General features: G+C 61.8%; 50 protein-coding genes and 1 pseudogene (1 of these 51 only partly in view). 26 read left to right on the forward strand and 25 right to left on the reverse strand.

What is annotated here, in order from left to right; translation table 11 throughout:
- Window positions 1-125: 125 nt before the first annotated feature.
- Window positions 126-323, reverse strand: a complete 198-nt coding sequence (locus tag C483_RS18805; protein WP_006167649.1) for a DUF7550 family protein — start codon at window positions 321-323, stop codon at window positions 126-128.
- 156 nt (window positions 324-479) lie between these two features.
- On the opposite strand from C483_RS18805, the gene hisF reads away from it, so the two are divergent.
- Both hisF and C483_RS18815 read left to right on the forward strand, forming a co-directional pair.
- On the forward strand, window positions 480-1,295 hold the full coding sequence (hisF, locus tag C483_RS18810; protein WP_006654951.1) for an imidazole glycerol phosphate synthase subunit HisF: 816 nt from the start codon (window positions 480-482) through the stop codon (window positions 1,293-1,295).
- Between the two features lie 64 nt (window positions 1,296-1,359).
- A complete protein-coding gene (locus C483_RS18815) occupies window positions 1,360-2,223 on the forward strand; it encodes a hypothetical protein (RefSeq protein ID WP_006654952.1) in 864 nt (287 codons plus the stop codon).
- 75 nt (window positions 2,224-2,298) lie between these two features.
- On the opposite strand, the gene C483_RS18820 is transcribed toward C483_RS18815, so the two are convergent.
- Window positions 2,299-2,583, reverse strand: a complete 285-nt coding sequence (locus C483_RS18820; RefSeq protein ID WP_006654953.1) for a DNA-directed RNA polymerase subunit L — start codon at window positions 2,581-2,583, stop codon at window positions 2,299-2,301.
- A gap of 203 nt (window positions 2,584-2,786) precedes the next feature.
- On the reverse strand, window positions 2,787-3,245 hold the full coding sequence (locus tag C483_RS18825; RefSeq protein WP_006654954.1) for an SPW repeat domain-containing protein: 459 nt from the start codon (window positions 3,243-3,245) through the stop codon (window positions 2,787-2,789).
- 184 nt (window positions 3,246-3,429) lie between these two features.
- Between C483_RS18825 and C483_RS18830 the strand changes: the two genes are divergently transcribed.
- The 4 genes from C483_RS18830 (at window position 3,430) to C483_RS18845 (ending at window position 9,195) form a co-directional block, all read left to right on the forward strand.
- Entirely contained in the window at window positions 3,430-5,451 is a 2,022-nt protein-coding gene (locus tag C483_RS18830) for a rhomboid family intramembrane serine protease (RefSeq protein ID WP_006654955.1), read from the forward strand.
- 381 nt (window positions 5,452-5,832) lie between these two features.
- On the forward strand, window positions 5,833-6,597 hold the full coding sequence (locus C483_RS18835; protein WP_006654956.1) for an ABC transporter ATP-binding protein: 765 nt from the start codon (window positions 5,833-5,835) through the stop codon (window positions 6,595-6,597).
- A complete protein-coding gene (locus C483_RS18840) occupies window positions 6,587-7,963 on the forward strand; it encodes an ABC transporter permease (protein WP_006654957.1) in 1,377 nt (458 codons plus the stop codon). The genes C483_RS18835 and C483_RS18840 overlap by 11 nt, the downstream gene beginning before the upstream one ends.
- A complete protein-coding gene (locus tag C483_RS18845; RefSeq protein ID WP_006654958.1) occupies window positions 7,963-9,195 on the forward strand; it encodes an ABC transporter permease in 1,233 nt (410 codons plus the stop codon). The genes C483_RS18840 and C483_RS18845 overlap by 1 nt, the downstream gene beginning before the upstream one ends.
- A 30-nt stretch (window positions 9,196-9,225) precedes the next feature.
- On the opposite strand, the gene C483_RS18850 is transcribed toward C483_RS18845, so the two are convergent.
- Together C483_RS18850 and C483_RS18855 are read right to left on the reverse strand one after the other, a co-directional pair.
- A complete protein-coding gene (locus C483_RS18850) occupies window positions 9,226-9,867 on the reverse strand; it encodes an METTL5 family protein (RefSeq protein ID WP_006654959.1) in 642 nt (213 codons plus the stop codon).
- Window positions 9,868-9,876: 9 nt separating this feature from the next.
- Window positions 9,877-10,296 carry a hypothetical protein gene (locus tag C483_RS18855; RefSeq protein ID WP_006654960.1) on the reverse strand — a complete coding sequence of 140 codons (420 nt, stop codon included), beginning with the start codon at window positions 10,294-10,296 and terminating at the stop codon, window positions 9,877-9,879.
- A gap of 165 nt (window positions 10,297-10,461) precedes the next feature.
- Between C483_RS18855 and C483_RS19685 the strand changes: the two genes are divergently transcribed.
- Window positions 10,462-10,629 carry a zf-TFIIB domain-containing protein gene (locus tag C483_RS19685; RefSeq protein WP_004215818.1) on the forward strand — a complete coding sequence of 56 codons (168 nt, stop codon included), beginning with the start codon at window positions 10,462-10,464 and terminating at the stop codon, window positions 10,627-10,629.
- Between the two features lie 183 nt (window positions 10,630-10,812).
- Here C483_RS19685 and C483_RS18860 read toward each other — a convergent pair whose 3' ends face one another.
- On the reverse strand, window positions 10,813-11,838 hold the full coding sequence (locus tag C483_RS18860; RefSeq protein WP_049912946.1) for a hypothetical protein: 1,026 nt from the start codon (window positions 11,836-11,838) through the stop codon (window positions 10,813-10,815).
- 95 nt (window positions 11,839-11,933) lie between these two features.
- Window positions 11,934-12,875: a DUF7139 domain-containing protein gene (locus C483_RS18865; protein ID WP_006654962.1), complete on the reverse strand. Its 942-nt coding sequence runs from the start codon at window positions 12,873-12,875 to the stop codon at window positions 11,934-11,936.
- A 235-nt stretch (window positions 12,876-13,110) separates the two neighbouring features.
- Between C483_RS18865 and dph2 the strand changes: the two genes are divergently transcribed.
- The 4 genes from dph2 to C483_RS18885 all read left to right on the forward strand — a co-directional run bounded on the left by dph2 (window position 13,111) and on the right by C483_RS18885 (window position 18,642).
- Window positions 13,111-14,172, forward strand: a complete 1,062-nt coding sequence (gene dph2, locus C483_RS18870) for a diphthamide biosynthesis enzyme Dph2 (protein ID WP_006654963.1) — start codon at window positions 13,111-13,113, stop codon at window positions 14,170-14,172.
- A gap of 168 nt (window positions 14,173-14,340) precedes the next feature.
- Window positions 14,341-15,180: an MBL fold metallo-hydrolase gene (locus tag C483_RS18875; protein WP_006654964.1), complete on the forward strand. Its 840-nt coding sequence runs from the start codon at window positions 14,341-14,343 to the stop codon at window positions 15,178-15,180.
- A 141-nt stretch (window positions 15,181-15,321) separates the two neighbouring features.
- The gene (locus C483_RS18880; RefSeq protein WP_006654965.1) at window positions 15,322-17,556 is read left to right on the forward strand and encodes a hypothetical protein; all 2,235 of its coding nucleotides are present in this window, start codon (window positions 15,322-15,324) and stop codon (window positions 17,554-17,556) included.
- 144 nt (window positions 17,557-17,700) lie between these two features.
- Window positions 17,701-18,642 carry a hypothetical protein gene (locus tag C483_RS18885; protein WP_006654966.1) on the forward strand — a complete coding sequence of 314 codons (942 nt, stop codon included), beginning with the start codon at window positions 17,701-17,703 and terminating at the stop codon, window positions 18,640-18,642.
- A gap of 154 nt (window positions 18,643-18,796) precedes the next feature.
- Here the strand turns inward: C483_RS18885 and C483_RS18890 are convergent, their stop codons facing one another.
- Window positions 18,797-19,459: a hypothetical protein gene (locus C483_RS18890; RefSeq protein ID WP_241431539.1), complete on the reverse strand. Its 663-nt coding sequence runs from the start codon at window positions 19,457-19,459 to the stop codon at window positions 18,797-18,799.
- 158 nt (window positions 19,460-19,617) lie between these two features.
- Here C483_RS18890 and C483_RS19690 point away from each other — a divergent pair, with 158 nt between their 5' ends.
- Complete coding sequence (locus C483_RS19690) at window positions 19,618-20,214, forward strand: DUF7343 domain-containing protein (RefSeq protein ID WP_006654968.1); 597 nt, start codon at window positions 19,618-19,620, stop codon at window positions 20,212-20,214.
- A gap of 254 nt (window positions 20,215-20,468) precedes the next feature.
- Entirely contained in the window at window positions 20,469-21,056 is a 588-nt protein-coding gene (locus C483_RS18895; RefSeq protein ID WP_152419906.1) for a hypothetical protein, read from the forward strand.
- 242 nt (window positions 21,057-21,298) lie between these two features.
- Here C483_RS18895 and C483_RS18900 read toward each other — a convergent pair whose 3' ends face one another.
- From C483_RS18900 to C483_RS18935, 7 genes are all read right to left on the reverse strand, one after another.
- Window positions 21,299-22,345, reverse strand: a complete 1,047-nt coding sequence (locus C483_RS18900) for a tyrosine-type recombinase/integrase (RefSeq protein ID WP_006654970.1) — start codon at window positions 22,343-22,345, stop codon at window positions 21,299-21,301.
- On the reverse strand, window positions 22,335-22,727 hold the full coding sequence (locus tag C483_RS18905; RefSeq protein ID WP_006654971.1) for a DUF5805 domain-containing protein: 393 nt from the start codon (window positions 22,725-22,727) through the stop codon (window positions 22,335-22,337). Before C483_RS18905 ends, C483_RS18900 begins: the two co-directional genes overlap by 11 nt.
- 1,995 nt (window positions 22,728-24,722) lie before the next feature.
- Window positions 24,723-24,956 (reverse strand): hypothetical protein, encoded by a 234-nt coding sequence (locus tag C483_RS18910; protein WP_006654972.1) that lies wholly within the window; start codon window positions 24,954-24,956, stop codon window positions 24,723-24,725.
- 246 nt (window positions 24,957-25,202) lie between these two features.
- On the reverse strand, window positions 25,203-26,642 hold the full coding sequence (locus C483_RS18920) for a class II fumarate hydratase (protein ID WP_006654974.1): 1,440 nt from the start codon (window positions 26,640-26,642) through the stop codon (window positions 25,203-25,205).
- Window positions 26,643-26,662: 20 nt separating this feature from the next.
- Window positions 26,663-28,666: a PH domain-containing protein gene (locus C483_RS18925; RefSeq protein WP_241431540.1), complete on the reverse strand. Its 2,004-nt coding sequence runs from the start codon at window positions 28,664-28,666 to the stop codon at window positions 26,663-26,665.
- A gap of 17 nt (window positions 28,667-28,683) precedes the next feature.
- Window positions 28,684-29,145, reverse strand: a complete 462-nt coding sequence (locus tag C483_RS18930; RefSeq protein WP_006654976.1) for a PH domain-containing protein — start codon at window positions 29,143-29,145, stop codon at window positions 28,684-28,686.
- Between the two features lie 89 nt (window positions 29,146-29,234).
- The gene (locus tag C483_RS18935; protein ID WP_006654977.1) at window positions 29,235-29,492 is read right to left on the reverse strand and encodes a BolA family protein; all 258 of its coding nucleotides are present in this window, start codon (window positions 29,490-29,492) and stop codon (window positions 29,235-29,237) included.
- A 136-nt stretch (window positions 29,493-29,628) separates the two neighbouring features.
- On the opposite strand from C483_RS18935, the gene C483_RS18940 reads away from it, so the two are divergent.
- From C483_RS18940 to C483_RS18950, 3 genes are all read left to right on the forward strand, one after another.
- Window positions 29,629-30,171: a DUF7523 family protein gene (locus C483_RS18940; RefSeq protein WP_006654978.1), complete on the forward strand. Its 543-nt coding sequence runs from the start codon at window positions 29,629-29,631 to the stop codon at window positions 30,169-30,171.
- A 103-nt stretch (window positions 30,172-30,274) separates the two neighbouring features.
- Window positions 30,275-31,771 carry a cysteine--tRNA ligase gene (gene cysS, locus C483_RS18945; RefSeq protein WP_006654979.1) on the forward strand — a complete coding sequence of 499 codons (1,497 nt, stop codon included), beginning with the start codon at window positions 30,275-30,277 and terminating at the stop codon, window positions 31,769-31,771.
- 98 nt (window positions 31,772-31,869) lie between these two features.
- Entirely contained in the window at window positions 31,870-32,571 is a 702-nt protein-coding gene (locus tag C483_RS18950) for a DUF6517 family protein (RefSeq protein ID WP_006654980.1), read from the forward strand.
- A 51-nt stretch (window positions 32,572-32,622) separates the two neighbouring features.
- Here the strand turns inward: C483_RS18950 and C483_RS18955 are convergent, their stop codons facing one another.
- The 4 genes from C483_RS18955 to C483_RS18970 form a co-directional block, all read right to left on the reverse strand.
- Window positions 32,623-33,687 (reverse strand): presenilin family intramembrane aspartyl protease PSH, encoded by a 1,065-nt coding sequence (locus C483_RS18955; RefSeq protein WP_006654981.1) that lies wholly within the window; start codon window positions 33,685-33,687, stop codon window positions 32,623-32,625.
- 180 nt (window positions 33,688-33,867) lie between these two features.
- Entirely contained in the window at window positions 33,868-34,116 is a 249-nt protein-coding gene (locus tag C483_RS18960) for an H/ACA ribonucleoprotein complex subunit GAR1 (RefSeq protein ID WP_006654982.1), read from the reverse strand.
- A gap of 58 nt (window positions 34,117-34,174) precedes the next feature.
- Window positions 34,175-34,456 carry a signal recognition particle subunit SRP19 gene (gene srp19, locus C483_RS18965; RefSeq protein WP_006654983.1) on the reverse strand — a complete coding sequence of 94 codons (282 nt, stop codon included), beginning with the start codon at window positions 34,454-34,456 and terminating at the stop codon, window positions 34,175-34,177.
- A gap of 138 nt (window positions 34,457-34,594) precedes the next feature.
- Window positions 34,595-35,779, reverse strand: coding sequence for a PGF-CTERM-anchored ABC transporter substrate-binding protein (locus tag C483_RS18970; protein WP_006654984.1), 1,185 nt, complete (start codon window positions 35,777-35,779; stop codon window positions 34,595-34,597).
- Between the two features lie 60 nt (window positions 35,780-35,839).
- Here C483_RS18970 and btuC point away from each other — a divergent pair, with 60 nt between their 5' ends.
- The 3 genes from btuC (at window position 35,840) to gatE (ending at window position 40,537) form a co-directional block, all read left to right on the forward strand.
- Window positions 35,840-36,943 (forward strand): vitamin B12 ABC transporter permease BtuC, encoded by a 1,104-nt coding sequence (gene btuC, locus C483_RS18975; protein WP_006654985.1) that lies wholly within the window; start codon window positions 35,840-35,842, stop codon window positions 36,941-36,943.
- Complete coding sequence (locus tag C483_RS18980; RefSeq protein ID WP_006654986.1) at window positions 36,940-38,493, forward strand: ATP-binding cassette domain-containing protein; 1,554 nt, start codon at window positions 36,940-36,942, stop codon at window positions 38,491-38,493. The genes btuC and C483_RS18980 overlap by 4 nt, the downstream gene beginning before the upstream one ends.
- Before the next feature lie 139 nt (window positions 38,494-38,632).
- A complete protein-coding gene (gene gatE, locus C483_RS18985) occupies window positions 38,633-40,537 on the forward strand; it encodes a Glu-tRNA(Gln) amidotransferase subunit GatE (protein ID WP_006654987.1) in 1,905 nt (634 codons plus the stop codon).
- A gap of 62 nt (window positions 40,538-40,599) precedes the next feature.
- On the opposite strand, the gene C483_RS18990 is transcribed toward gatE, so the two are convergent.
- Complete coding sequence (locus C483_RS18990) at window positions 40,600-41,391, reverse strand: RNA methyltransferase (protein WP_006654988.1); 792 nt, start codon at window positions 41,389-41,391, stop codon at window positions 40,600-40,602.
- 913 nt (window positions 41,392-42,304) lie between these two features.
- On the opposite strand from C483_RS18990, the pseudogene C483_RS18995 reads away from it, so the two are divergent.
- From C483_RS18995 to C483_RS19010, 4 genes and pseudogenes are all read left to right on the forward strand, one after another.
- Window positions 42,305-43,537: pseudogene (locus tag C483_RS18995) on the forward strand (Cdc6/Cdc18 family protein); the annotation flags it as partial.
- 473 nt (window positions 43,538-44,010) lie between these two features.
- Entirely contained in the window at window positions 44,011-45,228 is a 1,218-nt protein-coding gene (locus C483_RS19000; protein ID WP_049912965.1) for an RNA-guided endonuclease InsQ/TnpB family protein, read from the forward strand.
- Window positions 45,229-45,483: 255 nt separating this feature from the next.
- On the forward strand, window positions 45,484-46,767 hold the full coding sequence (gene folP, locus C483_RS19005) for a dihydropteroate synthase (RefSeq protein ID WP_049912953.1): 1,284 nt from the start codon (window positions 45,484-45,486) through the stop codon (window positions 46,765-46,767).
- Window positions 46,768-47,029: 262 nt separating this feature from the next.
- Window positions 47,030-47,752: a 6-hydroxymethylpterin diphosphokinase MptE-like protein gene (locus C483_RS19010; protein WP_006654992.1), complete on the forward strand. Its 723-nt coding sequence runs from the start codon at window positions 47,030-47,032 to the stop codon at window positions 47,750-47,752.
- A gap of 667 nt (window positions 47,753-48,419) precedes the next feature.
- Here C483_RS19010 and C483_RS19025 read toward each other — a convergent pair.
- The gene (locus C483_RS19025) at window positions 48,420-49,592 is read right to left on the reverse strand and encodes a tubulin/FtsZ family protein (protein WP_006654994.1); all 1,173 of its coding nucleotides are present in this window, start codon (window positions 49,590-49,592) and stop codon (window positions 48,420-48,422) included.
- A 326-nt stretch (window positions 49,593-49,918) separates the two neighbouring features.
- On the opposite strand from C483_RS19025, the gene C483_RS19030 reads away from it, so the two are divergent.
- The 3 genes from C483_RS19030 (at window position 49,919) to C483_RS19040 (ending at window position 53,229) form a co-directional block, all read left to right on the forward strand.
- Window positions 49,919-51,706: an ABC transporter substrate-binding protein gene (locus C483_RS19030; RefSeq protein ID WP_006654995.1), complete on the forward strand. Its 1,788-nt coding sequence runs from the start codon at window positions 49,919-49,921 to the stop codon at window positions 51,704-51,706.
- A gap of 119 nt (window positions 51,707-51,825) precedes the next feature.
- Window positions 51,826-52,701: a phosphatase PAP2 family protein gene (locus C483_RS19035; RefSeq protein ID WP_006654996.1), complete on the forward strand. Its 876-nt coding sequence runs from the start codon at window positions 51,826-51,828 to the stop codon at window positions 52,699-52,701.
- A 153-nt stretch (window positions 52,702-52,854) separates the two neighbouring features.
- A complete protein-coding gene (locus tag C483_RS19040; RefSeq protein WP_006654997.1) occupies window positions 52,855-53,229 on the forward strand; it encodes a HalOD1 output domain-containing protein in 375 nt (124 codons plus the stop codon).
- 160 nt (window positions 53,230-53,389) lie between these two features.
- On the opposite strand, the gene C483_RS19045 is transcribed toward C483_RS19040, so the two are convergent.
- From C483_RS19045 to C483_RS19060, 4 genes are all read right to left on the reverse strand, one after another.
- Window positions 53,390-54,358 carry a sugar phosphate isomerase/epimerase family protein gene (locus C483_RS19045; protein WP_006654998.1) on the reverse strand — a complete coding sequence of 323 codons (969 nt, stop codon included), beginning with the start codon at window positions 54,356-54,358 and terminating at the stop codon, window positions 53,390-53,392.
- Window positions 54,359-54,417: 59 nt separating this feature from the next.
- A complete protein-coding gene (locus C483_RS19050; protein WP_006654999.1) occupies window positions 54,418-55,512 on the reverse strand; it encodes a Gfo/Idh/MocA family protein in 1,095 nt (364 codons plus the stop codon).
- A 96-nt stretch (window positions 55,513-55,608) separates the two neighbouring features.
- Entirely contained in the window at window positions 55,609-56,796 is a 1,188-nt protein-coding gene (locus tag C483_RS19055) for an ABC transporter ATP-binding protein (RefSeq protein WP_006655000.1), read from the reverse strand.
- Window positions 56,797-56,816: 20 nt separating this feature from the next.
- Window positions 56,817-57,671 carry the 3' portion of a carbohydrate ABC transporter permease gene (locus tag C483_RS19060; RefSeq protein WP_006655001.1) on the reverse strand. It continues 339 nt past the right edge of the window, so only the last 855 of its 1,194 coding nucleotides appear in the window; its start codon lies beyond the right edge, outside the window; the stop codon is at window positions 56,817-56,819.

Below are 57,671 nucleotides of genomic sequence, written 5' to 3' on the forward strand. Positions count from 1 at the left end.
CGCCGGTACTCACCCGCCTCCCGTTTCCCGTCTCGTATCTCGTCTTTCGTCTTTCGTGTTCCGTCTGCTGTTCACGGATCGACCAACTCACCGAGGGCGATCTCTGGGTCGGTACAGACGCGTCCTTACAGTCCCATCGCGACCAGCGGGATCCCAAACGAGATCACGACGCCGACGACCATGACGAGAAAGCCGATGCCAACCGAGCGCGAGGAGTAATCGCTCATCGGCGCAGTCGTCCGGTCGGCGGCCAGGTCGTGGCCGACATCTGCGGCCGAGTCGTGGTCCGCGGCGGGTTCCGTATCGTCCGTATCGTCTGCCATACCTGCGAATTTTCGCCTCAGTTCCTTAAAGACAGCTATCGAATTCGGCACTGACGGACTGCTGGCCGACCTACCCCAGCAAATCCGAGCACAATCGCGTTGCCCAATCCAGTCTCCTTTACTACGCTGGGTACAAAGACTCGGACAAGACCAGCAATGGCACTGACAAAGCGAATCATCCCGTGCATCGACGTCGATCTCGATGACGACGGGAACCCGGCGGTCTACACCGGCGTCCACTTCGAGGACCTGCAATACACCGGCGACCCCGTCGAGATGGCCAAGGCGTACAACGAGTCGGGAGCCGACGAGTTCGTCTTCCTCGACATCACCGCCTCCGCAGAGGGGCGCGAAACGATGCTCGACGTGGTCAAACAGGTCGCAGACGAGGTGTTCATCCCGCTCACCGTCGGCGGCGGCATTCGAACCACCGAAGACATCAAAGAAACTCTCCGCGCCGGCGCGGACAAGGTCTCGATCACGACGGGGGCACTCGAGCGCCCCGAACTCATCAACGAGGGTGCGCGTGCGTTCGGCAACCAGTGCATCGTGATCAGCGTCGACGCCAAACGCCGCTTCGACGAGGGCGGCGAGCACTACGTCGAGGTCGACGGCGAGTCCTGCTGGTTCGAGTGCACGAAGAAGGGCGGTCGCGAAGGAACCGGGATCGACGTAATCGAGTGGGCCAAGGAGGCCGAATCCCGCGGTGCTGGCGAACTGTTCGTCAACTCGATCGACAAGGACGGTACGAAGGACGGCTACGACCTGCCGCTGACGGAGGCAGTTTGTGAGGCCGTCGACACGCCGGTGATCGCCTCATCCGGCTGTGGCGGCCCGGAAGATATGTACGATGTGTTCACAGAGGCCGGCGCGGATGCGGGTCTCGCAGCGTCGATCTTCCACTTCGACGAGCACTCGATCGCGGAGACGAAAGAGTACCTCGACGACCACGACGTGCCGGTCCGGTACTGACCGCCAGCGCCAACGCCACTCGCGTTCAATACGCTTATACTATCGCAGTCCTGCCCTCTTACCAGTGAAGTGGCGGTGTACCTGGTGTGGGAAACCACACGCCGAAAACGACCCTCCCTGTGACAGCTGCGGACACAACACCTTCGAAGAGGCGATTGTCCGACAGGACGAGACTGGCCAGACCGGACAGAACAGCCAAACCGGTCACTCCACCATTCAAACCGTCGACACCGGTACCACCTACGTCTGGGTCTGTTCGAACTGCGGCCGCCAGCACGTCAAGAACAACCCACCTTGCGCCCGCTGTGGCGAACACGACCTGGAGAAAACCGAACAAAACTACGAGGAACTCGAGACCGAACTCCAGACGCCGAGCTGGTTCGAGGTCGCCAAACCGTATCTGCCGGTGTTTGGCGTCATCGGAATCGTCCTCCTCCTGTTTGGAACGGGGATCATTTCGCCGTCAGTCATCCCAGGAATCGGATCGCCGACGCCGCCTGACGCACCCGGAGACAGCAGTGAGGCTGCTGGAATCGACCTCGACGCCGTCGAGGCGGAGGTCGTCGAGCAACTCGCAGCCGAGCGCGTGGATGGAAGTCCGACCATCGACGACGCGCTCATGGACTACGCGACGTACCACAACCGCGTCTTCATCGAAGACGAGTACGGCGACGGCAGCCATAGCCCTGAACGTCCGAGCGAGTTCGGCGTCAGTTGCCAGTCCGATCTCGTCAGCGCGCCGCTGTCGCCGCTCGAGGACGAGATTAACAGCTACGCCAACGCAGGGGAGGACGAACTCGCGGCGGACGTGACCGAGGTGCTGGTCGAACTCGAGTCGGTAACGGAGGAGTACGACGTGGCATCCAATGGCTTCGACCTTCACGTCGCGCCTGACGGGACGATTTACGTCTTCTACGCGGCGTGTTAGGTTCGATCCATAATTCCTACTGCGTCAGAAAGAGCGAGAGAGTGACGGCGTAAAAGCGAGGTTCGGTCCGAGCGATTACGCGGCCGCTTCGAACGCTTCGCGGAACGCGACTGCCTTCTCGCGCACGTCGACCGCCGCTTCCTCGAGTGCATCGAGTGGGTCGACACCGCTTTCGGTCTTGACCGTCAGGATCGGTTCGGTCTGTCCACCCGACTGCTCGGGATTCACGTCGTACGTTGCTGCGCTGACGTCGTCGTGTTCGAGCAGTGTGCCCTTGAGGACGTTCATGAAGGTGTGATCCTCGCCGGCGATTTCGATCGAGAGTTCAGTCTCGCTGCTCTCGGTGACCCGCAGTTCCATGCCACGTCATCCGTTCGTCGGGCGCTTGTACCTTTCGAAGCCATGTCGGCTTCTGTCGTCTGTCCCGTATCTACACCAGCCGTACGCCGTCAACTCGAGTACCCTGCTCAAGCGTATCGAGGGAACGAAAGGGAGAAAACAGGAACGGCGTGGACTGGGTGCCTGCGAGTGTGAGTGGCTTCGTCGAGTGCCCAGCAGGTCGCTCAGGCCCGCGTCCGAGCGCGTTCGGGTGCCTCGGCGCTGCTGTTCGCGTAGGCGCTGTAGGCCGACAGGCCGGCGACGACGAGGCCGGCGATCATGGTACTCGTCGCGAGGTCGGTGCTTCCCATCTCGATCACAAACGGCGAGATGAGCGCCCACAGGCCGAGCAGGACGGCGAGTGAGGCGACGCTGACGTTCGCGAGGCGATCCTTCGTAAGCCGGTAGAAGTTGTACCCGGCGAGCAGGAAGATCGCCGTTCCGACGAGCGTGTTGTTCCAGATCGCTGCCTCCGTGGACTCGATGAGGAACGGTGAGGCGACGATCCACAGGCCGACGAGTGCGGCGAGTGCGCTCACCCACTGCATCACGTCCGTGTTGATCACATCTCGGTCGGTTCGGGACGCGCTACGGTCAGTACCGCTGGCATCAGTGTCTGATCGGTCGTCTGGTGTTGTGCTCATGACTCACACGGGCTATCCGACCAGCGAGTAAAACGGCAGTGCCTGCGCCTGTCGGGACAGGAATCCGGGCCAAACGCTTTGAAATGAGCGCTCGAGGACGGGAAGCAAAAGACGGGGGACGGCGCCGCCGTGCGTGTCGATAGCGACAGAAATCCCTATACGCCCGCGGGCGAACCAGTCCCACATGCGCCCGGTTACCGCCATCTTTGCGGTCATTATTGTCGCGGTGCTTGCGCTCTCGGTCGTCGTAGTGAGCCGCCTGCACCGACCGGGCACCCGCTGGCGAGCTATTGCACAGCAGCGACTGCTCTTTGGCGTCCCGTGGGGGTCGCTCGTCGTCATCGCCATCGTCATCGCCGTCTACCTGTTCGTACAGGACGGAGTCACGAACCTCACAGACCCCGTGACGATCCCGTACCGAGCCTGGTCGTACTTCACCCCGCTCGGCCTCGTGACCGCCTCGTTCTCCCACGCCAGTCTGGGCCACCTCACCGGTAACCTCGCCGGTGCGGCGGTCGCCGCCCCGATCGCGGAGTACGCGTGGGGACACTATCCCGCGCGCGACCGGGCAGACGAACCCCGCTCGCACGATAGCGAGGGCGACAGCGACGGCGAGCGAGGCGGCGTCCGTTCCCGACTCGAGTGGCTCCGCACAACGCCCTGGGTTCGGGCGTTCGTCCTCTTCCCGCTCGCAGTCGTCGTGCTCGGTCTCGTCACGAGCCTGTTCGGACTCGGCCCGGTCATCGGCTTCTCGAGTATCATCTTCGCGTTCGCCGGTTTCGCCATCGTCCACTATCCGATCGCGACGCTGATCGCGACAATCGCTGTCCAGAGCGCACTCCTGACGGTCTCGCGGGCGCTGCAGGACGCGGTGAGCGTCTACGTCGCGACACCGAGTCCGGCGACAGCGCCGTCCTGGGCCGGCATCGCGATCCAGGGACACGCGCTTGGCTTCTTTATCGGGCTCGTACTCGGCCTGCTCGTCCTCGAGCGCCGCAACGAGCGGCCGAACCCGTTTCACCTCTGGCTCGCCGTCCTTCTCTACGCCTTCTCGAAGGGACTGTGGCAGATTTACTGGTTCGGCGAGGGGAACACGTACCTGCTCTTTCGGGGGCCCGGCGTCGCCATCGTCGTCATCCTCGCACTCGTCATCACGCTCGCGAGCGCCGCCCCGGACCGGCCGGTTCCGAGACGACCGGTTCGATCGCTCCTCCGGCGGCTGACCGGCGCTGGTAGCCGCGGTCACCGATCGAACTCCGAAGCGAGTTCCGTCAACAACGGCGGCCCAGACGCGAGCCATCGCTCACGAATCGAGCGGGTACTCGAGTTGTCCGGGGCCGGGGCCGGAGCCGATGGCGAATGCGGAGGCGGAGGCGAGTCTGAGCCTTCAGCGTCGGACATGTCGAGAGAACGCAAGGCTCGGATTCGAGAGCTGTCGATCGGCGCGACTCCAGACGACGGAGAGAAGCCACACACGCAGACGCTAGCAGGAACCACAGAGTCGAGGATGACCCAGCGCAGCGTCGCGTTTCTGGCCGTCGCGCTCGTGCTCGCCGTGCTCGCCGGGATGGCGATCCCCGTCAACCTGGCAGTCGTCGAGTCCGCAAGCGACGGGTCGGCACCCGGTGCGATCGAGATCGACGACTACGTCATCGAGTACGACGAGAACGCGTCGAACGAACTCGTCTCGGGGATCGGCCTCGACATGGCGATCGACGACTCCGGGCTGGCAGGCAGCGGCGTGATCGTCTCGAACGAGCGCCACAGCATCTGGCTCGAGGCGGTGTCGAAAGAGCAACTCGAGGCGACAGGCTCCGAGACGGTGATCGTAGGCGGGCCTGGCTGGCGAGAGACGGTCCACGTCGAGCGGACGGGCTGGGAGCCGGTCGGCGGCGAAAGCGTTTATCAGGTCTGGCTGTGGCCCGAGGGTGACGAGGAGAACCGCCAGCTAGCACACGAGTCCGACGAGTCGATGGCGGAGGCGATTATTAACGGCCGAACGGTGACGCTGGGGACAGACACCGGCGAGTTCGTTCTCGAAGTCGAGGAAATCGAGACGGAAACGACGAGTACGACGGCCGTGCCGGACGAGAACGAGGCGGTCGAAGCCGGCGGTGTGGTCTTCGAGCGAACTGAGGATGCGCTCGTGGCCTCCTCGGACGGAACGGAGGTCGTGATCGCGACGATGGAGGAACACGAGTACTGATTGACCTGGAGATGCGCGTTCCGATTCTCACACTTACACACTCACACACTCACACAACGAGCGCAATGAGCGCACCGAGCGCAACCCGCGCTCGTGTTTCGAACTCACTGAGACTCTGTTTCGTTGAACACTCGGCTCAGCGAAACACTCGCCCGTACGTTGACGTTTCACGCTGTTGCGAGCGCCTACACTATTCGTTTGCCGGCGGTAACTGGCACAACGAGGGCGAATACGGCAGTAGGTGGGTGGTATCGTTCGGGTCTGGGATGACAGGGAAACCGACGAATCGGCCACACCGTTAACCGCCACGTGGCAGACGGAAGCCGGACAGAAACAATGGCCCGGTGAGCCGTCTTCTCGACCGAGTTGAGCGCTGCACAGATGATCCACCGCGTACTGGGAACCCTGGCGTCGTCGGCGTCACAGCCTGCGGACGACCACCGGACACCGCCCGCCGTCCGACTCGCGGACGTCACACACGAGTACGGAACGGGCGGGGGCCGGTTCCGATCGGGCGACCGCCGAACCGTCACCGCACTCCGCAACGTCTCGGTCACCATCCAGCCCGGCGAAATCGTCGGCCTCGAGGGCCCGAGCGGGAGCGGCAAGTCGACGATCCTCCACCTCGTCGCCGGGCTACTCGTGCCGACCAGCGGCAGCGTCGAACTCCACGGCACGGAGCTCTCTGCGCTCTCGAATCGGAAACGAACGCGCGCACGCCGCCAGCACGTCGGAATCGTCTTCCAGCACTTCCACCTGCTTCCCTCGCTCTCCGCGCGAGCGAACGTCGCACTGCCGCTCGTCCAGACCGGTGTCTCGAAACGCAAGCGCCGACGACGCGCCACGGAACTGCTAGAGCGAGTCGGTCTCGGCGACCGAACGACGCACCTCCCCAGCGAACTCAGCGGCGGCGAGTGCCAGCGCGTCGCCATCGCCCGCGCGCTCGCGACCGACCCCGACGTCGTCATCGCCGACGAACCCACCGGCGAACTCGACACCGCGACCGGCGAGACCGTACTCGAGTTACTGACCGAGATTGGGCGCGAGCGGGCGGTCGTCCTCGCCTCGCACGACGAGGCGACGCTCGCGGTTGCGGACCGGGTGCTCACGTTGCGGGACGGACGGGTGGTTTCGGATGGTGGGTAGTCGTGGGCCGTCGGATGAGCGGGGAGGTGGTGGAGAGCGCGGAGAACGCGGTGAACGTGAGAACAGCAAGCGAGAGGACGACCCAGTAGCCGAGGCGTTCGACGCGCGCGAGACGAGCCGAACGCGCTGGATCGGCCTGGTCAGGCTCTCGGTCGCCAGGCTGTGGCGGCGAGCGACGAAGACGACCTCGGGGCGGATCGTCGCGACCATCGCCGCCGTCGCGATGACCGTCGCGTTGCTCGTGCTCGTGACCGGCATCGCACTCGCGCTCGCCGACGGTGGCACGACGAGCGAAAACGATGCCACCGCCCAGATCATGCCCGAGTCGACGGACCTCCTCGCCTCCGTCAACGGCGTCGAAGGGGCACGACTCGGTGAGACGAACGAGCGCGCGGCGACCATCCGTGACGAGCCCGGCGTCGACCACGCGAGCCCAGTCCTCATCGAACCGGTACGACTCGAGCACGACAGCGGCGAGGACAACCCCCAGACTGTCCTCCTCGTCGGCGTCGTCCCAGACGACGAGTCCCGGACCGTCGCCGGCCTCTCGACTGGGGCACTCGAGTCCGGTGACCCACACTACGCGGACGGCTCCTACACCGGGCCACAACGCGGCGAGATCGTCCTCTCGAGTGCCGCAGCCGACCGCCTCGACGCAACCCAGGACGACGACCTCGCCGTCTCGAGTTCGCAGTTCGAGGCGATGGGCGTCGAGAGCCCAGCGATCACCGTCACGGCAGTCGAGGAGCCGTCCGGCGAAAGTGACGACGAGGACACCCCCGTCGCGCTCGTCCACCTGAGCGAACTCCAGACGTTCGCGGGCGCAAGCGAGGGCGAACTCGCGGATCAGGTGCTCGTCTGGGGTGAAGACGACGCCGCGGCGGTTGCCGCGAACACGGCCTATCCCGACGAAACCGTCGATTCCCCAGACACGACCCACCCGTCGCTCCTGTTCGACGACGGACTGGCGTTCGTCACTAGCGCGCTCGCGCTGCTCGTCGGCGTCACCATCTGTGCCGCCTTCGTCGCGACGACCGCCGGCATGACCGTCAACGAAGACCGGCGTATGCTCGCCGTACTCGAGTCCGTCGGCTTTCCGACGCACAGTCGCCTCGCGGTCGTCGCGATTTCGACGCAGGTGTTGACGCTGTGCGGGGCAGTGCTTGGCGGCGTGCTCGGGATTGTGGCGATTCACGGCGTTAACAGTGCTGCGGCTGCGGGCGGCGCACCGGGTGCCGTCGCGCAGGCACACCCGCTGTTCGTCCCCTACGCCGTCATCATCGCGTTCGTCGCCGGACTGATCGCGATCCCGTACCCGCTCGTCGTCGCGGCCCGCACGTCGGTGCTCGCGGAGGTGAGTCGCTGATGGGGCTGCTCTCGCCGTTCGTCCGGACGCGGGCCGTCATCGGTATCGCGCTTGCACAGCTACGGCGGTCGCCCGGGAGAACCGTCCTCGCCGTTCTCGCGGTCACCCTCTCGGTGCTCGCGATCACCCTGCTCGCGAGCCTCGGCGTCGGCGTCGTCGAGGTCGGCGAAACCGGCCTGGACAACGCCGACCGGGACATCTGGATCTCGAGCGATCCGGTCGATCCGTCCGCGAACGGGGCTGAGAATCCGATCCCCGACGCACACGGTACGTCAGCCGCGCTCACTGAACGCGACGACATCAGCTCGGCTGCGCCGCTCGCGATGCACGAGGTGTACATCGGGACGGAGCCGGACCAACTCGAGCGCACTACCGCCGTCGGTGTCCAGGAGACGCACGACGGCTTCGACTTCGAGGCCGGCTCAGGGTTCGATCGTGCGGAGCTGCCGGACGAAGGCGAGCGGCCGACTGAACCCCAGACTGCCGAAATCGTCCTCGATCCGCAGGTTGCAGAAGACGCCGGCGCAGACGTCGGCGACACGGTCTACGTCGGGACGAGTCGCCAGACTGCGCCGGAGTACGAGTTCACCGTGGTCGGCGTCGCGTCTTACTACTCGCAGTTCCTCGGAACGCCCGCGGCGACCGTGCCGCTGCCGGACCTGCAGATCGTCGCCGGAACGACGGGAACGGACCGCGCGACGTTCATCACCGCCGACGTGGAAGACGGGGCCGACCAGGGAGCCGTCCGCGACGACCTGGCGACCGAGTACCGCGAGTACGACGTGCGGACCAGCGAGGAGCAGATCGAAGCGATGGTCGCCGAACAGCCGCTCGTCCTCGCAAGCGGGATGACGCTGGTCGGCCTGGCCGTCGTCGGCGGCTCGGTGCTCACCATCAACCTGTTCGCACTCATGGTCACCCAGCAGCGCCGCGAACTCGCCGCACTCCGGGCTATCGGACTCTCTCGCGGACTGCTCTCGGGAATGATCGCCGTACAGGGACTCGTCATCGGCCTGCTCGGCGGCATCGTCGGCGTCGCCGCGACGCCACTACTCGCGGACGGACTGAACCGCGTCGCGCTCTCGCTGGTCGGCTTCGAAAATCTGCTTCGGACGCCCGTCGAGGTCTACGTCGCCGGCTTCGCGCTCGCGCTCATCGTCGGTACCGTCGTCGCTGGCATCACCGGCTGGCGCGTCGGACGAACGCTGAAACTCGAGCATCTCGAACAATGAGTGTCGTCCAGCCAGCGCGGTAGAGACCGCTTACTCCCACTCGATCCGAAAAACCTCCGCCGCGAGTTCCTCGCTCTCCGAGGTGTGGAACTCGAAACGGCGCTCGATCGGAAATGCTGCCCGAAACGCGTGGGTCACCGTCCCGCCCTCGTCGGCCGCGTAGGACTCGACGAACTCCTGGCTGCCCTCGTTGTGAATCGTATAGGAAACGGCCGCAAGCGAGCGAGCGGCTTCGAGAAACTCCCGGTCAGCGTGGCGATTGCCGCGCTGTGCGCCGAACGGGGGATTCGAGAATACGGTTGCAGATCCTGCGGAACGCGCAAACATGAACGGAAGCGGCTGTCGCGAGACGTCAGCCCGAACCCAGTCCGTCTGTGATGCCACCCCAACGCGTGCCGCGTTCTCCCTGGCAAGTGCGAGTGCGTCGGGATCGAGGTCGACGCCGAGGACCTGCTCGGCACCGGCGAGTGCAGCTGCACTGGCCAGCATTCCAGTGCCAGTACCGAGATCGACCACCGGTCGCTCGAGGTCGTCCTGCAACCCGGCCAGATGCGCAATATGGGCCGCAATCTCCGGCGGCGTGAGATACTGCTCTAGCGATGGCGACGGCGATTCAAAATCAGCGATCGACTCGAGTTCACGCGCGAGCGTCCGCCGGGAACGACCTGCCATGCGGACAGGTCAGTCGTCGAGCGTGAAGGATCCCTCGGACCCGTTCTGGTGGTCGAGATCGAATAGGAGGCCCTCACGCTCGGCGCGTTCGGCACAGGCGGCGAGAGCGGGACGGACTTTCTCCGGGTTCGCAACGTCGTCGATGGCGACCGTGACGGTTCCTGCACCGAGGAACGACGCGGCGCGGACGTAGTCGCGGACACGGTTGATTTCGTCCTGAGTCGCGAGCGAACAGTCTTCGTCGAAGCAAGCCTCGACCGTCAGTTCGACGGGTGAAACCCCTTCGGCGGCGAACTCGCGCTTGAGATCACGGAGGTGGCCGGGCGTGGTGGACTCGAGTGCACTGGCGTCGACGGAGACGGGGGTGACATCGGCTGGTCGGCAACAGTCGATCGGAGTCTGGTAGTCGGCGGACGAGGTGGTGCTCATACAACCACATACATGAGTCGCATACAAAAACCTTTGTAAATGCTTAGTGGTAATATTTAGCGCGGAGTGCGCCGCGGTTTCGGCGCTACAATCGGGTTACACGCTTCGTGACGGAAAGTGGGAAAGTTCGAATAGAGTTAAGGAGTGGCCGTGAGAGTAATGCGTATGGAGTGTCCACGGTGTCAGGGCTCGCTCGAAGAACTCTCGCTGGGGGAGGTGTCGACCGTCTCCTGTCCACACTGTGCGTACGCGGATATTCCGGTCGAGCACGAGCGACCGCCCGAAGAGCGTGAATCCTGGCGCGACGCGTTCAACCGATTTTACGACGGGTGAGCGGTTCTGGCAGTTCTGACGGTCCTGCACTCGAGTGACATCACAAGCACCGAGAGCTGGGGTGCCGTCGAACGCGAACTGTACCCAGCACTGTGACCTATCCCAGCCGCTCAAACTGGCAGTGCAGCGCCGATCGACAGGACGCGCGAAAAATCAGGTCGACGTTCGAAACGACGCCCCGGCTTACTCGCTCGCGGCTGCGGCTTCTGCTTCGTCGTCGTCGTGGTCGATGTCTTCGTCCGAGCGGGCTGCGACGAGGCCACCGCGGGCCACGCTGTACAGCGGCTCGTTCGCGTGGGTCACGTCGCTGATCGAGAACGGGATGCTCGCGTCCTCGAGGTGGTCACGGAACAGCGCCTCGAAGCCGCTCGGGCTCGAGGTACCGCCGGTGACGACGACGGGAACGTCGAGGCCTTCCTCGACATCTTCCTCGTCGACTTCAGAGACGATGTTGTCGATGACGTAGTCGAGCAGGTTCTCGTAGTAGATCGAGAGCGCACCCTCGACGCCGCCGACGTCCGTCGTGAAGTCCAGTTCGAAGTCGTCCTCCTTGATGGAGGTGACCTTGTCGACGGGCGTACCCGTCGCGCGGGCGGCCTGCTCGTCGACCCAGTCGCCACCGCGGGCGACGGAGAACTTCATGACGGGGACCGCGTAGTAGGACAGACAGACGTTCGTCATCCCGGCACCGAAGGAGATGCCGAGACCAGTGAAATTGTTGTCCGCGAGTTCGCTGTAGATGACGGACATCCCTTCGTTGATCGGTTCGGAGTCGTATCCCATGTCGTCTAAGAACGACTCGATCGTCTTCTGGTGGTACAGCGTCGAGAGATCCGAGTCGATCGGGTCGGCCGGCGAGGAGAAGTACAGCTTCTCGTCAGGGTAGGCCGGCTCGCCGACGACCTGTTCGATGATGAGCTTCATCATCGGGATCGCGCTCTGCTCGTCGTTCGAGAGAATCCCGTGTTTCATCGGGCGGCGGGTCTCCTTGTTGAAGATGTTTGCAAAGTTCAGTGCGTCGTCACCGACGACGTACACCTTGTCGTCCTTGCGGATGTGCAGGACTTCGCTCCGCGAGAGCATCTGCTCGGCCATATCCGAGTACTCGATCTCTACGAAGGAGTTACGCTGTTGCACGAATACCGTGTCGTTCCCATCCTGTTGTGCGGACAGAATGTTCATAGTTCCGACGTCTAGGCCTTTCGCCATGGTTGGGCAAGGCGGCCGATAGATTATAAATCTATGTACCTAAAACCTACAGCCCGAAATTCACAAAGAATTTACTGCTAGAGCGCTCGACACGCCTATTCTCGGCGAACGACCGATCGAATCCGTTCAAGTACTGCGGCGAATGGCCCGAAGCGGCCATCGGCCGACTGATGCCCGCTCCCGGACGTTCCCCCAGACTCGGACTCCGCCTGTCGCTGCTCGCGCAGTTCCTTCAGCTTCGCCGTCTGATCGTCGACGGTCGAACTGGAGGTTTTCTTCTTCGTCTCGCCACCTTTCAGTCCCTTGAGCCCTTCGACCTGCGCGTCAACGCCGGTCGAGCGCGTTTTCTTCGTTCCCGCATCGGTGTCGACGGAGACACTGTCGAACTGATCCTCGGAGAAACTCAGGCGCTTGTGCTCGGTTTTCTCGACGCCACCCCAGGAGAGTTCGACGTCCTCCATCGCTTCGTCGATGTCACGCTCGATGTCCGCGTCCGTATACTCGGGACCCGTCTCCTCCTCGTCTTCGTCTTTGCCCACCTCAACCGTCTCGACCTGGCGAGCCAACTCGAGATAGTGCGCGACGAGTGCGGCTCCCGTCGAAGCCGTAATCCCAGCCAGTCCAACCGCGTAGGTCGCCGTTACCTCGACGGTGTAGTCGGTCTCGCCCATGAAGTTCCAGCTGTCGGGATAGGCGTACAGGAACCCAGCCGTTGCGACGACGGTGATCGCCGCACCGACCACCGAGACGCCGATAACGCGGCGATCAGCGGGTAAGAGGACGACGACGCCGAGGATCATCGCCGGAAGCGAGAGCATCCCGAGCGCGTACGCAGGTTGCACCCACATGAAGTACGCCGCGTCTGCTCTGCTGAACGTGCTGCTCCAGAGAAAGAGCACCAGTGCGACCACCGCCAGGCCGATCCCACCCAGGAACAGACCGAACCCGAGATAGACGTCGGTCCGGTTCTCGGGTTCGCCGATATACCGGCGGTAGAGGTCGAAGAGATAGCCGTCTGTAGACCGTTCCGCTGCCATTACCACCCCGTTTAGACTCCAGTACTATGACTGTTGGGTCGGGTTCGAAGAAAGGACAGTTCGGACGGGAAAGCAGTTTGGAAGGTAATACAGTTCGGACGGGCAACTCGAGTACAATCCATCTCCGTCACCCCAAACTGACCGACGAGTGCCGGCATCGGCGAGCACCCACGTCCGAGACGCAGTCACACGCAGAAGCGCCGCCGTTATACGTTCGTGGCCGTTAGGACGGCCAATGAGTCAGGAGTCGGAGTCAGAGTCGACGTACACCGAAGGGGACCTCCGGAACACCGGAATGCAGCTCAAGCACGACCGCGAGTGGGACTACGAACTCGATCGCATCATCGACGCCATCGAGGAACGCGACGCCGAGAAGGTCGGTCTGCAGTTCCCCGAGGGCCTCAAACGCCGCGGCCCCTCCGTCGCCGACGACCTGCGCGAACTCGCCGGCGACGACGTGACGTTCATGCTCTCGGGCCAGCCCTGCTACGGTGCCTGTGACCTAGACACCTACCTGATGAAGCGCACCGACGTGTTCGTCCACTTCGGCCACTCGCCGATGAAGAACACGGACAAGGTCATCTACGTGCCGCTGTTCTCGAACGTCGAAGTGCTCCCGATTATGGAGGAGGCACTCGAGACGCTCGAGGATCCCGAGGAAACCGAGGGCGTCGGCCTCGTGACGACGGCCCAGCACATGAACCGCTACGAGGAGATGTCGGCGTTCCTCGAGGAGCACGGCTACGAGGTTCACAGCCGCCGTGGCGACGACCGACTCACCCACGAGGGGCAGGTGCTCGGCTGCAACTACGCGAGTGCAGATGTGCCCGCGGATCAGGTGCTCTACGTCGGCGGCGGGAAGTTCCACCCGCTCGGACTCGCGATGGAACACCCAGACAAGCACGTCGTCATCGGTGATCCGGTCAACAACGTCGTCACCGTCGCGGACACGGAGAAGTTCATGAAGCAGCGCTACGCCTCGGTTCACAAAGCGATGGACGCCCAGAAGTGGGGCGTCATCTTCTGCACCAAGATCGGTCAGGGTCGCTGGGATCAGGCCCAGCAGATACTCGAGAACAACGACGACGCCTACCTCATCACGATGGACGAGGTCACCCCCGATCGGCTCCGGAATTTCGATATGGACGCCTTCGTCAACACTGGCTGTCCGCGGATCACGACAGACGACGGCCCGCAGTTCCACAAGCCGATGCTCACCCCCGGTGAGTACGAGATTGCCGTCGGGAACAAGCCACTCGACCAACTCTCGTTCGACACGTTCCACGGGACCTGGTAGTCACAGCGTTCGCTGTCACTCTGCTTCGACTCCGCTTTTTCTCGATCTGACTGCCAGAGCTGCCGACGTACCGACTGGCCAACGTTCCTACGTGCTGACTATCTCAGCAACGCAGTCGCGACCGGCGACACAGTAACACTTACCCAACCACTCCGCCCATCATCAGCTATGATCCAGAGCGACTGGGGAGACTGGCTCGTACGTGACGTCGAAGACGCCTCGCCGGACGGCGTCTCTATCTGGTATCTCGGCTGCAACGGCTTCATCCTCAAGGGGAGCGACGAGACGACGATCTACATCGATCCGTACGTCGGACTCGGCGATCCGCCGCGGACGATCCGGATGATTCCCGTTCCGTTCGACCCCGAGGACGTCGACGAAGCCGATGCTGTGCTCGCGACGCACGAACACACCGACCACGTCCACGGCCCGAGTCAGGCACCGATCCTCGCGAACACGGGCGCGACGTTCTACGCACCCGACGACAGCCTCGCGGTCGCGCGCGAAGACGAATCGTGGACTGACGAGTGGGACGTAAGCGACGACCAGTTCAGCGAGGTCAGCGAGGACGACACGTTCGAGGTCGGCGAGTTTACCGTCCACGTCGACGTGGCGAACGACCCCGACGCGAGCCATCCCGTAAGCTACGTCATCGAACACGACGCCGGCACGTTCTTCCACGGCGGCGACACCAAGCCGAGCGACGAGTTCGACCGCATCGGCACGGAATACGACATCGACCTCGGCGCGCTCGCGTTCGGGACCGTCGGCCAGATTCCGGACAAGGAAACCCGCGAACCGAAGCGAACGCGCTGGTACAACGACGAAAACCAGATCGTCGAGGCGGCCGCCGCGCTCGACCTCGACCGACTCGCGCCGAGCCACTGGGACATGTGGAAGGGGCTAACCTCGGATCCGAAAGTGCTTCACCACCACGCCCAGAGCTTCGCGTCCCCGAAGCGACTCGAGATCATCGAGATTGGCGACCGGATCGAACTCGAGTCGTAGCGACTGATCGCAGTCCCCGCTGCGCTTACTATTGGAATCTGACATCGCCAGTTCGGATGTGACGAGCCGCCGCTGCAGAAACGACTGGCCCGCCATGACTGTCCGTATCATTTATAGTAATGGTCTAGTAACGTTGGTCCCATGAGTAACACCGCCGACACGGACGACGTGGTCGAGGTCAGTGCTGACGGGCTCACCGTCCGAAAAACGTTCGCGGCGGACGAGTTTCCCGTACCTGCGCTTCGCTTCGAGATCGACTCAGAGCACGACGAGCAGGTCGCGTTTCGACTCTCCGAAGACATTCCCGAATCGTTCCCGATGGACAAGGTCGGGTTCCATCCTGAGTACTACAGCGACGACTGGACCGCGTTCCAGGACAATCGCGTCGAATTTACCCACACGATCGAGCCGGGCGAACAGCTCGTAACGGTGTATGGTATCCGAATCGACGACGAATCGGTCGTCCCCGACTTCCTCGGTGACCCCGAAATCGTCGAAGTCAGCTCCGAAGCCGACGCGAGCAGCGGCGGCGACGAAATCGACGACGCCGTCATCGACAGCATCGTCTCGGACGAGCGCACGCAGGCGGTCAAGGACATGATCGCCGGCGACTCCGGCTCAGTGCCGGGACTCGAGAGCGAACAGACCGAAGACGTGCCGGCTGCGGATGCGGCGAGCGCAGACGCCGACACCGATACCGAGGACAGTCTGGATGAGGATGAAGACGAAGACGAGGGAGACATCGAACTCGAACTCGAGGACGAAACCGACGCCCTCGATCTCACGCCCGACGGCGACGAGCCCGACATCGACGACTCCGGCGACCTCGATCTGGACCTCGACGATGTCGATCCGCTGTCGGCTACAGACGCAGACACAGATGCAGACGCAGACGCAGAGCCAGTAAACGACGACACCGACGGAGACGCCCCCGACATCGACCTCGGTTTCGACGATGACGAAATTTCGGACCTCGACGAGGACGAGACCATCTCGAGTGCCCTCAGTTCGGAAACGGCGGCCGATGCAGCGGACGAAGACGAAACGCTCGAACTCGAACCCGACGACGACGGTGACGAGCCCGGACTTGAACTCGAGCCCGACGGGGACGACCTGGAGCTGGATGCGGAATCCGACGGCGAGTTAACGGCCGTTGACGCTGAAACAGACGCGGATGTGCCGGAAGTGACGGACGAGCCTGTCGAAGAAGTGGACGACAGTGACGAGAGTGTAGAGAGTGCAGAGAGTGGCGATGTCGAAGAAGTCGACGAAGGCGAGGAAGACGAGGAAGACGACGAAACCGTCGACTTCGGTGGACAGGAGGAGACGGACGACGTGGACACCGATGCTGCTGAAACTGACGATGCACCCACTTCCGAAGACGACAGCACCGAATTCGGCGAGGAAGACGACGGAGCGGATTCCGACGACTCTGTCGGTGGCGGTGTCGATATCGACGACGGCGACGACAGCGACAACGCCGTAACCGCCGACGACACCGACACGGCACCCGCTACCGAACCGACAGACACCACGAGCCTCGTCAGCCAACTCGCAACCGAACTCCGAACCGACGACCTCGCTGACGACGACCGCGCGGCCATCCGCGAGGCGCTCGAACTCGAGTCCGACGACGCGAGCGACGATGAGGAGACGGACACGACCGACGCGCCGCCCGCCAGTGCTCAGCAGGCAAAGCTCACCCACCTCCAGACCCGCGTCGAAGAGGTCGCCGCCTACACCGACGCACTCGAGTCCTTCCTCGGCGAAAACGGTACCGACGAGCAGATCATCGAGGAATTCCGCGGCGAACTCGCCGCGTTCGAAGACGACCTCACCTCGATGACCGACCAACTCGAGGCCACCGACTCGCAGGTCGATGCACTCGAGACCGAAGTCGAGACGCTTACCGAGTGGACGACCGACCTCGAAGACGGTCTCGCGTCGACCACCGACGAGGTCGAAATGCTCGACACCCGAACCAAGCGCATCGATGGCGACGTCGACGACGTAATTGCTGACCTGGAAACGGTTGACGCAGACGTCGAGCAACTCGAGACGGATCTCACGTCGGAACTCGAGGAAGTCGACGGTGCTGTCGACAGTGTCGATAGCCGTGTCGACGACCTCGAGTCGACAGTTGACAGTCTGGCAGCGGACCTGCAGACTTCGGTCGACGATCTCGGCGACGATATCGACGCCGTCGAGGAGGACATCGAAGCCGTCGAAAACGATGTGGAAACCGTCGCAGATGATGTTGATTCGGTCGAAGATGACGTCGACCGCGTCGAGCGCGGCCTCAACAATGTCCGTGATGACGTCACCGAGATTCAGGAGTGGCGCGACCAGCTCGGCTCGATGTTCTCAGATACCTGAACCGAAGTGGGCGAACACGAGCACTAACACCAGCGCCAACACGAACTACTGACCGGCTATCATTTCACCGAACCACAACGACACACGCGGCTATTTTCCGGTGAAACGCAACTCGTTTATCTCTCGCCGGGCGAGAACCCGTCGATGGGCGAGACGATTCCGATCGCAGTTCCTCGCAAAGGACGACCACTCGAGTCGGTACTCGATCGACTCGCGAGCCGACTCGGTGTCCCGGCTCTCGCAGACGAGATCACGTCGACGCTTCGCCACGAAAAGGCCCTGACGAAGGGGTCGCTGGATCCAGACGAGGAGAACGTCTACCATCGTCTCGCAGAGTACAGCACGGTCGACGACCCGACCGCGCCGGAGTACACGCTCGTCCGGGATACGCGCGCCGGCAAGCCACGGCGGATCGTCTTCGATAGCGTGACGATTCCGCTCGACGGTGCGGACGGGATCGCCCGTGACAGCGCCAGTGACGAGGCGTCGATCCAACTTGTCGGCCGCGAGGAACCGTTCCGCGCACTTCGGACCCACGAGTTCGCACTCGGGTTCGACAGCGCTGATCTCGTGCTGGAGGAGGTTGTCGACCTCCGGCCGGACCCACTCGGTCGGATCGCCGATATCAACGCCCGAATCGACCCCGCTGAGTCCGACGTTCGCGTCGTCACCGGCCTCGGCGACACGGTCTATCACACGCTGATGGGCAGTCCCGAGACAGTCCCCGCTGCGACCGCCCTCGACCGCGAGTATCTCGCCGACTACGAGGGCCCGCTCTGTATCGAACCGCGGTACGAGCGTCTGGTCCGGGCCGTCCTCGGAACCAGCGTGCTCGAAGACATCGAGTTCCACTACCCCAACGAGGGCCGCGAAGAGGAGGCCGCCATCGCAGACACCGGCCTCGGCGTCTACCTCACCGTCACCGGCTCGACCGCCCGCGAGCACGGCCTCCTGCTTGGCGAACAACTGTTCCCGAGCGAGACGGTACTACTCGAGAGCACCCCCGAAGTATCCGACGAGGTCGCAGCCGTTCGGTCGCTGTTGAACGGCGGTGATCTCGAGACGGAACTCGCCGTCGAGCAGTGATTTGCTTTCGGATATATTTCCTACTGGTTCGTTCTTGAACCATACTCAGACGTAGTATATCAGGGTTGGATGAGGAATATGCCCGCAGAGAGGATATCAAAACTGGGAACGGTAGAGTGCATCGCGAATAGACATAAGTAAAACGTGTACTCATTCACGGTCCACGAACGGTACCGTCCGAGTGAGTGTGTGATTCGTTTACCGCCTCCCAATCAGTGATCTCCATCACAGCGTTGTTCTCCATATCAATATCAACGGTATAGGCGGGTGGTTCAGTAGCATGTGGTCGGACTATGACGGACGCCCGATCCTCAGCATAATTCTGATCACGATCAATTCGGACACTATCCTCGGAGGTGGATTCGATGTGTATTCGATTCTCACTGTCGGCCGTACCGTTGAGCCATAACCGATCTGTCTTCCAGTCAATTTCCTGAATTGGCTGGAAGGTAATCTCATAGTCGCCTCTATCCGCAAGGTACTGCTGAATGGGATCCTGCTCAGTAGCGAGCGAAATCGCCTCCGCTCGTTGCTGATCAGTGAATGGGGTGGTTTGTTCAGTACTAATCTCATACTGTCCGGGAGCAGTTTCAACGAGTTCAACTGCGGTCACGGTAGACAACTCATTGGTAAGCACGTACGTTTCATCCCCATCCGTTACTGTGATGTTTTCGTCGCTGATCTGGAATTCTGTGGCAGGTTGTCCATCCGGTAGAATACCAGTCATCCCAACCACTGTTCCGGCACCGGCTAGAATAGCCCCTATTACTACCAAGCTAGTCAGCAGTATCACGGTGCGCCTTACGTCAGTAGTCACACAACAGCAATCGATGAAACACCTGATAAGCGATGTGATGAAAACAGGTTGAAAACCGATGAAATGCATTTCACCGAGTTACATCGGCTTTTCACAAGTATTTCACATGGATGAACCAACAGTTTCATAGCAGATAGCAGTTCACAAAACCCATGCGTATGACATCCCTCCACGGTACGCAATTACTTGCCGCCGTCGCATTTCTTGCAGCGACTCTTGTCCTCGCTGTTCAATTGATCAACCCGACCCCCGTCCAGGTTTCAATCGCGAACGATGGATCACAGGTTGTCGAACTAAGCAACCAGTTCCAGTACCGAGAGGTAGGGGTTATCGCAGTTTCGGCGTGTTTACTTGGTGCTAGTGGAATGTATCTCGCCGTTAGCACACGCCGAGAACAGACGGAACCCGCTGCTGTAACTCACAGTTATTCATCCCCGTTAGCGGACGGAACCGAAAACCCCGCAATGGATAGTTCCAACTCGAGTCCACCAACCGCAGAAGAGATCGTGGAGAGTCATCGAGAAAAGCTAGATAGGATAGCAAACCGACTTAGTGACAACGAAGAGGAAGTGTATACCGTCGTTCTGGATGGCAATGGAAAGGTACAACAACGAACAATCACCGAAGACACCACACTATCAGAAGCAACTGTGAGTCGAACGCTCGATACACTCGAAACGAAAGGGTTAGTCGAGCGAAAGCGACGTGGAATGGGAAATGTCGTCGTCCTCAAAGAGCTAGCTGCATATAAGTAGTCAACTTGTGGAGTCGGTGAGGGATATCGTTGATTTCCCCATACGTTCCACTAATTTGGGAAGGGGCTAAATTGTATTCAGATCCTTTCCAATCAAGAACTATCTACTCTTTCACATAACAGTGGCATGAGAGCGGTTCACGACGGGAGAACGTTTGGTCGATAGTCCCGACCTACCGGCAGTACTGCCACACACCTGCTGGCGTGCTACCTCCATTCTCCCATCAAACTCGCTCTCAAGATAGCGTGATTGAAATGAGATACAAACTAACGACAATCGCGATCGCTGCATTGCTTATAATCAGTGTAGGAACCGCCCTGGCAGCGGCAACAACGACGAGTTCAACAAATGAGTCGCTTCAAAACGAAGTAACGCTAGAAAATCACGACGTTTCGGTCGTTGACCCGCATGAGGCACTAACTGCAGCGGACGTTAACACAGCCGTTGAAACGTCTTGGAACAGTGATGAGGTGATGAACTACTTCGATGACGATGAGGCAATTCATTTCGAAGTGTGGGCACCACAGTCGGATGAACAGCGGGCTATTGTTTCGCTTGCATCAGCCGAGGAACCAGACCAAACTCGGGTCCTCGTAAACGTTCACTTTGGATCAGAGCACATTATTGACATCAAAGAACCCCAAATACTGAACGAATCAACCATGCAGTCAATCGAACAGACTGACGACGGTGATCGTTCCACGGACGAAGATACCCAGCACGAACGAGTTGAAAGTCAGCAAGGGACGCTGTCTGAATCGACAAGTCACAGCACGATTTCTTTCGAAATAGAGGCAGAGACCGTCGACACGCAAGAAATAGCACTTCAAAAAGAGGGCTAAAAGCAGATTGTTGTGGTAAATAATTGGGTGAGGGATCAAGTTTCTAGGTTGCCTCTCTGAGCTGGGTAGGTGAATATAATAAACACCGCCACTAGAGCGGTGAGGATATAATCAGGCCTACTGTATCGCAAGTCTCGCACCCCAATTCAGTATATCTATATTTGGTTTATTGGTTCGATCTAAGACAGCGCTAGTTATCACGGAGTGATTGCATTCAGGAATAGATAGTAGTATTTCCCTTTCTAAAGAGACATCGAATAAATGTTGTCCAGATACGTCTCTCGAACCCGGTCTCCCCAGTTGTGGGTGTACGTATCGATCACGTCACCTGCGACATCGCCTCGCAGATACTGTACAGTCCCCCGATCGCCCGTTCGATCCCGGAGGTGCGTGGTGAAGAAGTGCCGAAAGTAGTGTGGTGTGACGTTCTCGGTCGTCCCCCCGCCAGTCCGGTACCAGCCGTGCTCACGGGCGTGTTTCTCGACGATATAGCGAACGTCTGAGGGCGTGAGGCGTTCGCCCCACGAATCTCTGGTGTCGAGAAACAGCGGCTCTGCGGGTGAGAGTGCATCCGGGCGAATCGCGAGCCAGGACTCGAGTTCCCCTCGCAACTCGTTGTCGACGGGAATCACCGTCTCACGCTTTCGCTTGTTCGACGCCGTCCGTTCCTCCCCGTTCGTGACCGCGCCGCGGGAAGGCTCGTCGGAGACGTACACCGACGAGGGTCGGCGATCGAGTTCGACGCGTGGCGTCCACTCGAGTGCAACCGCCTCGAAGTCAGCGTTGAGATCCCGCAGGTCGAGGTTACAGAGCTCACCGACACGCATCCCGGTCTTCAGCAGTGTAACGACGACGGCACGCTCCAGGGGATGGGAGATCGAGGCCACGAACGACCGCATTTCGCCGATAGAGAGCTCTCGTCTGGTCGGATTTGTGTCGATGGATTCGGACAGTTCCTCCATGACAAGCGCCATCGGGTTCTCCTCGAACGCGCCGACGCGGTTCATGTAATCGTAGAATCTGTTGAGATAGGAGGCGTAGGTGGCGATCGTGCTCGGTTCGAACTCGCCGCGCAGAGAGTGAATCCAGGCCATGCAGGCCCGCCGATCCGCGTCGGAAACCGCCTCCACGGAGGCAAACTCCTGGCCGAGGAAGGTCTCGAACTGCCGAAGAACTCGCTCGTAGGCCTCGAGCGTCCGTTCGCTCTTGCCGTGATAGCGCTGGTCGTCGAGAAAGTAGGCGATCGGCTCGTCGACGTCCTCGACCTGCCCGGTCGCGTCAGTTGCCATCGCCACCACCGGTTGTCGTGTACCCGCCGTGGCGACCGCTGTATCGAATTCGGTTGTCAGACTGGAGTTGCTCGAGTGTGTCATCGAGTCGCGATTCAATGTCTTCGCTGACCGCGTCCAGGAGCTCGTTCCACGAATACGTGTCAGTAGAGAGTAAATTAAGGACCTGTGTTTCGAGGGCGTTACCCCCAGGGTCTGACCCCTGAGAAGAGGGTTCCTCTGAGGCGGGTTCGAACCCCTTTCGACCGGCCTGTACCATCGTCCGAACGAACTCGCTCTGGCTCATGTCGAGTTCGTCGGCGTGTGATTGCCATTCCTCCTTCTGATACGCCGGGACGTATGCTTTGACAGATTTTCGAGAGGTGTCCACAGAGTCGCTCATACAGCACCCATCAGTCGCCGTGATATTCAAGGTTCCCATTAGTAGAGCTAAGTGAGTTTATCTCCATTCTCGTCACCAATAATGCGACAGTTATAGTGACACTGACTAGGATTAGTCTCTATGAAACCCCACTAGTTGAGATACAATATACCCAGATGTATGCCTACCAATTCAGATATACTCTCAGGAGGGAAGTGAAGGATAGCAAGCTACTGGCGCCTGAAGAACACACGTTTTCTGATAGGATCGGAGAAATTCGCTCGAGTTCGGGAGCCAAACACAGCGAGACTCGGCACGGACTCGCGACTGTACTCGAGTCCAATCTGGCACCCATTCCTGGTGCGTCCAGATGCGAAGTGATCGTGACGGAGTGACTGCGATCGCACTGATTGAGTGGACCGCGGACAGTGGCAAGTTGGGTATCGAAGTATCGACGGGTGGACTCGAGTACGGCCCCACTCCAGCAGCCGAGTTATCGCCACGGCTGGCGGTGGGGGTAAGGGACGGAACGGACACGTCATCGTCTGAGCGAGCACTATAGTAACAACTGAAACTGTTTACACGCTAATCGCACAGCCTTCGTGCGATTGGGTGTGCACTGACTTTCAGTGGCTACTATAGCNCACTATAGTAACAACTGAAACTGTTTACACGCTAATCGCACAGCCTTCGTGCGATTGGGTGTGCACTGACTTTCAGTGGCTACTATAGCAATCGATCAAACAGCACAGGAATGTGCCTGAATGCCAGGCCAGTCCGGCAAACGAGTGGGGCAAAAGTTGCACAGCAACGGTGTGGAACACCAGTGAGCAACTCTCGGTGGAGACGATAGGAGCCACTGACAGTCAGTACACACCCGATCGCAAGACAGCTACGTGAGCAGTGTGAATCGTTTCAGTTGGTACTATAGCGAGCTCAGTACCGAGAGACACAACAAATCAGCACTCGGTAGCCCAGGACAGCGAAGAACTGTGCGGAGGCGACGGACACCGTGAGTTCGCCGACTGCTGGCACAGCAAAACGCTGTCGACAGAGTACAGCAGTAGTGAGGATGAATCATGATAGCAGACTACTATCGAGACTTACTGGGAAAGAGAGCGCCCGACACACCCGCGCCTGCAGGACGGTCTTCAGACCGGTCTCAGACGGTGAGTTGCGTAGAAAGTGTGTCTTCTTCGGTAGTTCAGTAGGGGCGTCTCAGAACGCTCTGAGAGCGGCGTAGAGCGGGTTTCGATGATGTGGTGTGTATTGAGTTAGGTAGCCCGTTCACCCGCTCTGGCACTAGCTCTCGGGAGGAATTGGTGGACGATATGCGGTTATCGGCGGTGATGTCGCAAACAGCCGTTCGTGGATTCGGCAACTGTGTCTCGTGAGGCCGGTTGGTCGTGGTGTACTCGAGTACACTGTCAGGACAGGGGATTGACTGTTGAAGCGAGGGGATAGAGCAGAATCGGTCTGTCTGTGTTGCCGAGAGCCGAGAGAGCTGTGGAAGAGATTCGTCGATGGCACAGAGCACGAAGAGGCTGAGTGGCGTCACTCGAGGAGTTCCACTCTCAGTCACGGAGCGGTAGAACCAACTGAAACTGGTCGTACACTTCCCTCAGGGTACACGGTTCTCACTCGCCGTACTCGCTCTGAACCGCGTTTCCCTGGTGTGACCGGGTTCGTACTGGCCGTCAGCGACTGCGGTGGTGTTACCGCGATAGTTCTGGTCACCAACCCGAACGACAGGGATGCAGGACTGTTGTGGTGAGGTGGATAAGCTGGGAGTGGCGGCGATACAGAGCTGGAAACACAATGTTATGAGACAACATACAACACTGTGCGGCGACATATATCAGTCGCATAAATTCTATAGTGCTATATCTAATCTTGGGTGTACTGGCTACGGTATGAGACTCGAAGAACAGGCCCTTAGGCGTGACAGACACCGAAAGCAGTGAAACGGGGCTAGTAGTCGGGTGACAACTAAACCGAAAATCGCCTGCAACCCAGTCAGTGCGTCGCCGTTCGAACGTCGTCGACGTGATAGAGGTCCTGCTGAAGCCCCTCGCCGTCACACTCCTCACCCGGACATTCGTAGTGCCACCCGTCCTGGGTCGCGGCCGCTTCACGGAAGCGGTCGCCACAGACCTGGCAGAACAGTTGTCCCTTCTGACAGGTGTCTCGGTGAAGTTCGAGCGCGAGTTCGGTCTGGAACGACTGGTTGCAGTCGCGACAGGTGTGCATATTATGTCTGACGCGAGCATCCCTCAAAACTGCTTGGGTATTTTTATTCCGGCCATATCGGACGTGATACGGCACCATGGCGTCGATTTGGTCGCAAGCGTCGCGGAAGAAAAACAGACAGAGCACGAAGAATTCCTGGCTTCGATGGAACTGTTCGCTGTCAAGATGTGTGCTGACAGCAGCTAAAAACAGCCAATGTCAAAAGCAGTCAGCAGAGTGGTAAACAGAAACCCGGAACTGAGTAGTTTACTCGTCCTGACCGAGAATGCCGCGCTGGGTCATCGCGGCAGGATCGAGCACTTCGTCGGCTTCTTCTTCTGAGAGGTAGCCCTTCTCGAGTACGACTTCACGAACGGTCTTGTCCTCTTTGAGCGCGGTCTTTGCGACCTCGCTGGCCTTGTCGTAGCCGATGTGGACGTTGAGCGACGTTGCCATCGCCATCGACTGTTCGACCTGGTTTTCACAGAATTCCTCGTTGGCCTCGAGTGGGTCGACGAACCGCGTGGCGAAGACCTGGCTCGCGTTCGAGATGAGTTCGGCGGACTCGAGGAAGTTGTGCGCGAGGACGGGCTTGTAGAGGTTGAGGTCGATCTGGCCCTCCGCTGCGCCGGCGGAGACGGCGGCGTCGTTGCCGACGACCTGCTTGTGGACCTGGTTGACGGCTTCGGCGACAACCGGGTTGATCTTGCCGGGCATGATCGAGGAACCGGGCTGGTTCTCGGGCTGCTCGAGTTCGCCGAGCCCGTTGCGTGGCCCGGAGGCGAGCAGGCGCAGGTCGTTCGCGATCTTGTTCAGCGAGCCGGCAACGACGCGGAGCGCACCGTGGGCTTCCGACATTGCGTCGTGGGCGGACTGTGCCTCGAAGTGATTGTCCGCCTCGCGGAACTGGACGCCGGTCTCTTTCGTGATGTACTCGGCGGCGCGGCCGGGGAACTCTTCGTGCGTGTTGAGCCCTGTTCCGGTTGCAGTGCCGCCGAGTGCGAGTTCGGCGAGGTGCTCGCGGGCCTTGTCGACGCGGGAGAGTCCTTTCTCAACCTGCGTGCGATAGCCGCCGAACTCCTGGCCGAGCGTGACTGGTGTCGCGTCCTGCAGGTGGGTTCGGCCCGTTTTGACGACATCGTCGAACTCCTCTTCTTTCGCTTCGAGCGACTCGCGGAGCGTGTCGAGCGCAGGGATGATGTCCTTCTCGACGGCTTCGAGGCTCGCAACGTGCATCGCGGTCGGGATAACGTCGTTGCTCGACTGGCCGTAGTTGACGTGGTCATTAGGGTGAACGACGCGGTCGCCGATCTCCGCGCCCATAATCTCAGCGGCGCGGTTCGCGATGACCTCGTTCGCGTTCATGTTCGAGGACGTGCCAGAGCCGGTCTGGAAAACGTCGACCGGGAACTGATCGTCGTGCTCGCCGGCGATAACCTCATCTGCTGCCTCGATGATCGCCTCGGCTACGTCGTCTTCGACCAGTCCGAGGTCGCGGTTTGCCTGCGCGGCGGCCTTCTTGACGACGCCGAGTCCGCGGACGAATCGGCGGCTGAAAGAGATGCCCGAGATCGGGAAGTTCTGGATTGCTCGCTGGGTCTGTGCGCCCCAGTAGGCGTCGGCCGGAACCTCCATCTCGCCGAGGCTGTCCTCCTCGATTCGGAACTCGCCGTCGTTGCTGTCGTCGGTACCGTCAGGTGATCCCATACGCTGAGCCTTGCGTCCGGTCAGGTAAAATCCACCGAAACGCCGAGGTCGTCGGACTCCGCCCGCTCACGGAGTGCCGTCTGGAGTCGCTCACGACACTCACCGTGGACGTCTCGCGCATCCCCGAGTTCCTCGTCGTAGATCGTCGGCGTGCCGCGAACCATCGTCCGCGAACTCGCCGTGTCGATCACGAGGGAAGCGAGACCGAGTCGGCGCTGGAAGATCGAGCGGCGCGTCGATACCGTCTGAATCCGGTAGTAGGGGATCACGGTCGTCTGGCGCTTCCAGAAGCCGCGCCGAACCACGAGGTGGTCCTCACCGACGTAGTAGCCGAGGTTGACGTAACGCAGGTGTGCCGCCGGCGGCACCGCCACGAAGACGACGGCCGCGAGGTACCAGCGCTCGAGTACGGTCACCTGCGTGATCCCGAACGCGATGGCGACGATGACGCCGGCGATAATGGAGTAGCGCGCGAGGTAGCGCCGACGTGCAAGCTTGGGAAGCTGTTCGAACTTCGGCGTCTCGACGCCAGTCAGGTTCTCGGTGAACGTGTAGACGCGCGCTTTCTCGGCCAGCGGGACGGCAGACTGACTCCCGCCGTTGCTCTCGGGGCCGTAGCCGGCGGTCTCGACCCAGAGGCCGGCGTAGCCGATCAGCCGCTGAAGCGGATTGTCCGTAACCGTCACGGACTGGACCTTCTCGGCCGGGATCGAACCGCTGTAGCGCTGGAGTAGCCCGCGCTCGTAGACGAAGTCCTCGTCGACGCGTCCGAGCCGGAAGTCGTAGTACGTCGCAAACGTGTACGCCACGCTCAGGACGTACGTGATGACGATACCGTTGATCAGCGAGACGATCGTCAGGATGCCGTAGTTCGTGGGCGTCCCGGTTCCGAGGTCCTCCGGGCCGCCGACCGGCTGTGCGACCGTCACCAGGTAGTCGAAGACCAGATCGGTTCCCAGGAAGAAGACGAAGAGCACACCCGCAACCGCTGCTGCTCGGATCGACGTGAACGAGTAGAGCAGCAACTCGCGAGCCTGCAGGTCGAACAGCGGCTGTTTCTGTGGCTGGCCGAATTCGTCGAACTCGTCGCCGTCATCATGCTCGTCAAATCCGGCACCGTCGTCGAATTCATCGACCGTATCGTATGCATTGTTATCGACCGCATCGGCCGGTTGCGGCCCGATACGGTCGTGACCCGCCTCAGATCCGACTTCGGCCGCCGACTCGGAGTCGGGAGCGCAAGCGCGATCCGTGTCCGGGCTCGGTTCCGACCCCAGGGACGACTCTGGATCCGACTCCAGATCTGAACCCGAACCGGACTCGAGTGGATGATCCCAGAGGTCGTCCTGTTCGCGTTGGTCGCGTTCGTCGGGTTGGCCCTGGTCGCGGTCACGTTGGTCACGGCGCTCACGCGAGTCTGGCTGTCGAGAGGCGTCGGTTGGGGCTGGGGTTGAACTGCTGTCAGCGTCGGCATCGCTCGCAGTGTCATCGGCTTCGTTCTCGTTCTTGCTCTCGTTCTCGCTCTCAGTGTCAACGCCAGCCGCTTCCGCGCCTGCTTTCCCGGCTCTGCGGCGCTCGCGTGCGGCAGCCGTTCGGCGGCGAATCTCGCGCTGGAGACGGGTTGCTTCGGCTTCGCTGACGAAGTTCAGGGTCGCTTCGCTGGCGCCGCCGCCAGCGGTCTCGATCGAGACGATTGCGAGATCGAGCAGCCGCTGGAGGACGCCCTGTCTGATGTCGACGTTCTGGATGCGTCCGTAGGGAATCTCACGGGAGCGGCGGGCGAACACGCCTGACGAGACATCGACGGTGTCGTCGGTGACCTCGTAGCCGAAGCGGTAGTAGTAGGCGATCCCGTAGGCGACGCCCGCAAGAAAGCCGAACGGAGCGGCGAACGGCACCCAGGCGCCGCTGATCGGGTCGAAGGCTCCTGCCAGCACGATTAGGAGGACGACCGGAATCCAGAGCCAGAGGAAGCCGTACTGGAGGGCGTACGTAACCGCGCTGAGCGGATGGAGTCTGTTCATAGTCGGTGCCATAGCGATCAGACCGCGTCGTCGGCCTCGCTCTCGACGGCGAGGTCGCGGAGAGTATCCTGTAGCTCACGCGCTCGATCCGGCGTCAATCCCGGAATCCGAACGTCGGCGTTTCGCGACCCGGCCGTGTAGACGACGACACTCGAGAGGCCGAGTGCGCGCTCGATCGGGCCGAACTGGGTGTCGACGTGCTGGACGCGCACGAACGGGACGGCGGTTTCGACGAACGTGATGACACCCCGTTCTAAGTAGAGCGCGTCGGGCTGGAGTTCGAACTGCCAGACCTGGTAGAGCCGAACAGCGTAGGCGAGTCCGAGGGCGATTCCGACGACGACGACGCCAACCTGGGCGGCGGTCGGGATCTCGAGGAGCCACGGGTCGATGGCGGCGAGAACGATCCCGAGGATGATCGCCAGAATCGCAGCCTGGGCGATCCAGAGCAGTCTAATCCGGGGGTGTAGTGATTCCATAGCAGTATCCTATCAGGCGAGCAGGAGAATCCTACGGTTCTGTTCCGATCGGTGAGTGTTCACTTGAGGGAGGTCTACTCGGCCTCGTCCTACTCTCCACCGTGCTCTTCGTACTCCTCCGGCGTGTACGTCGAGAGCTCGAGTGCGTGGATATCTGTCGTCATGTGGTCGTCGAGGGCGTCGTAGACCTGCTGGTGTTGCTGGACCAGCGTCTGGCCCTCGAAGGCCGGCGAGATGACCGTCGCCGCGAGGTGGTCCTCGTCGTGTTTGTCCCGGGCAGGTCGCACCGTCGCGTCGGCGTCCTCGAGTTCCGATTCGATCAGGTCCGCGACGTCGTCAGGGTTCATAGATGACAGATTGGGCGCTCGCGGCAAAAGCGCCCCGGTCGGCAGTGAGTCTGGAGTCGACTCACGGACACCAGTGTTGACTCGCGGCCACCAGTCGGCGACTTTATGCTGCCCGCGTTCCAGTGCCGTGACGAACATGTCACTGGCAGCCGAGACGCGCCGCGCGGTCGAGGCCCATCCGTTCCTCGTGACGGCGCTTCGTGCGGGCGTCGTAAACTACACTGCCGCCGCTCGGTTTCTCTCGGGCGACGAGCGCGATGCAGCGACTGGCGAGAGCAGCGATGGAATCGGCGACATCGACGGCGACATCGACGCCATCGCCACCGCCCTCCGACGCTACGCCGAGGAACTCCCCGCCGCAATCCACGACTCCCGCGACGTCAGCGTTCGCATGGAGAGCAGCATCGGCACTGTCGACGACCCTGGCTCAGCGCTCGTCACCGTCGGCGGCACCGCGTTCGGCTCCAACGGCGGCGACCTGACCGCGATCTACGCTACCGGCGCGGTCGACGCCGCCGCGTTGGCGACCACACTCGAGTCCCTCGCCATTGCGGAGATCAAACCGGTGGCGGCCGCTGTTGGCAACGGAACGCTGATCGTGATCGTCGAGCGCCGGGAGGGTGCGAACGCGGTGCGGACGGTGGAGGGGGCGCTGGAGCGGGTGCCGGCGACTGAATAGTTTGGTGTCAGTCCGCTAGTCTGCTCACAGTGAAAACGCTCCGACGCCGCTGCAATTCTTCCATTGACAGCGTTTAACTACGGGCCACGGGTACACTGTCCTAATGACCCTGTACGTGACGAACACGTTGACGGGCGAAAAGGAGCCGTTCGAGCCACAGGACCCCGAGAACGTCTTGCTCTACTACTGTGGCCTGACGGTCTCCGACCCGCCCCACCTGGGCCACGCGCGGTCGTGGGTCCACGTCGACGTCATGCACCGCTGGCTCGAGTACCGCGGCTACGACGTGCGCCACGTCGAGAACTTTACCGACATCAACGAGAAAATCGTCGCCCGCGTCGGCGAGGACGACCTCGGTGAGGGCGAAGCCGAGGTCGCAGAGACGTACATCGAGCGCACGCTCGCGGACATGCGCTCACTGAATCTCCTGCGGGCGGAGGTCTACCCGCGCGTCTCCGAGCACATCCCTGAAATCATCGACCTCGTCGAGACGCTCGTCGAGAAGGGCTACGCCTACGAGTCTAACGGCTCGGTCTACTTCGACGTGAGTAGTTTCGAGGAGTACGGCAAGCTCTCGAACCAGGAACTCGACGAAATCGAATCCCAGGGCGACCCTGACGAGCGCTCGGAGAAGCGAAATCCCGCTGACTTCGCGCTCTGGAAGGCCGACGGCGTCGAACCCGACGATATCGAGGAACATCGCCACGAGGGCGCTGCACCCGCCGAACACGCCTGCGAGACCGCGCTCACGTGGGACTCGCCGTGGGGCGAGGGCCGCCCCGGCTGGCACATCGAGTGCTCCGCGATGAGCACGACCCACCTGGACGACACGCTCGACATCCACGTCGGCGGGCGCGACCTCGTCTTCCCACACCACGAGAACGAAGTCGCCCAGTCCGAAGCCGCGACCGGCCAGCAGTTCGCGAACTACTGGCTCCACTGCGAACTGTTCCAGATGGCCGACGAGAAGATGTCTTCGAGTCTCGGCAACTTTGTCACCGTCGACGAGGCGGTCGACCAGTGGGGAACGAACGTCATGCGAACGTTCCTGACAGCCGGCTCGTACAACAGCCAGCAGCTCTACTCGGACGAGACCATCGCCGAGGCCGAGGAACGCTGGGAGCAACTCGAGCGCGCCCACGAGACGGCTGTCGAAGCCCTCGACTCGCCAGCGGCGCGAACGAAAGTCGAAGACGGCGACCTTCGGACGGCCGTCGACGAGGCTCGCGAGGCGTTCACGACAGCGATGAACGACGACTTCAACACGCGCGAGGCACAGTCTGCGCTGCTGTCGGTGGCCTCGGCGATCAACGCCCACCGCGAGGACCGGGATGAATACGACTACCGCGGCCTCCGCCGCGCCGTCGACACACTCGAGGAGCTCGGCACTATCCTCGGCCTCTCCTTTACCGGCGACACCACCGGGAGCGCTGCGCTCGCGGGCGACGTCGTCGATCTCGTCCTCGACGTCCGCGAGCAAGAGCGTGCAGACGGCAACTACGAGCGCGCCGACGACCTGCGCGACGAACTCGAGTCGCTCGGCGTCGAGGTGCAGGATACGGACGAGGGGCCGACGTACCGATTGCCGTCGGGCGAGTAGGGCGGCTTCGTCACCCGAGGCGAGTAGATTGGTCATCGGTAGGTCGGCCACGGGATGGCAAGGACCGCTCTTTTGCGAGTGCTCGTCGTTTCGCACGTATGGACAGACGCGAGTTCGTCGCCGCAGGGGCGGTCTGCGGACTCGGACTCATGGCCGGCTGTCTCGACGACGCGCTCGCAGACATCACCTCGTTCTCCGCCACACCCGCGGTCGTTTCAGACGATGCACTCGAGGAGACCGGCTACGCCTATCAGGGGACCGAGGAAGTCGTGGAGACGCGAACGGTTGCCCGACAGACCGTCGAGGCGACGAATTTCGCGAGCGAGTACGCGCGGACGATGGGGATGCTGTCGGCCGTACTGGGCGATGGACCGGCGGAGGCAGACGCGGGACTGTTCGGTGTCGCGACGACGCCACAGGTAGGGATGCTCGGCGAGGAGTTCAACCCAGTTGCCGAGCTGTCGACCGCTGAGATCGCGCGACGAGTGGAGAACCAGTTCGACGATGTGACGCTCGACGACGAGACGGTCGTCGACGAACGGACTGTGGAGTCGCTCGGCGAGACGGTCGTACTCGAGACGTTCGAGGGTGAGGCGTCGATGTACGGCGCGGACGGCATTCCAGTTCGTGCCGATGTTTCGAAGTTCACCCACGACGGCGATCTTCTCGTGGTCGCCGGTGCGTATCCGGACGCGCCAGAAGTCGAGCAGTTCCAGGACGAACCGGAGACGGAACGGATCGACACGCTCGTAGGGGGACTCGAGCACGACGCAGATGCGACTGTTGAGATGGTCGACTGAGAGTGGTTGCGGACAGCGTACGTGAGGAGTGTGACGGCAGTTACAGCCTGGCTACAGGCCAAGTGCCGTCGCGATCGAGAGTCCGCTCGCGAGTGCGCCGATGAGGTAGCCACCGATTGCGCCGCCGTTGAGCAGCGGGAGTCCGGCGTGTGCGCGTCCGCGGACGACCATCGCCATGAGTACGACGAGGCCGGCAATCGTGCCGACGATCGCGCCGAGTGCGGGAAGGTTGAGCGCGAGTCCGGGGACGTCGAGCGTGCCCGCATCGAGGAAGTAGGCCGCGCTGACGACGAGGATGGTCGGGATCACGGCGTCGCCGAGGCCGATGAACAGGGCATCGCGCTGTGGTTCTGGTGCGGGTTCGTTGGCTACGTCCGTATCCCCGGTCGGCTTCGCTGCATCGGACTCGGGTGGCTTGGGTGACTCGGAGGACCCGGACGCGTCGGCCGAGTCGGCAGAGCCGTCGGAGTCGGTGGACGCAGCAGACTGCTCAGACTCCTCAGACGAGGACAGGTAGGAGTACGACAGCGTTAGCGGAATCACGAGCACGACGGGAATCTTGAGGTCCATGACGCCCTCCGCGAGGTCGAGCATGTGCTCGGTGCCGTAGACGCTGATGGCGTCGTAGATGGCGAGCACCGCGAGCAAGAGCAGGGCGGGCAGGAGCCCGAAGCTAATCCCGAAGAGCGCGGCCGCGCCAGCGCCCATCAGGACGCCGGCAGTGTCGATGACGTACCACTCCGGATGGAACAGGAGCGCAGCACCGACGCCAAAGGCGGCGAGCACCGCGAGGACGTTGACGCCCGCATCGCCGGCCGTGACGACTGGCGGGACGAGTTCGGCGAAGACAAACCAGGCGACCATCACACTCACGCCGATGATCAGCGCGCGGATGAGTCCCTGCAGGTTATACTTGAAGGCGGCGAGCATGAGGGCGGTCGCGACGAGGATAATGGCGACGTAGACGACGCTGTTCGTGGGATCTTCCGGGTTCTCGACGGCCTGGTGGCCGGACTCGTAGAACGGCTCGGTGAGCGCCAGCGCGCCGAGCTGGACGCCGAGAAACAGCAAGACCGTCACCCCGACGGCGGCGAAGATCCGAATCCGGTCGTTCATGGCGCGGGGTTTGGCGCGCGCTCGTATGGGTGTTTTCTTCTTGACTCCCGGTTTCCAGTTCTCAGTTCTCAGTTCTCAGTTCTCAGTTCTCAGTTCTCAGTTCTCAGTTCTCAGTTCTCAGTTCTCGGTTCTCGGTTCTCGGTTCCCGATTTCCCGGTTCGACTCTGACTCCGCCGACCGTCACCGCGCGTACAGCGTCGACCCCACGAGTCCCGGCAGGTGAACACCGGCATCCGGCGTGACCGCCAGATACGGCTGATCGACCGGGCCGAAGACGTCGACGACGCGTCCCACTTCGTCGAGCGAGTCGTCCAGTACGATCGTCCCGATTTCGTTGCTGTGTGCGTCGGCTGCGTCCCCGTCTGTAGCATCCGCTCGTAACACCGCGAGTCCCTGTGCCGTTCGGACGACTGTGCCGATTCGTTTCATTGGCAATTCAGTAGCAGTTCATTGGAGTGTGGTCGGTAGTGAGCAGCGCAACGCCCCATCACTCGCGCATCGCCACGACGTACGCCGCGACGGCTTGCACGAGATCGTTCTTCGTCGAGTCCTCCGCGCCACGGACGACAACCCGGCCACGCTGGGCCCAGGGCTCACGCGAGTAGGCCTTGTCGCGCTCGATCGTCGCATCGTAGCCGATCTGCTGGACGGCCTTCGCGATTTCGTCGACTGATGGCTCATCGACTGCCAACTCCTCCGACACACGCCGTCCGTCGGCCCGCGAGAGCGAGGCATCGAGATAGGCGGGCCAGATAACGTTCTCGACCATGCCCGTTCCTGTGCGGGGAAGTGAGTAAACCTTTTTCAACTTCGTTCGTCGCCGGCTCTCAGAATCGAACGGGGCCACGGGGGAGAATAGTAGCCGACAGAACCGCAGACACTTGGACTGAGACTGCAACAGAGACGGTTATCGCAGTCGTGCGCCGATACCGAGTGCGGCAAGCACAGCGGCGAGAGCCGCAGTGACGCCGAAGCCAGGAATCGAGTCGTCGTCCGCATCTCCGTCGCCGTCGTCTGCACCATCGTCATCGCTCGCCGTCGATCCCTCGAGTTCGGCGCTCGCCTCCTCGTAGGCCTCGGGGTGGATCTCCTCCACGATCGACGTGACTGCCAGCACGACCTGCGGTGCCGGCTGGTTCAGTCGGTTCGCATCGACGGCAATCACGTTATCCTCCTCGACGGCCGTGATCTCGGTCGCTGCGTCCGGAATCGGTGGTTCCTCCCTATCGTCCGAGTAGACGACCCACTCCGGGTCCGCGTCGACGACCGTCTCGGCGTTGATCCGCTCGTATCCCGTAATGCCCGCCTCCGCGGCGACGTTCTCGAGTCCGGCCGTCGACAGGATGTCGCCGACGAACGTTTCCGTACCAGCGGTCGTGCCCTCCTCATCCATCGTGTAGTAGGCAAGTGGGCGATCGGTGTCCTCGAGTGCAGTCTCGACGATTTCGAGCTGGTCGTCCATCCAGTCGACCGTGTCGTCGGCGCCGTCGCACTCGTCGACGAGCGCGCCAGTCGTCTGGACGTTCTCGCGCACGTCATCGACCGATTCGGCCTCCGAGAAGTGGTAGACGGTGAAGTCCGCCTCGTCGCGCAGTGTCTCGATGTCCTCGGCCTGCGTCGTGTTTGCCGCCAGCACGAGGTCGGGATCGGTCGCGATAACCTGTTCGTGGTTGACCTCCCAGCCGTCACTGATATCCACGCGGTCACCGCGGTCGAGCCCGCTCGTCGCATCGGTGTATGGCATGCCGTCGAGACGGTCCTCCGCACCGATCTCGTACATCGTCTGGGCGTCACTCGCCTGCAGCGCGACGACGGAGTCAGGCGCCTCCTCAAGCGTGATCGTCTCGCCCGTCGCGTCGGTCAACTCGAGTGGGTACTCACAGGAGACGGCCTCCTGTGTGAGCGTCGGTTGAGCGTCTGGAAGCGGTTGTGATTGCGAGTGCGATTGTGCGTGGTCTGTGCCGGCCGACTGGGCGGCGTCGGCGGAGCTGCCGACCGCCACGCTGCCGGCGGCCGCAAGCGGAGCCGTCGCCGAAGCGGTGACGACAGCTACGAGTACCACGAGTAGCACGAGCGTACGTTTGTGTCGCATCGACCGTGAGTGAGACCCACTCCAACAAATATTTGGCTAAAGCAATCGTGCTTGCACAGTATGTACCAACCGGGCCGCACTGCCACGTGGTCGGCAGGACTTCTCGTCCTGCTCGTTGCCGTCGTCCTCGTCAGTGCCGCGCTCGGCCCGGTCCGAATCGATCCGGTGACGGTCGCGATGGCTGCGCTGAACGCCATCGTCGTCCCAACCGGTGTCTCGGTGACGTCCTCGAGTGTCACCGTTCTCGGAGTTGCGATTCCCGTGTTGGTCCCGGCGTTCGAGTACACCGCCGTCTTTTCGTTCGACGTCGCCGGCTCACACCAGTTGATCGTCGAAACGATCCGAATGCCGCGAATCGCGCTCGCCGCGACGGTCGGTTTCTCGCTTGCTGCCGCAGGAACCGTCATGCAGGGGTTCTTCCGGAACCCGCTCGCCGATCCGTCGATCATCGGCGTCTCCTCGGGTGCCGCGGCGGGCGCGGTGGCCGCTATCGCCTTCCCCGCAATCGTACCGCTCGGGAGTATCCACCTCTCGGCGTTCGTCGGCGCGCTCGTGACGGCGTTTCTCGTCTACGCTATCGCGACAGAGGGCGGACGCACGCCGGTCGCGACCCTACTGCTCGCCGGCGTCGCGATTCAGGCCTTTCTGGGCGCGCTGATCTCGTACATGCTGGTCCACAGCGGCGACGACCTCAGACAGGCCGTCGTCTGGATGATGGGGCATTTGAACAACACGACCTGGAGCGACGTTGGTTTCGCCCTGCCGGTTACGTTGCTCGGTGTCGGTGTCCTTAGCGCGTACGTACGCGAGTTGAACGTCCTCTTGCTGGGCGAAGAGGACGCCCACCACCTCGGCGTCGACGTCGAACGGACCAAGCTACTCCTGCTCGCGCTCGCGAGCATCGTCACGGCGGCGGGCGTCGCGGTCGCCGGCGTTATCGGCTTCGTCGGCCTCGTCGTCCCGCACATCATGCGCCTGATCGTCGGCCCGGATCACCGGATTTTGCTCCCGACGAGCGCGCTGGCCGGCGCGTCCTTCCTCGTCGCGACGGACACCATCGCCCGCACCGGGCCGGCCGAAGTCCCGGTCGGCATCGTCACCGCCTTCGTCGGCGTCCCCTTCTTCCTGTTCCTGCTCGTTCGTCGGGAGGTGCATTCGCTGTGACCGACTCGAGTAACCGGGTCAACTCCGGGGCTACCGAACCCGAACCGGTCGAGGAGACCGAGACACACCTCGAGCCAGCACCGATCACCGTCACCGACCTCTCGCTGTCCTTCGGCGACTTGCGCGTGCTCGAAGACGCCTCGCTTTCGATCGAACCCGGCGAGTTCGTCGGCTTCGTCGGCCCGAACGGGGCCGGAAAGACCACCCTGCTGCGCGCCATCAGCGGCGCGATCACACCGGATTCGGGAACCGTAACGATCGACGACACCGACGTTCATGCCGTCTCCTCGCGCGCGTCGAGCCGACTCGTCGCCGTCGTCCCGCAGGATACCTCGCTGTCGTTCTCGTTTCCCGTTCGCGACGTCGTCGAAATGGGCCGCCACCCGCACCGCTCGCGATTTGCCGCGCCGACCCACGAGGACCGCGACGCAGTCGAGCGGGCACTCGAGCGGACCCGGACCACGGACCTCGCAGAGCGACCGATCGACGAGGTCAGCGGCGGCCAGCGCCAGCGGGTCGTCCTCGCGCGTGCAATCGCCCAGGAGACGCCCGCGCTATTGCTCGACGAGCCGACGGCCAGTCTGGACGTGAACCATCAGATCGAGACGCTCGAACTCGTACGCGAACTGGTCGACTCAGGCCGGACAGCGGTCGCAGCGATTCACGACCTGGATCTGGCGGCGCGCTACTGCGATCGGCTCGTGTTGCTCGCCGGCGGCACGGTCCACGACAGTGGCACACCAGACGAAGTGCTCACGGCCGACGCGCTCGCCGAGGCGTTCGACGCGAACGCGACGGTAACGACGAACCCGGTGACCGGGACGGAGACGGTGACGGCGCTTCCGGACGCCACGGCGGTTTCGGGCACTGGAGCCGAACAGCCTGGAGAGAGCGCCGCCAGCGAACCAGGAGACAACGCCACCCACGCCCACGTTCTCGGCACCGGCACGACCGCCGCGAGCGCGGTCGCACGACTCGCCACCGCCGGCTACGATGTGTCGGTCGGTCCGGTCACACCCGGCGACGCGGCTGCAGAGACGGCAGCCCGACTTGCAGAGGGGGCAGTCTCCGCCTCCGACAGTGATAGCAGCAGCCGAACGGTCGAGACTGTTACAGTCGAACCCTTCGCCCCACTCTCGGCTGATGACCGCGCCGCACTCGAGTCGCACATCACACAGGCAGATGCGACCGTCCTCGCGGACCTGACGCTTACCGCCGGCAACCAGCTCGTGCTCGATCCACTCGAGTCCGTCGAGCAACCGATCTTCGTCGAAACCACGCCGCTCACAGAACGCAACGGTGTGGGTGCGGCGGCGCGGGAGCGCTACGAGGCGTGTCGCGAGCGCGGCGTCGAAGTCGGTCTTCCCGACCTGCTTGCTGGTGTCGAGGGTGTGCTGTCGGGTTCTGGGTTGGGGACGGTGGGAGTGGACTCGAGTAGCCCTGCGGTTGAGGCGGATGAGGCGGATGAGGCGGACGAGTCAGACGAAGCGAGCGGGAGAGGTGATGCAGTACAAGAGTCTGCGGTGTCACAGGAAGCGTCCGACGACTGAGCAGTTACTGCGGAGTCTGGGTGCTCGCTTCGCTTGTCGTGACGCGGATGAAGGAGTAGATACTGTGAACTGAGACCCAGGTACCAGACAGCAGCGCAACTGGACGGTTTTTTACCCCTCCGTCACCGACTACCGCGCAATGAGTACACGCGAGACCGCATCCGGCTCCGGGGCCGAGTCCGACCTCGACTACGACGACCTCGGACTCGTTGCCGGGCTGGAGATCCACCAGCAACTCGATACGACGACGAAACTGTTCTGCCAGTGTCCGACCGAACTTCGTGAACCTGAGGAGGCCGATCGAACCTTTACCCGCTACCTCCACCCAACGCGGAGCGAACTCGGCGAAATCGACGAGGCCGCGCTGGAGGAGAGCCGCGTCGACCGCGAATTCGAGTACCTCGCCTACGACTCGACCTGTCTCGTCGAGGAAGACGACGAACCGCCACACGAACTCGACGCGGAGGCACTCGAGACGGTCCTCGAGATCGCCCAGCTGATGGACATGTCTCCGGTCGATCAGGCCCACGTCATGCGCAAGATCGTCGTCGACGGCTCGAACACCTCGGGCTTCCAGCGCTCGACGCTGATCGCGACCGACGGCGAGATCGAGACCAGTGAGGGCGCGGTCGGCATCGAGGACCTCATGCTGGAAGAGGAGAGCGCCCAGCGCGTCGAGGAAACCGACGACGGCGTCCGCTACAGCCTCGATCGACTCGGCATTCCGCTGGTCGAGATCGGCACGAAGCCAGACATCTCAACGCCGGAGCAGGCCCTCGAGGCCGCCGAGCGGATCGGCATGCTCCTGCGCTCGACGGGGAAGGTCAAGCGCGGGCTCGGGACGATTCGCCAGGACGTCAACGTCTCCATCGCGGACGGCGCGCGCGTCGAGATCAAGGGTGTCCAGAGTCTGGACGACATCGACGACATCGTCCGCACCGAGGCCGCCCGGCAGCGCGAACTCGTCGAGATCCGAGAGGAACTCGCCGAGCGCGATGCATCCGTGGGTGACGTACAGGACGTGACGGACGTCTTCGAGGACACCGAGAGTGGCGTTATTGGTGGCGCGCTCAACTCCGGTGGCGCCGTGATGGGCGTCCCGCTCGCTGGCTTCGACGGTATCGTCGGCCGCGAGATCGCGCCTGATCGACGGCTCGGCACCGAACTCTCCGATCACGCGAAGCGCCACGGCGCGGGCGGCATCTTCCACACCGACGAGCTCCCCGCCTACGGCGTGACCGAGGACGAAGTCGCGGCGCTGCGCGAGGCCGTCGGTGCCGGACCGGACGACGCCGTCGCCATCGTCGCCGCAGACACTGATGTCGCCGAGGCCGCAATCGAAGCCGCCGCCGAGCGCGCCGAAACCGCGCTGGAGGGCGTCCCCGAAGAGACCCGCGGCGCGAACGACGATGGCACGACCCGCTACCTGCGCCCGCTCCCCGGTGCGGCGCGGATGTACCCCGAGACCGACGTGCCACCCGTCGAACCCGACCCGAGCGAGGTTCCGGAGCCCGAACTGCTCACCGAGAAGGTCGAACGCTACCAGGACGAGTTCGACCTCGGCGAAGGTCTCGCAGAACAGGTCGCCTACGGCAAACACATGCCGCTGTTCGAGGACGTGGTAGCAGACGGCATCGATCCGACGCTCGCCGCGACGACACTCGAGTCTACCCTGACCGAACTCCGGCGCGACGACGTTCCAATCGAGGCGCTGACCGAGGCGCACATCGCGTCGGTCCTGCAGTTGGTCGAGGCTGGTGAGTTGCCGAACGAAGGCGTCCCGGATCTGCTCACTGTACTGGCCGAAGAGCCGGATCAGACTGCCGAGGAGGCGGCCGAAGATGCGGGACTTGGCGGTGCCGACGAGGCGGAGGTCCGCGAGGCAGTTGTCGGCGTCGTCGAGCGAAACGAAGAGCAGGTTGCGGAGGAAGGGATGCAGGCGTTCTCCGGACTCATGGGCGAGTGTATGGGTGCGCTTCGCGGGAAGGCCGATGGCGACCTTGTGAGTCAGTTGCTGCGTGAGGAGATTCAGAAGCGATCCTGAAGACGAAAACCAACTGAAAATCGGGCGAAAACGATTGAGGATCGGGCGGTTCTGACCACCGTTCAGTCGCGTTCTGCTGGCCGCTCCGTCGCCCGCCGAAGGAGTCCGAGGAATGTGTTCGCCTCACCTTCGGTGAGGTCGGCGCGGCCGTAGACGCGCCGGAGCATTCGCATCGTCTTGTCGCGTTTTTCGGGCGGATGATTGATCTCCTCGAGGAGGTCGGCCCACTGGTCGTAGAGTCGATCAACAGTTGCTTCGTTTGCACGGACACGCTCGAGGTCGGGGAGCTGGGTCTCGTCTTCGGCGAGCGCGAGCGATCGCAGTTCGTAGAGCGTGATCGTCGCGGCCTGGCCCAGGTTGAGGACGGGATACTCCGCGCTCGCGGGAATCGCACAGATTTCGTCGATACGGGCGAGTTCCTCGTTTGTCAGCCCGACGCGTTCGCGCCCGAAGATGAGTGCAGTCGGGGCCTCGACGGTTGGCAGTCGCTCGGCGAGATCGGCAGGCGTGGAGAACGGAAAGCGCATGTGGCTGCGGTCGTCCTCGTTGGTGACAGCGGTACAGCCGATCGTGTGATAGTCTGAGACGAGTTCATCGAAGGAAATCTCGGTCGCGTTCGGGAGGATATCGTCGCGTGCGTGGCCGGCGAAGCCGTAGGCCTCGCCGTCAGGATCGAGTTCCGGCGGGTCGACGAGGAGGAGATCACTGAAGCCGAAGTTCTTCATTGCTCTGGCGATGGTACCGACGTTGCCCGGAAACTGTGCGTCGACAACGGCGACTGCAGGCGGTGTTCGATGGGGCGGGAGATCGTCAACTGTCGCGTCCTGCTGTGGGTGGTCGTTCGCGTCAGTCATGGAACTCGAGAGTCACATACTGAGTATCGAACGGGAGGCCAAAAGTGACCTGTTCGCTGTGTATGGTTCGGTGTTTGTGATCTGGCGTTTGTGAGGTGAATGTATGTTTGTGTGTTCGTATGTCTATACTCTGGAATTGGAGAAGATGTTCTGGAACCGCCTGAACGAGAATTGGTACTGTCTGAGAGGGAGAGATATCTCTAGTACCACTTCTTAGTACTACTTCTAGTATCACTAGTCACTCACTCCTCTCTAGTTCTAGAACACACACGTTGAATACAACGAGCGAGATGTGTATTAGAGTGGTAGACCACTCGAGACGGATGTTTTACTGCAGAGAAAACGTGTCGCCGTCTTGTAGAGGGGGGACACACCACCATCGCGTTTGTAACGCTGTCTGGCTAGGGGGGTTCTGTTCTGCAACACACCTGTGTCGCGAGTGAAAAATCCGCCGGGATACCGGTCATATTCACCGAAATATGGAGATCAGCTAACCCCCCCCCCACCCTCTCGGCGTTACATCCGCGACGGGGGTGTGTGCCCCAAATGGGTCATCGTTCGTCCGGTGCGTCAGACATCGGTGCTAGTTTTGTCGCTCAGTGAGCGTGGATTCTACACTGATTTTCGTTCACACGCTGCTTTCGGAAACGGATTCAAAACGGGGATCTTCGCCCTTCGATTAGACCGCCGTGTTGCGAATTTACATACGCGACGGGGGTGTCGGTGTCGAGGCCACAGTGACCGCTCATTGATGTCTTTCTCACAGCTGTTAGAAGCGCGAGGGCGGCGGTTTCTGTCCCAGTGGTTGGATCGGCGTTTTATAGCGGGTACAGTCTCGAACACATGTTATTTACATCCGCGATCGATCTCCATACCTTTATTTCAGTCCAGTTGGAAGACACCCGGTACTGCAATGTCCGCCAACGACGATCGCGACCCACTCTTTCGGTACGACGATCCGGTCTTTGCCGACGAGCGATTGCTCGAAATCACGCATCTGCCCGGCCCGGACCGCATTGTCGGCCGGGATGAACAGATGCAACGGGTAGCGGACGCCCTGAATCCGGCCATCTTCGGGAGCGAACCCAACCACCTGTTCATCTTCGGCAAGACCGGAACCGGCAAGTCGCTCATCTCGCGCTCGGTAACCAAGCGCGTGATCAGCGAAGCACGCCGGGACGACGTGACGGTAAAGTACGCCTTCATCGACTGCGGCGAACAGAACACCGAAGCCTCGATCATCAAGACGATCGCCCAGCTCGTCAACGACTCGAGTGAAAGCGGGATCACGATTCCCGATCGCGGCCTCGGTACCGGCGACTACTACAAGCGCCTCTGGCAGGCCGTCGACCGCTGTACCGACGTGACGATCGTTATTCTGGACGAGATCGACATGCTCGAGGACGACGAAGTGCTCCGAAAACTTTCACGCGCGGGCGAGAACCGTCGCATTTCGGACTCGAGTATCGGGATTATCGGCATCTCGAACAAGATCGACTTCCCGGATCACCTCTCCGAACGTGTTAAATCGAGTCTCTCGCGGGACGAACTCGTCTTCTCGCCGTACGACGCCAACCAACTCGTCGAAATCCTCGAGAAGCGCCGTGACGCGTTCCACGACGGCGTGCTCTCGGGCGACGTAATACCACTCACAGCGGCACTCGCAGCGCAGGAACACGGTGACGCGCGAAAGGCAATCGACATCCTCCGGAACGCGGGCCGCATTGCGAAGAAGCAGAACGCGACGCGCGTGACGGCGGATCACGTCCGCGACGCCAAGGAGAAGACTGAGGCCGACCGGTTCAACGAACTCATCGAGGGCTCGCCACAGCAGGCCAAAGCGATTCTGTACTCGCTGACGCTGCTCACCGAGAACAGTTCGGAGAAGGAGTTCCCGACGAAGATCATTTACAACCAGTACAAGGAGGTCGCGAACCGCCTCGACTTCGACGTGCTCTCAGAGCGCCGGGTGCAGGAGATCCTCCAGGAGCAGAACTTCCTCAACGTCATCCAGTCCGAACGTGAGGGACGGGGGCGCGGGCGTGGGGCGCACGCGAAACACCGCCTCCTCGAGAACCCCTCGATAGTCAAGAAGGTACTGTTGCGCGATTCACGACTCGCGCCACTCGAGGAGGGCGCCAATGACACGAGTGGATCGTCGTCGACCGGGAGTCGGTCACGACGGAGCGATACGTCCGATGGTCGTAGCGAACGCGGGGATTCGAGTTCGGATTCGAGTCCAGACCGGTCCGACCGCAATCACTCTTCGTCCGGTCGCGAGAACGGCTCTGATCGTGCTGGTTCTGGGTCGGCAGACGAAGACGACGCGACCGACGAAACCAACCAGTCCGACAGCGACGATGCTTCAGCCGGTACAGGCGAGAACGGAGACGCCTCGGTTGGCGACGAGGGGTCGGGTGACGAACAGTCGAGTGTCGGTCACTGGTCCTGACGCCGGTTTTAGGCGCGAGTGGGGGTCTGGTGGTTCTCTTCCGCTCTGATGGTGTATTCAAAACGAAACCAAGGCGGATTCCCCGCCCCACCGTGGGCGGGGTTGAAGCCGACACTCGCCGCCACATACCACATTATATTAAGTACCTCTATTATCTATTGAAACCCGTGGCAGACGACTACTTGAGACGTACCGCAATCACCCGCCCTATCCTCACCGACGAGCAACAGGACTTGCTCGAGGCCACCATCACTGAGTGGAAAACTGCCTGTAACATCAGTAGCCGCATCGGATGGGACGTTGGTGAGACGCGGAAAACCTACCTCCAAGACCTCGCCTACGACACGGTGTTGGAGGAAACACGTCTCGGGAGCCAGCACGCAATCCTCGCCACCCATCAGGCTGCAGTCGCACTCGATGGTGTCGAAGCAATCGAAGATCTTGACGAACACTACAAAACGTCTCGGCCGGAGTTTACCAGTAACACGGTGAAATACGACACCCGGACGATGACGCTATTCGATGATGGGTCTGTATCGCTCTCCACCGTCGATGGGAGGATTCGGTGTAACCTGAACCTCCCCGACGAAGAAGACGGGTATCAACACGAATACCTCACCGGTGACGAGTGGGAAGTAACGGAGTCTACGTTGTCAAAGCGTGATGGCGACTACGACCTCCACCTCGGGTTTCGCAAACCGAAGCCCGAGAAACAGGTCGAAATACAGGATGACGACGAGGACAGGACAGTTCTCGGCGTTGACCTCGGCATCGTTAACATCGCCACCACCAGCACAGCGTACTTTGCGTCGGGAAGGAAACTCAGGCACCGCCACCGGGAGTTCGAGCGGATCCGTGGAACCCTTCAGCAGACCGGGACACAATCTGCTCATCGGACGATTCAGCAGATGAGCGGGAGAGAATCACGGTATCTCCGTGACCAGCTTCATCAAGTCGCTAATCAGATTCTCGAAGAAGCACGCACACACGACTGCGAATACATCGCCTTCGAGAACCTGAAGCACATCCGAGAGCGTGCGCCACCTGTCAAGGAGTTCCACCAGTGGGCACACCGGCAACTCGTTGATCTTGTGGAGTACAAGGCTGAAGCCCACGGGATTAGTGTCGAGTTTGTAAGTCCGAAGAACACGAGTCGGCGGTGTCCCGACTGTGGGCATACGAGCGACGGGAATCGGTTGCAACAGGCGGAGTTTGAGTGTGAGTCCTGCGGTGCAACACAGAATGCGGATTACGTGGGTGCAAAGAATATTGGGTGGCGGTTTGTCCGTCGGGGCCTACAGTCGTCTCGGCGGACGGGCGACAGTCAACTCGCCCTGAAGTCAGGAACGGTGACGCCGAACCGGGGATTTGTCCCGTCCGACTAACTACGGTCGGCAGAGGCCGAGTTCACTGACAAGCCCCGCGCCACCGTGCGCGGGGCAGTTGACTCCGCCTTGTGTTCATGCCTGTGTTCTCCTCTGGTAGTGCTGTCTCGCGCTCTCGTTGCCGCTGGTCGCAGAGACCATCCCGCGTTACCGTCCGGCCGAGAGCAGTCGTCGTAGCCGGGTATGGCTGCTTCAGATCACTGCGTCACTCACCGCAACCGCGTCGATTTTCAGTCTCCGCTCCTCACTCCGGGTATGAACAGTGTCGACGCGGCCGGGCTCGAAATCGGCGACGAGCACCCACCGCGGATCATGGGCGTGTTGAACGTCAGCGAGGAATCCCCCTACGATCCGAGCGTCTACGACGACCCCGGCGAGGCCGCCCAGTACGTCGACGAGGAACTGATCGGCGAGGGCGCGGACATCGTCGACATCGGGCTCGAGTCCGCGAACAAACGCTTCGACGTGCTCTCGGCCGAGGAGGAACTCGAGCGCCTCCACGTCGCACTCGAGACCATCGAGAGCGTCTCGGGCGACGCCGTCTTTTCGATCGAAACGCGCTACCACGAGGTCGCCGAGGCGGCGCTCTCACAGGGCTTCGACATGGTCAACGACATCGCGGGGTTTGCCGACCCAGAGATGCCGACCGTCTGTGCGGAGTACGACGTCGCCGTCGCGAAGATGGGGAGTCCGCCGGATCTCGAGCGTCCCGGCGCGGTCGAGGAAACCGACTGGTCGGCCCGAAAATCGCCCGAGTGGGCCGCGGAGGCTGACTACGTTGAGCAGGTCTACGAAGCACTCAAACAGAATGGCCTCACCGAGAAGACGATCATCGACCCCGCCTTCGGCGGCTGGAGTGAGGCACAGACACTCGAGGACGACCAGGAGACGTTCCGCCGGCTTCGGGAGTTCCGTGCACTTGGTCAGCCGATGCTGGTCTCGATCAACCGGAAGAACTTCCTCGGTGCGATTGCGGATCGCGAGACCGAAGATCGACTTCCCGTCAGCCTCGCAGCGACCTCGATGGCGGTCGAACGCGGTGCACACATTATCCGGACCCACGACGTGGCCGAAACGCGTGATGCAGCGCTCATCGGGTCGGCGTTTTCGGAGCGTGCGAGCGTCTCTGCCGGCTCGGTCACTGCCTCACGCCTCGACACCAACACATCACGGACGTTCGAACGCCAGCTCCGAGAGCGCGGCGTCGACCCCGACATCGTGGACGCGGTACAGCCACAGGTACTCGAGTTCACCGGCCTCTCAGAGGCCCAATTTGACGAGCTTACGTCGGCAGTGACGGCAGTTCGTGAGGCACCTACTCCCACTGGTCGGCGTGGTGACAGTGGGGGTGGTAATAGCACCGACGGCGGCGGTGTCGGAAGCGGTGCTGAAGGGAACATTTCGATTCATCGAACGGTCGAGGGGGAGACGCTGTTGATCGGCTCTCGCCGTGTAATTACTGCCGTTTCAGCACGTTTGGAGGCGTTAGACGGCGATATTTCAACGGTTGGTGGCGAACTCGACAACGTACTGCAGTAAGAGAAAGCTTATACCGAAGGCTTCGAAATGAGAGAGTGGACGCCGGGCGGCCTCCCGGGTAGGGGTACTTTGGAGGCGACTCCCCGGCCCACAACTCGAATTATTGGGTCACTACGTTGCACAGTGGTGACGCTGTGGTGTACTGGTGCGGGGTCAGTACGGACTGCTACTCCTGACTGGCTACGACAGACCGCTCACTTCTCACCACCCCACACCGCCACAACCGAACAGCACAAACCATCGGCCCACCACTCACCGACACATGGAGTTCGAGACCTGGGACCCCATCTACGAGGCCATCTGCCGAGATTTCGGCTACCCTCGCGCCGGTGATGAGGAGGCTCGCGATGTACTCGCTTCGCTGACCACACCGTTCGACCTCGCACGGCTCTCCGCGATCGACGGCGCGACCGTCGCCATCGCCGGTGCCGGCCCCTCACTCGAGACGGACGGGGCACTCGAGTCCGCCCGTGATGCGGATGTCGTCATCGCGGCGTCGACGGCGGCCGACGTGCTCGCTGCACACGAGATTCCGGTCGACTGTATGGTGACTGATCTGGACAAGAATCCGGAGACAGTGCAGCGACTCACGGCGATCGACGTCCCGGTGGCAGTTCACGCTCATGGCGACAATGTGCCCGAGATTCGGCGCGTCGTTCCCGACTGCGAGGACGAGTACGTCCTCCCAACGACGCAGGCCTCTCCGAGCGGACCGGTTCAAAACTTCGGTGGCTTTACTGACGGTGATCGGGCCGCGTTTCTCGCGGATCACCTCGGCGCTGCTCACCTCGTCTTCGTTGGGTGGGACTTCGACGACGAGTCAGTGGATGCGGTGAAGGCGGACAAACTCGCGTGGGCCGAGCGATTGCTGTACTGGCTCGAACAGCGCCGCGATGAGCGATTTGCAGTGCTTGACGGTCGGCGGTCAGAGATCGAAACGGGGATCGAAACGGGTGTACTCGGTGGCGAACTCGAGTTGGAGTGACTGAACCGGGATGACTCTCTTGGGCGTCAGATTCTGTCTCCGGCGGTGAACACGTTTCCATCCCTTGGCTCCCGGAAAATGAATCTACTGGCGGTGCTGAACGTCACAGTTGACAGAGAATTCGGCCGGGTCGCTGTTCACTCGATCCGATACGTCACGACGTCCGTACAGCCACAGGTTGGACACTCGGTGTCTGGCGACTCGGTCGTACGACCACACCGACGACACTCTTCGATCGTTGTGGGTCCATCAGACCGCAGGAGAACGGATTTGACCGCCGCCCGCACTGATGTGCCTGCACTCGACCCCGCGTTTGATCCCCGTTGGTGCTGTCTCGGCATATCTCGTAGGTCAGGTATATCATAGTTCGTTATTGTCTGACTAGGCTGACTGACACGGATAGAAACCAGTCGTCGACCTCGAAGACCGATGTGGCGACGACTTCGGGCGCGTTTGCTGACACGCTGTCCCACAAAACCACGACAGGTAGTAATCGCGTATGGTCCGCATACCGCCGCCGAACGCGGGTCAAACAGTCGTTTCACTGCTGTCCGGTACGTCCGTACGGCTCACCGCAGGAACCGTGATCGGGTGGAAGGAATCAGAGTCGCGAAGCGAAATCGGACGCGAAGCAACGAGGACTCGTCACCGCATGGTCGGTATCGGATCAGAACAGCGCATCGAGTTCGCCGCCGGTGTCGACCAGTGAGGCGAAGTCGTCCTGTGCCCGTGCGCGGACGTTCTCAGTGGTTTCCTGGGCCTCGATGGCGACCTGCTGGAGCTGGTCGATTCGCGGTACGTCGGTGACGCCCGAGAGGAGGACGATCGCGCCGACCTCGTCCTCGCCGGGCAGTGGGTAGTCGCCGCCGCGAATTTCCATGCTTCCAGTTTCGTCCTCGAGCCACTGGCGGCCGCGTTCGACCCCCTTGCGGTTCAGGTGTTCTGGCGGCCCGGTCGCGACAACGAGGCCGCGATCGGCGCTTGCGGCATCCGCTGGCAGCGTGAGTCGACCGAGGGTAGCCTTCCGAACGAGACTCGTCATCCGGTTCGTCGCAGTCCCTTCGTCGAATTCGGTTTCCGACCGGAACGACGAGAGGAGGCCGTCAGATTCGGGTTCGACGACTTCGCTGGCGTAGCCAATGGTCGAGATACCGTTTCCGTTCCCGTTGCCGAGCGTGTTGATGATCTCCGAGGAGTCGACGACGCTCTCGGCAACATGATCGCCGTGACCGACTTCGCCGGCCGCAAAGAGCAGCCCGAAGCGCTCGACGATTTCCCGGTTGATCCGGTCGTAGCCGCTGCCGACCGATTCGCCGGCGCTGCGCCAGGCATCGTTGTCGAAGACGAGCAGGTTGTCGACTTCGTGGACGAAGGTCTTGAACGACCGCGCGGCGTTGAGGGTGTAGATGCCGCCCTCGTCGGTGCCGGGGAGGATGCCGAGACCGTAGACGGGTTCGGTGTAGATGCGCTTCAGGTGTTGTGCGAGTACGGGTGCACCTCCCGAACCGGTGCCACCGCCCATGCCGGAGACGATCAGGAACGCGTCGATCTCGTGGACCTGAATGCGATCGATCGCACCCTGTATCTCGTCGATATCTGCCTCGGTGACCTCCGCACCGAGTTCGTTATCCGCCCCAACGCCGTGACCTTTCACGCGCGCCTGGCCGATCAAAACGCGATTCTTCTGTGGAACGCGATCGAGTCCCTGCAGATCCGTCGTCGCGGAGTTAACCGCGATTGCCGCCTCGACGAAGCTGTTGTCGATGGCGCTATCGTACGCCAGGAACTCGTCGACGATCTTTCCGCCTGCTTGCCCAAAGCCGATGAGTGCGAGCTTCATGGTTGTCTCTCGTGGCCGTCCGCTGGTCGTAGAGCCCACCGCGATCGGCCCCACGAATGCGAACGGGTGCCACAGAACGACAGTGGCCAGAGTCAGCTATTGTTATGGCCGCCATACGAATGGAGAAAAGAGAGTCGGTAATCGAATACACTCACAGACTCGTGATAGTCGCCGATTAACGACCGTTTGATCCGGGTATATTCACGACAACTCGAGTTGGGTATCTGCGATGGCCGTCGATTCGGCGAGTAGTCGGTACCCACGTGACACAGAACTGTCGTTGTGAAGGGAAGTCCTATACATCGTGGTTGCGTATCGGTCGTGATATGAAACGGGTCGCTCCGTCGGTGACACGACGGTCCCTCCTTGCCGGCGCAAGCGGTGTCGGGTTGAGCGCACTCGCTGGCTGTTCGGAGCGATTCTGGTCGCGAGCGGAGAACACCAGCCCTGAGCAGGTCGAACTCACGATCAAGACGGTTCCCGCCGACGACGATGCAATTGCGGCGATGATTATGAGTCAACTTCGTGAGAACCTGCAGGCTGCCGGGATCGATGCGACTCACGAACCGATCACCGAAGCGGAACTGTACCGTGACGTGTTGATCGACGGCGACTACGACGTGTTCGTCGTCAAACACCCTGGCATCGACGAGTACGATGCGCTCCATGGGCTGCTCCACTCTCAGTTCGTCGCGGAACGGGGCTGGCAGAATCCCTTTCACTTCTCCGACGTTGGCGTCGACGAGTTACTCGAGCGCCAACGGACGACCGACGGCGACGCGCGCGAGGAGTCGCTGACAGAACTGTTCGACTACCTGCTCGAAACGGCACCGTTTACGACTGTCGCGTACCCCGATCGCATCGGTGGCGCGCAGGAACAACTCTCGCTCTCGCGTCCGCCCCGTCGGGCGATCGAGTTCGTCGATATCTTGTCCCAGGAGTTCGACGACGGACCGTTCGACCGACCGCTCGAAATCGGCGTCTACGGCGAGGCACTGACCGACCGACTGAACCCGCTCGTCGTCGACCGCAATCGCATCCAGGGGTTGCTTGGACTGCTGTACGATCCACTTGCGCGCCGGTCAACCACCGACACGCACGAGCCAGGCGAGCCAGCGACGTACGAACCGTGGCTGGCAGAGCAAATCGAGTGGGACGATGACGGCGGCCTCACCGCGACGGTGACGCTTCGTGATGGACTGCGCTGGCACGACGACGAACGCCTTGACGCCGACGATGTCGCCTTCACGTTCCGGTTCATCGAGGATACCTCCCTCGGTGACGTCGAGGGAACGGTCCCCGCTCCACGGTACCGGGACCGACAGACACTCCTCGAGAACACCGGCCGAATCGAGGTCATCGACGATCGGACACTCGAGTTACCGTTCGGGTCGACCGGACGTCCTGCGGCGGTGCGTGCGCTCTCGGTACCGATTCTGCCGGAGCATATCTGGGATCCACGGTCCGAAGTCATCGCTGAACGCCAGACTCGAGCGCTCGTTGCGGACAACGACGAACCGGTCGGCTCCGGGCTGTTCGAGTTCGGTGAGACGTCGATGGACGAACTCGTCCTCGAGCCGTTCGAGGACCACGTGCTCCGGTCGGCTGATGTCCCGAACAGACCGAGCGTACTCGAGAACTTTCCGCAGTTCGAGGGGATCAGGTACCAGATCGAGCCGAACGTGGGTGCGATGCTCGATTCGCTTGCCGATGGTGCCGTCGACGTGACAGCCAATGCGGTTCCGCCTGACGAAGTCGCAACGATTACCGATGCGAGCGGCGTCTCGACGACGACGACGTCGACGACGTCGTTCTACATGGTCGGCTACAATATCCACCACCCGGAGCTTGGCAATCCGAACGTTCGACAGATCCTCTCGCAGTTGATCGACCGCGAGTACGTCGTCTCTGAGTTCTTCAACGGGTTCGCGGAAGAGCCAACGCGGAGCAACGAACTGTTCGGCTCGCGGGGGCAAACTCACCTCGACGGCACGGAGTCGACGATGCCACTCTCGGTGTTCCCGGGATCGGACGGCGAAATTGACCCCGAACGCGTTCGCCAGTTGTTCGTGGAGGTGGGCTACCAGTACGACGACGGGGCCCTTCTCAAGTAGTTGGGGAGAGCCAGTCCGGTTTCGCCCTGTGAGGACTCCGCGCTTTGCTGTCGACCAGTCGAGAGGGCACGCAGGACCGGACGCTATTAATGCTCGGCAATCGTAGTTTGCGTTCCCGGATGACTCTCGTCAGCGTCGTATTTGATCTTGCCCTCGTGGTCGCGACGATGCTCGCCACGGCGACACTGGTTATTGTCGGTCCACGGCAGATTGCGGCCGCGATTCGCGACGCTCGCTGGCGACTCGAGGTGTGTCTGCTCCCGCTTGCAGTGTTAGCGCTCGTGCTGTTCATACGCTGGTCGACGGTCGACGTCGTCATCAGACTCGAGCGCCGAGTCCTTGGCAACAACATCACGCCACAGCTGTTCGAACTCGAACAGTTCCTCTTCCCGCAGAACCCTGTAACCGTCCTGCAGACGTTCGCATCGCCGGCGCTCACCGAGTTCTTCGTCTTCGTCTACATCTACGGCTATGCGTTCTTACTTTTGTTCCCGTTTATTGCGTACTTCGCACTGTCGAACATGGACGACCTCTCGACGCTGATTCTTGCGTTCACCGCGAACTACGCAATCGGGCTTACCTTCTACATTCTGTTCATCGCGTACGGGCCACGAAACTTCGATCCACTCCTGTTCGAACCGCTGCTCTACGACGTCTTCCCGCAGTCACGATCACTGACCAACCAGGTCAACCAGAACACCAACGTCTTCCCGTCACTGCATACGTCGCTGTCGATGACGGTGTTCTTCCTGGCGTGGCTCACACGCGAGAAGTACCCGCTGTGGGTCCCCGTCTCGGGCGTGCTGGCGATCAGCGTCGTCGTCTCGACGATGTATCTCGGTATCCACTGGTTCTCGGATGTCGTCGCCGGAACGATGCTCGCCCTGATTAGCGTCTACATCGGCCGTACCTACACGGTCCGTGGCATCCACCGCTCGATTCGCCGCTATCTCGATTCTCGATTTGGCGATCGCGGGTCGGCAGGCCAACAGTGATTCACCGGCGAATTCGCAAGTGACTGCCAATCGTCGCCAGCCTTCGATAATCAACCCTAGTGGTTGCAAACGGGGCCTGAGAGACACGCTCAGTGCTGTCCCGTACTGATGACTGCCAGTATCCTTATCCCTTGGAGCCTCCTAGCCATCGATATGTCCTCTCCCGACGATACGTCGCCACCCGGATCTGGGCTCGAGGGAGCGGTATCTCCGAGCCAGGCGATCATCGAAGCCGTCGCCGCTCGCGAGGGGGTCGACCCAACCGAGATCGAGCCACCGGCGTACGAGCCGTTGTACTCTGTTATCAACCCGGAAGCTCTCGACTCACTGTTCAGAGACGCCGCCGCTCACTCGTCACCTCGGTCCCGTTCTCGGGAAACACAGACCGACGCACCACCTGCGGCTTCGTCACAAACTGGAACGAGGACGCTCGGCCGCGTCGAACTCGAGTACGAGGGGTATTTGATCACCGTCTACAGCAATGGACAGGTCGAACTCGAGGAGTCGACATCGAGCGATTCAGCCTGAGTCGTTCGCTGGCTCAGTAGTACGGTCGCCTTTTGGTTGTCGGTCGTCTCCATCGCTTTCCAGCACGGCCCGGTACTGACTCCGACTCCTATTCCTATTCCTATTCCTATTCCTATTCCTATTCCTATTCCTATTCCTATTCCTATTCCTATTCCTCCTCCTACTCGGCCCAGTAGGCCTCCCCAGGTTCCGTCTCGAAGAGTGCGCGCTGGAGGAGACCGATGGCCTTCTCGAGTCCCTCGCGGGAACTCGTGAGTGAGTCTTCGTGTTCGATGCTGAGGGTGCCATCGTAGCCGACCATCCGCAGGGTCGAGACGATATCTTTCCAGTGGGCTTCGCCGTGGCCGTAGCCGACCGAGCGGAATAGCCACGAGCGGTTCGGTTCGTCGTCGTAGGCCGTTGTATCGAGAACGCCCTTCTCGCGAGCCTGCGCGTCGTAGAGTTTGGTGTCTTTCGCGTGGGCGTGGTAGATCGCATCGCGCTCGCCCAGGTAGCGAATCGCGTCGGTGATCGTGATCCCCTGCCAGTAGAGGTGGGAGGGATCGAGGTTTGCCCCGATTCGCTCGCCGGTCTCCTCGCGCAGGCGGACCATTCCGTGGGGTTCGTAGACCAGCATGTTGGGGTGCATCTCGATGGCGACATCGACATCGTGCTCGTCTGCATGGTCGGCGAGATCCGTCCAGTAGTCGACGGCCACGTCCCACTGGTAGGACAGCGCCTCGTCGTGTTCGGGCGGCCACGGTGCCGTGATCCAGTTTGGGACCTCGTCGTTCGGCCCGCCTGCCGGCAGACCTGAGAAGCAGGTCACGACACCGACATCGAGTTGATCGGCCAACTCGATCGCCTCGCGGAGTTCGGTGTCCGCGGTCGCCGCCCGCTCGTCGTCCGGATGGAGCGGGTTGTTGTGCGTCGCGAGCGCACTGATCTCGAGTCCGTACTCGTCGAGCAAATCCTGCAATTCCGTCTGTGCGTCCTCGTCGTCGAGGAACTCCGCGCGGGGAAGATGATCCTCTCCGGGGTGGCCACCGACGCCCGGCTCGAGTGCGTCGACGCCCTGGTCGGCGAGATACGAGAGCGCGCCCTCGAGTGACTCATCAGCCAGCGGTGGGGTGTGAACGCCGAGTTGCATACGGAGGGACGCACGAGCGTTGGTGAAATAAAACGGGGGTACGGCGGGCGGCCGTACCGCTACTCGTCGAACGAGACCGTCGCGTCTGCATCGCTCGAGCGGTAGATTCCGTCGATGACCTCCTGAACCAACAGCGCCTGCTCGATGCTTCCGTTCCCGCCATCCTTGCCACTCCCGTCGGTTTTGTCGTCCGCTCTACGAATTCGGTCGAAGAACGCCCGCTGCTCGGCCGTGTGTGTATCGTTCTGTCGAACATCGATCGACGTATTCTCGAGGTGTGAGGACCCCCTGGTGCTCGCAGAGTGAATCGTCAACCCGCCCTCGAGCAGGTCGAATCGGGCCGCAGCATCCGACCCACGGACGACGAACTCGTGGTTCGCCGGCCGATTCGTCGCCCAGGCGACCTCCAGACTGACCGTCCGGCCCTCGGCACAGCGAACGAACGCACTCGCCGAGTCGTCCACGTCGAACCCCCGCGGACCGGTATCCTCACCCCACATCTCCAGATAGGCATACTCCTCACGTGAGCCGAACTCACTCCGCGCAATGCCTGATACCTCCGTGACTCGGGGGTACTCGAGTAGGTAGAGTGCGAGGTCGACGGCGTGGACGCCGAGGTCGATGAGCGCGCCGCCGCCGGCGATCTGGCGGCGGGTGAACCACGAGCCGCGGCCGGGGATACCCCGCCGCCGGACGTAGTTCGCTTCGACGTGGGTAATATCGCCGAGCTCGCCGCGGTCGATCCGGTCTTTGAGGATCTGAACGGTGTTCGCAAAGCGGTTGTTGAAGCCGACCATGCAGACGCTCTCTGTCTCGCGCGCGGCGGCCGCGATCCGTGCGGCGCTCTCGTAGTCGTGAGCGAGGGGCTTTTCGAGAAGGACGTGGATGCCCTGCTCGAAGGCATCGACGGCGTACTCCTCGTGGTACTTGTTCGGCGTCGTGATGACGACGGCGTCGACCGTCTCGTACAGCTCCTGGTGGTCCTCGTAGACGTCGACGTTGTATCGTCCGGCGAACCGCCGTCTGGCCTCTGCGGCGACGTCCATTCCACCGACGAGCGGAACCTCTAGCTCACGGAGGCGCTCGGCGTGGTACTGTCCGATGTTACCGAGACCCACAATTCCGGTCTCGATGTTGGAGCGGTCGTCTGTCATGGCAGGAATCTGGATGCCGATTTCGGACGCATATATCCTCTATCGCTATACTAAACCTTGGGGGCGAACCACCTTTTGTCCGTTGGTGGTCGGCGGTCAGCTGTCGGCCTCTGTTGCCGTCGGCCCGGAATCACTGTCTGAGCGCTCCGTTAGTCTGTGCCGGAGTGCGTTGCCCGTCGCCGTCTCGAAAAGATGGATCTTCGACCGGTCGAGGACGACGGCGACCTCTTTCCCCTCGTGGATGTCCGTATCCGGTGTCACGCTCATCAGCAACTGATTCGGCGCGGTCGCAGGCTCTTGTTCCATCGACCGGTCTGCGTCCTCCGAGAGGAGCAGGTAGACGAACACCTCATCACCCATCGGCTCCAGCACGTCAGCCGTCGCGTACAGTTCGTCCGTCTGCTCGGTGACGTCGTCGGCCGTTTCTACCAGATGTACGTCTTCCGGTCGGACGCCGAGCGTCAGTGTGTCACCACGCTCGACCGACGGAACCAACTCTGGCTCGAACGCCACGTCGACGTTCTCCGACTCGAAGCCCGTCGCCGTGAGCTCACCCTCCACGAAATTCATCGACGGCGACCCGATGAACCCCGCGACGAACAGATTCGCTGGCTCGTTGTAGCACTCGAGTGGCGGCGCGAGTTGCTGGAGTTTGCCCTCGTTGAGGACGGCGATCCGGTTCGACATGGTCATCGCCTCGGCCTGGTCGTGGGTGACGTAGATGATGGTCGTCCCCAGTTCGCGGTGGAGGCGCTGAAGTTCGGTTCGCATGTGGACGCGCAGCTTGGCGTCCAGGTTGGCGAGCGGTTCGTCCATGAGAAAGACGTCGGGGTTGCGGACGATGGCGCGGGCGATAGCGACGCGCTGGCGCTGGCCGCCGGACATCTCGTCGGGCATCCGGTCGAGCATGCCCTCTAACTGGACGATGTCGGCGGCCTGTTCGACGCGCCGGCGGACCTCCTCGTCGTCGTACTTTCGCAGCCGGAGGCCGAAGGAGATGTTTTCGAAAACGTCCATGTGGGGGAACAGCGCGATGTTCTGGAAGACCATCGCGACGCCACGGTCTTTCGGGGCCAGGTTCGTCACCTCTCGGTCGCCGATGTAGACTTTCCCCTCGGTCGGCTTCGTGAGGCCTGCGACGGTCTCCATAGTGGTCGACTTGCCACAGCCGGAGGGGCCGACGAACGTGACGAACTCGCCGTCTTCGATCTCCATCGAGACGTCGTCGACTGCGGTGACGTCTTCGTAGCGTTTCGTAATGTGTTCGAGTTGAATGCGTGCCATAGTATGGTTTCCTCCGTTTCTCACTCCTTGAGCGCGCCTGCGGTCAGACCGCTAACGATCTTTTCCTGCGCGATGATGACGAGAATCGCAACGGGGATCACCCCGATGATGCTCGCTGCCGCCATCAGGTGGTACATCACCTCGTACTGGCCCTGGTAGCCGAGGATGCCCTCGAGTATCGGGGCCCAGTTCTCCGGTTGGCCGTCGGTCATCAGGAACGAGAAGAAGAACTCGTTGTAGACGGCGATGAACGTCAACACGCCGGCGGTCGCGACGCCGGGCGCTGACAGCGGGATAATGACCCGGAACAGCGCGCCGAGTCGTGTGGTCCCCTCGACGCGGGCTGCATCCTCCAGGCCGTCCGGGATCTGCGAGTAGAACGTCGTGAGGATGAAAATGGCGAGGGGCATGAAGATCGCCGACAGGGGTAACACCATCGCGCCGGGCGTGTTGTAGAGACTGCCGTCGCCGGTAATCGGCTCGAGCGCGGCGAACTGCGTGTTGAACAGGTCGTTCAGCGGGATGAAAAAGGCCGCCGGCGGGAAGAACGATATCACCAGCACGAGCAGCATGAGCGGAATCTTCCCGGGGAACTGGAGTCGGCCGAAGGCGTAGCCCGCGAGGCTGGCGATGACCAGGACGACGATGGTCGAGGCCGTCGCGATCACGAAGCTGTTGAAGACGTACCAGTGGAACGGCAGTACCTGGAAGACCTCGACGAACGCGCCGGGGTTGAAGCCGTTCGGTGTGAGGATGATGTCCTGTTGCTGTCCTTCTGGTGTCAGCGCGACCATAAGCAGCCAGTAGAACGGGAACAGCGTCGTGAACAGGAAGAAGATCGTCGCCGTGTAGAACATCGCCCGGTAGGCACGGTC

The sequence above is a fragment of the Natrialba hulunbeirensis JCM 10989 genome, from assembly GCF_000337575.1.
Lineage (GTDB): Archaea > Halobacteriota > Halobacteria > Halobacteriales > Natrialbaceae > Natrialba > Natrialba hulunbeirensis.

Coding starts and splice junctions, on each gene's coding strand:
- C483_RS18805 (WP_006167649.1), bottom strand. CDS start 323: ATGGCAGACGATACGGACGATACGGAACCCGCCGCGGACCACGACTCG.
- hisF (WP_006654951.1), top strand. CDS start 480: ATGGCACTGACAAAGCGAATCATCCCGTGCATCGACGTCGATCTCGAT.
- C483_RS18820 (WP_006654953.1), bottom strand. CDS start 2,583: ATGGAACTGCGGGTCACCGAGAGCAGCGAGACTGAACTCTCGATCGAA.
- C483_RS18825 (WP_006654954.1), bottom strand. CDS start 3,245: ATGAGCACAACACCAGACGACCGATCAGACACTGATGCCAGCGGTACT.
- C483_RS18830 (WP_006654955.1), top strand. CDS start 3,430: ATGCGCCCGGTTACCGCCATCTTTGCGGTCATTATTGTCGCGGTGCTT.
- C483_RS18835 (WP_006654956.1), top strand. CDS start 5,833: ATGATCCACCGCGTACTGGGAACCCTGGCGTCGTCGGCGTCACAGCCT.
- C483_RS18840 (WP_006654957.1), top strand. CDS start 6,587: ATGGTGGGTAGTCGTGGGCCGTCGGATGAGCGGGGAGGTGGTGGAGAG.
- C483_RS18845 (WP_006654958.1), top strand. CDS start 7,963: ATGGGGCTGCTCTCGCCGTTCGTCCGGACGCGGGCCGTCATCGGTATC.
- C483_RS18850 (WP_006654959.1), bottom strand. CDS start 9,867: ATGGCAGGTCGTTCCCGGCGGACGCTCGCGCGTGAACTCGAGTCGATC.
- C483_RS18855 (WP_006654960.1), bottom strand. CDS start 10,296: ATGAGCACCACCTCGTCCGCCGACTACCAGACTCCGATCGACTGTTGC.
- C483_RS19685 (WP_004215818.1), top strand. CDS start 10,462: ATGGAGTGTCCACGGTGTCAGGGCTCGCTCGAAGAACTCTCGCTGGGG.
- C483_RS18860 (WP_049912946.1), bottom strand. CDS start 11,838: ATGGCGAAAGGCCTAGACGTCGGAACTATGAACATTCTGTCCGCACAA.
- C483_RS18865 (WP_006654962.1), bottom strand. CDS start 12,875: ATGGCAGCGGAACGGTCTACAGACGGCTATCTCTTCGACCTCTACCGC.
- dph2 (WP_006654963.1), top strand. CDS start 13,111: ATGAGTCAGGAGTCGGAGTCAGAGTCGACGTACACCGAAGGGGACCTC.
- C483_RS18875 (WP_006654964.1), top strand. CDS start 14,341: ATGATCCAGAGCGACTGGGGAGACTGGCTCGTACGTGACGTCGAAGAC.
- C483_RS18880 (WP_006654965.1), top strand. CDS start 15,322: ATGAGTAACACCGCCGACACGGACGACGTGGTCGAGGTCAGTGCTGAC.
- C483_RS18885 (WP_006654966.1), top strand. CDS start 17,701: ATGGGCGAGACGATTCCGATCGCAGTTCCTCGCAAAGGACGACCACTC.
- C483_RS19690 (WP_006654968.1), top strand. CDS start 19,618: ATGACATCCCTCCACGGTACGCAATTACTTGCCGCCGTCGCATTTCTT.
- C483_RS18895 (WP_152419906.1), top strand. CDS start 20,469: ATGAGATACAAACTAACGACAATCGCGATCGCTGCATTGCTTATAATC.
- C483_RS18900 (WP_006654970.1), bottom strand. CDS start 22,345: ATGGCAACTGACGCGACCGGGCAGGTCGAGGACGTCGACGAGCCGATC.
- C483_RS18905 (WP_006654971.1), bottom strand. CDS start 22,727: ATGAGCGACTCTGTGGACACCTCTCGAAAATCTGTCAAAGCATACGTC.
- C483_RS18910 (WP_006654972.1), bottom strand. CDS start 24,956: ATGCACACCTGTCGCGACTGCAACCAGTCGTTCCAGACCGAACTCGCG.
- C483_RS18920 (WP_006654974.1), bottom strand. CDS start 26,642: ATGGGATCACCTGACGGTACCGACGACAGCAACGACGGCGAGTTCCGA.
- C483_RS18925 (WP_241431540.1), bottom strand. CDS start 28,666: ATGAACAGACTCCATCCGCTCAGCGCGGTTACGTACGCCCTCCAGTAC.
- C483_RS18930 (WP_006654976.1), bottom strand. CDS start 29,145: ATGGAATCACTACACCCCCGGATTAGACTGCTCTGGATCGCCCAGGCT.
- C483_RS18935 (WP_006654977.1), bottom strand. CDS start 29,492: ATGAACCCTGACGACGTCGCGGACCTGATCGAATCGGAACTCGAGGAC.
- C483_RS18940 (WP_006654978.1), top strand. CDS start 29,629: ATGTCACTGGCAGCCGAGACGCGCCGCGCGGTCGAGGCCCATCCGTTC.
- cysS (WP_006654979.1), top strand. CDS start 30,275: ATGACCCTGTACGTGACGAACACGTTGACGGGCGAAAAGGAGCCGTTC.
- C483_RS18950 (WP_006654980.1), top strand. CDS start 31,870: ATGGACAGACGCGAGTTCGTCGCCGCAGGGGCGGTCTGCGGACTCGGA.
- C483_RS18955 (WP_006654981.1), bottom strand. CDS start 33,687: ATGAACGACCGGATTCGGATCTTCGCCGCCGTCGGGGTGACGGTCTTG.
- C483_RS18960 (WP_006654982.1), bottom strand. CDS start 34,116: ATGAAACGAATCGGCACAGTCGTCCGAACGGCACAGGGACTCGCGGTG.
- srp19 (WP_006654983.1), bottom strand. CDS start 34,456: ATGGTCGAGAACGTTATCTGGCCCGCCTATCTCGATGCCTCGCTCTCG.
- C483_RS18970 (WP_006654984.1), bottom strand. CDS start 35,779: ATGCGACACAAACGTACGCTCGTGCTACTCGTGGTACTCGTAGCTGTC.
- btuC (WP_006654985.1), top strand. CDS start 35,840: ATGTACCAACCGGGCCGCACTGCCACGTGGTCGGCAGGACTTCTCGTC.
- gatE (WP_006654987.1), top strand. CDS start 38,633: ATGAGTACACGCGAGACCGCATCCGGCTCCGGGGCCGAGTCCGACCTC.
- C483_RS18990 (WP_006654988.1), bottom strand. CDS start 41,391: ATGACTGACGCGAACGACCACCCACAGCAGGACGCGACAGTTGACGAT.
- folP (WP_049912953.1), top strand. CDS start 45,484: ATGAACAGTGTCGACGCGGCCGGGCTCGAAATCGGCGACGAGCACCCA.
- C483_RS19010 (WP_006654992.1), top strand. CDS start 47,030: ATGGAGTTCGAGACCTGGGACCCCATCTACGAGGCCATCTGCCGAGAT.
- C483_RS19025 (WP_006654994.1), bottom strand. CDS start 49,592: ATGAAGCTCGCACTCATCGGCTTTGGGCAAGCAGGCGGAAAGATCGTC.
- C483_RS19030 (WP_006654995.1), top strand. CDS start 49,919: ATGAAACGGGTCGCTCCGTCGGTGACACGACGGTCCCTCCTTGCCGGC.
- C483_RS19035 (WP_006654996.1), top strand. CDS start 51,826: ATGACTCTCGTCAGCGTCGTATTTGATCTTGCCCTCGTGGTCGCGACG.
- C483_RS19040 (WP_006654997.1), top strand. CDS start 52,855: ATGTCCTCTCCCGACGATACGTCGCCACCCGGATCTGGGCTCGAGGGA.
- C483_RS19045 (WP_006654998.1), bottom strand. CDS start 54,358: ATGCAACTCGGCGTTCACACCCCACCGCTGGCTGATGAGTCACTCGAG.
- C483_RS19050 (WP_006654999.1), bottom strand. CDS start 55,512: ATGACAGACGACCGCTCCAACATCGAGACCGGAATTGTGGGTCTCGGT.
- C483_RS19055 (WP_006655000.1), bottom strand. CDS start 56,796: ATGGCACGCATTCAACTCGAACACATTACGAAACGCTACGAAGACGTC.